Source organism: Enterococcus silesiacus, from assembly GCF_001886225.1.
Lineage (GTDB): Bacteria > Bacillota > Bacilli > Lactobacillales > Enterococcaceae > Enterococcus_L > Enterococcus_L silesiacus.
The window spans coordinates 1-57,671 of sequence record NZ_JXLC01000015.1; the positions used below are offsets into that span (position 1 = coordinate 1).

Below are 57,671 nucleotides of genomic sequence, written 5' to 3' on the forward strand. Positions count from 1 at the left end.
TTTACCAACATTAGTTGACAAAGAGCCCTTTTTTGTTGTACACATATAAAAATGAACTTGTAAGTAAAGAATAGTAATGCAAAAGCGTCTATAACACTTTGTGAAGCTTAGCAAATCATGTTATCTACTTCTAATTGAAACATAACTCTTTAATTATCCCCCTTAACATGGACTCCTAACCCAGTTAAGGATATTTTACTTATACAAACTACAAACGCTACAAAAGAATGGGATATGCCTCCCGCAAATGGATATAACTGGATAGTTTAAACTATATAATGGCATATCTGTATAACACAGAATCAATCACACTTTCTAATCGCTTCTAAAAACCACCGTCTAAATTGTTTTTCATCAATATCCACACAAACACGACAGTTTATCTCTTTTCCCAGATATCCATCTAAATCGAATAATGTCGCTCCAGCCGTCAACAACCCTTGAGTTTCAACTGTAACATAAGACTCTCGCACTTCAAACATTTCAGGATCTAGCAGATAGGCGATCGCACAACCATCATACATCTTCAATCCAGTATCTAAACTACCACCGCGATATGCGCTAAACAAGTGATCGATCATGTCACCCGTTTTATTCATCTTTTGGAGCGTTGCCCGCTCTTCAGGTAAGACCAAGGCTTTTTCTCCTACATCTAATCCGACGACCGTTAAAGGCATCTTACTTTCAAAAACGATTTTGGCCGCTTCCGGATCAGCTGCGATGTTAAACTCTGACAATACACCATAATTTCCTCTGGCTAACGAGCCACCCATAATGATCAGTTCTTCGACTCTTTCCACACATTCCGGATACATTCTAAGCAAAAGAGCGATATTAGTTAATGGTCCGATCCCAACGATCGTAGTCTTTTCTTTTGACTCCATCAGTACTTTATACATCTCAATTACTGCATGGTTTTTTGTTAATAATTCATACTTGGATTCTGGAAATTCATAACCATCCATGCCTGTGCTTCCATGAATGTCGCTAGCATTGATCGCTTCACGCAACAATGGTCGATCTGAACCGATCGCCACAGGAACCTCTTTATCCCAAAAAGCCAGCAACTTAAGGAGGTTTTTTGTTACTTTATCCACACTAACATTCCCCGCAACTGTCGTAAAAAGTTTGATATCCAACCGTTCATCAAACAATGCTGCAGCGATGGCAATTGCATCATCGATCCCTGGATCTGTATCAATGATGACTTTTCTTGATTTTTTCACTTTCTTTTTTCCTTCCTTTAGGCTTGATCCGTGTAACATAGTCGTTCTCCCATGCTGATTACACTTCGCTAAAGCCACTCCTTTTTTTATATAAAAAAGCGGAAAACAGAAAAAGTAACTGCTCTCCCGCCTTCTTCTATTTTTAATAATCTAATTGTTTTAAATGTAATAGAAATGACTCTGACGTCAAACGCTGAATCTTATATAAACGTTCAATTTGCTTGTGGATTTTTTTATCTGCTTTACTTGCTGGATCAAAAAGTTCCATCAACTTGCCGAATCCGTATTCTACCAAAATACCTACGCCGCCGCTACCAACCGTGAATCCCATCATTTCTGTGTCATTTAATTGGCCCTTTTTGATTTCTGCGATAAGTTGACTGAAATCGCCTTCAACGATAATCTCATCTGTTTTTTTATCTAAGGCTGCTGCTAGTTCTGCCTTAGTTTGTACAGTTACCTGCTCCATAACCATCCCAAAAACCTCCTTTGTCTCTTTTTAATTATTATACGCTATTCCTATATTTTTACTAGAGGTACTTAAGACGTATACGAAAAGGATGCGAAGAACCCATTTTCTGGTCGCTTCCCATCCTTTTATTTCTATGATTCGATCATTACTTCTTCAACCAAAGAAACTACTTTTCCCTTGCCGCGTTCAACCAACAAAGCAAGCTGGATAAAAGCAAATAAGACATTACTTTGTTTTGAATAAGCAAAATATCTAGCTTCCCAATTTGTTACATAAGGCTCTTTCTCTTTTCTTGCATCTTTGAATCTATAGACCTGATCCCCATATTTATAAAAAATATTGATTAGACGTTCATTTAAAAACGAATACTTTGTTTCCCCTACATTTGACAATGGCGCTGTGCCTAAATCAACCGAATGATAGCCTTGTTTTTGGTAGGCCACAATAAAATGAGTCAACAAAAAATCAGTCATATGCTGTGGTGCTGCCTCACTATAGCGTAGTAAGTCATACGACATTTCACGATTTTGAACGATTGGCTTAGCGGTAATAAAACCAATCACTTCATGACGTTCATTCCGCACAATACCGATATCGCTTAATTCAAGATACTCTTTATCAAAATGACCACCCACAAAATTCCGTTCTCGTTGCGTTCCTAACCATTCTTCAGATACACGAGCCAACTCCTGAAACAGCTCATCTGAAACTGGTTCATGATACAACGTAAAGCGATAGCCAGAATTAGTCAAATGCTGCAATTCCATACTATTGGTTGAGAGAGAGACATGGGCTTTATCGATCGTAGAAAAATCAACGATTCCTTCTTCTCCAACCTTCATAAAATCGAATCCTAAATCATGCAGAACCATCGTATACTTTTCGCTGATTCGATAAAACGCGGCTTGATAGCCTAGTAAATCGGCTGCATCCATAAATGCCAGTGTGCCTTGCGTCCATTTTTCTTGATTTCCAATCGGATCAGCTAAAATAAAGCATTTGTTTCCTTTGATTTGGTAGGCGAATAAGACCTCATCTTTTCCATTTTCCTGATAGTAATAATACGTATAATTTTTCAAATAGAGTAAATGACTACCTGACGTTCCCCCATATCGATCGATCAAGGCCGTTAAACGTTCTTCCTGATACGCTTCACCTAAACGTTTTGAAGTATCTGCTAGGTATTGATACAGTGTGATCAAGCCGATCATCGAAATCCCTAAGCCAATCAAGCCAGAAAACCAGACATCATCTGATGGAAATAGTAAAAACATATGAGGAAGCGGTCCTGTTTTGTCAGGATGAGAGCTATAATACCCTGCAACCGCATAAATAATAAACAAGAAACTAAACAAAACACCATCGACTGCCAGCGCACCCCACGAGTAAACAAATTTTTCCCGGTAAAACTCTTTTCTCGCCAAAAATACCGCTGAAAGAATCACCAGATAAACTAAAATCAATTGCCATGAAGCCGTTCTAGAAATGGTATTAACGATTCCAAAAATCAATAGACTAATCGTTGGCCAGTAAGCTTTGCGGACTTTCATCGAAATCCCTCTCGCCAGACCCAATAACAAAAAGCCAATCAACATATTAAATGTTTGATCTAAAAAATCAAAAGAGAATGGCAATAAAAACTTGAACAAGCGGCTAACATTCGATAAGTTTGTAATCGTCGACAGCAAAACCATCATGATTCCAGCAAAATAAAGTGCTGCAACTAAAATAAAATGAGCAGCTTTTTGCGAAAAAATTCGGGGTAAATTATCCAAAAAACGATTGATTTTAATACCTGTTTGATGAATAAATAAGATAATTCCAGTAATAAACGGTAAAACATAATAAAATAATCGATAATAAATCAGCCAAACAACTGCTGTCGATTGCCCCACTCCTAATTGTGCCAAGCCTAAAATCATCAACACATCAAACGTTCCCATACCACCTGGCACCATTGTCAGCATACCGATCAATGTCGCAATCACAAACATTGGATAAACAGAAACCAAGGAGACATCAACAGACATCAATGCACCCACACTTAAAAAGGCGAGCATAGCACCTAACCACTGCCCCAGTGATGCCCCGAACAAAAGAAAAATACCTTTCGGGAAAAAATCTTTGAACAGAGTATATTTTTTAATTTGAGTAAATAACAACAAGGCTGGCGCAATCAAACTGCCTGCCAATAGCCAGACCCAATATTCTCTAAATAAACTATCTGGACGAATAAAAAAAACATCGATGAACGCAATAAATGCTAAAATAGATAAACCCGAAATCATAAATAGAGCAACTTTAGAAACTGTTGCAACCACTTTTTTACGCGGCGCGTCCTTGCCATAAAAATTAGCCCGCAATGTTGCGCCGACCACACCGCCAAAGCCTGCCAGATTGTTGATCGTATTTGTGACCCAAGCGGAAACAAACCACTCCCAGCGATTCATTCTCGGCTTCCCTTGCTCTTCTAATACTTTTACCACTACTAAATCATATAATAACATCGGTAAAACGCCGATCAAGCCGACCAGAATCATTCCGATGATCCGAAAGCGATTTTGTTGTCCCATCGTGTGAAAGACATCCTGCCAAGTCATTCCCTGCACAATATGCGTCACTTGATTCGCGACAAAGATCAAAACAGAACCCAGAAAGATCAATTTCAATAACAAGCTATGTGCTTTCATCCAATGGAGTAGTTGGTTTATTTTATTTTTCATTTGTTCACCACCTTCTTTGACCACTTCTAAAAAATCACTTACATCTATTTTCTTTTATATGTTAGCTTATAACTGATTATTTTTCCACTATTGATTTTTTCTTATTCTTGTAAAATCGTCATCGTCTCCTTGAAATAGATCGATCCATTCATCTTCTACTATCGACTTGTTTTTTTTGGGGCGTTACATAGTTACACATCGTTGTGTATCAGCGGATTGTGACAGATCTACACTTTCTTTTCACCATTATGTATATTATCATTTTCAATATAAATCACGAAAGGATGATCACTATGAAAATCGGTCAACGTCTAAAAGAAGCCCGAACCGCTAATCACTATTCCCAGCAGGAGGTTTCTGAAATACTCCATGTTTCACGTTCAACTATTTCCAGTTGGGAGATCGGCAGAACCTATCCTTCAATTGAATTGTTAGTTGAGTTAAGTAAATTATACGATTTATCTCTCGACCAACTATTAAAAGAAGACGAAGAAATCATCAAGGAATTTAAAAAAGACCAACAATATAAAAAGTGGGTCGTTATTCTTGGCATTGTTATCATAATTCTCTTATTAGTCCTTTTAATAAGCAGCTTTAACGTTTCTGAAAAAGCGATCGCATCAAGCCATTTACTAATTACTTTGACACAGGAGGGTGCTTTTGAATAAACAAAAACTACTATTTATTCTATATCTAGTTATTTATGTGACTGTTTTTCTTTTTAAGATCCCGACTTTATTAATAGAAAAGATCACTTTAACAAATTTAAGTATAGCAGTATATGTACTTCTCTTCATTATCGGTATTACCCTGTATCATACGACTCTTAGAAAGAATTTAAGCTGGATCGTTCATAACAAACTCAAATCATTGCTCATTTTAGTTCTTGGCTACATAGGAGATAATCTATCCCTCATACCAGCTTTTTTCTTAATTAATTACCTTGGTATTACCGAGACACTTCAGAATGATTCAGACATTATGATCGTTAGCCAATTACTTTCACCAATAACAATTATTGTCGTCTTAGGCATAATCGGACCGATCGTAGAAGAACTATTTTATCGGCAAATGCTGATCTCCAGTTTATCTACATATGTTCCTTCCTGGTTTGCCATCCTTATTTCCAGCTTTCTCTTCGCTTGCTTACACATGGATGCTCGCACGCTTAATGAAGGGCTACTCGTAATACCTTACTTTTTTTCAGGGATTATTTTGGGTATTCTTTACAAAAAAACAGATAATATACTTTTTCCAATCATTCTGCACGTATTTGTCAATGTTACAGGGCTCATCCCGTTATTGATGACTTAGACGACTGTTGATAAAAAACCTGAGTAATAAATCCAGCAGACTTTGGATTATTACTCAGGTTCTTCTTTGCTACTAACTTTTTTAGTGATTCTTATTCTTATACTCGCTTCCAATTTTGTCAGCCACAATAATTGCCGCTTTAACTTGGTCTACTGTAATTGGAAATGGCATTGAATGAATGGATTCTTCTGGAATACATGATTTTTCAGCTACTTCTGTTAGCTCAGCATCTGAAATTTCTTTCACCCCTAAATCAGCTAAACAAACGGGTAAACCGATTGATAAAGCAAAATCCAATACTTCATATAACTCAGCTTTTGGCGCATTTTCTAAAACTAGCTGACAAATCGTACTGAATGCTACTTTTTCGCCATGTGTTGCGCCATGAGCATCATGTAAAACGGTCAACCCATCATGGATTGCATGAATTGCAGCGAGTCCTGCACTCTCAAACCCTAAGCCGGAAAGTAAGATGTTTGCTTCAATGATATTTTCAAGAGCTGGTGTTACTACGTTATTATCCGAAGCTTCTTTGGCTTTTAGACCATCTTCTAAAATTGTTTCATAGCATAATTTAGCTAATGCCAACGCTGTATTCGTTCCTTTAGCTGGCGGACAGACACCTTCACGGGCGCCGCAAGGCAAACCAGCATTAACGTTAGAATAAGAATTATGCGTAGCTCTTGCTTCAAAATAAGTAGATAAGGCATCTCCCATACCAGATACTAAGAAACGTGTTGGCGCATTTGCGATAACAACTGTATCGATCAAAACAACACTTGGACTTTGAACGAAGTATGCATAATCATCAAACTGACCATCTTCTGTATAAAGAACTGCCGAATGACTTGTCGGTGCGTCTGTTGCAACAATGGTTGGTACGATAATCAAGTTATGACCTTCAGCCACACATTTTGCCGTATCGATCGCTTTGCCGCCTCCCAGACCGATCACGCAATCACAATCATTTTCTTTAGCCACTTTTTGTAGCCGAGCCACTTCTACACGGGATGCTTCTCCGTGGAAATTACTTTCAACAAAGGAAATATCAAATTTTTCAGCCGTTTTATCTAGTTTCTCTTTTACTCGGTTCACATCATCTTTATGGGCGATTAACAAGGCTTTTTTACCAAAAGTCGTAACAAAATAACCTAAATTTAGTAATTCATCTTCCCCTTGAACATATTTCGTTGGACTAATAAATGCTTTTCTCATGTTTGGAAACTCCTATTCTCATCTTTATTTTATTTTTAAAGGGGCTAATTGCTCCTTTATGGTTTCGATCGGTGTATCTACTTGCAACAAGGCCGCTGCCGTATAAGCGCTTTCTACTAAGGCTGTATCAAACAGTAACACTTCTTTTTCTGTCATATCAATGGCCATTTCTAAATTCATTTTAGCGCTGCCTAAATCATAAAAAGCGAGCAATGTTTGCGCAGAATTCTTTTCAAACGCATCCATGATTTTTTCAAATGATGTCCCCACAGCTCCTTGGTCTAAGCCAGCTGCAACAGTTATCGGTACATCTTTTGCCACTTCTTTGATCAAGCGGTCCACACCTTCACCGATTTCTTTCACATGAGAGACGATCACTACACCATTACTCATCGAACACACCTGCTTCCATTAAAGATTGAAAGAAATACATGCTGGACATTGCCCCAGGGTCGATATGACCAATAGAACGCTCACCAACATAAGACGCTCGTCCTTTTGTCGCAGCAATATCTTTTGTCGCTTCTACCGCTGCTTTCAACGTTGCTTCTGTTAACGTATCACTCTTAATTGCGTCTATTGCCGGCGCCCATTCATCCAGCATGGTTTTTTCACCTGGTTTGCTGTTTCCACGTTTTTCAATTCCTGCTAATCCTGCTTCTAAAATAGGTAGTGCCTCAGCAGTTGTTGCCGATGCTTTGGCCATTTCCATCATCGCTGTTCCATATAACGGACCAGAAGCACCACCGACTTTACTGATCAAAGCCATTGCGGTCACTTTGAAAATATCTTGTATTGTTTCCGTCTCTTTACTTCCTAGACTCTCACTCACCGCTTCCATCCCACGAGCCATATTATTCCCATGATCTCCATCCCCGATTGGTGTATCCAATTCACTTAAATAGTCTTTATTTTGATCGATTTTTTCTTTGAATAATTGTAGTGTTTTCTTTAGATTATCTACAGTAAACATTTAAATTCCTCCTAATTTAAAAGTGTAGTGGGCTCGTTTAGCTCTGACAGAAAAATAAATTGTGGACTCTTTAGGTCACAGGCAGATCCTACCTTTTTTCTGAGAGACTAGTACGTGTAGCTAACGTTAATTCATTATGTGGCATTTTTACCAAGCCACCGTATCCACCTCTTCATTCAAGGCCTGTACCCAATCATCTTCCACTTTCAGCAATGTCATAGAAAGCCCTGCCATTTCTAAAGAAGTCATATAATTGCCGACTTTTGAAAAGGAGATTTCTACACCTTCTGCATCCAATAATTTCATTGCATCATCATAAAAAATATATTGTTCCATCAATGGTGTGCCGCCTAATCCGTTGATCAAAATAGCAAATTTATCACCTTTACCCCATTGGAATGCCACTTTTAGTTTTGAAACTAATTCTTCAGCCATTTCCTTAGACGTTTTGATTTTTTCTCGTTTGTAACCAGGCTCTCCATGGATACCAACACCAAATTCAATTTCATCATCCTTTAAAACAAATCCAGGTTTGCCGACTTCTGGAACCGTTGCACCTGTTAAAGCCACACCGATTGTTTTCAAATTCTTAACAACCTTTTCACCTAAGGCAACTAATTCATCCACTGATGCTCCATTACGTGCTGCTGCTCCTAGAATTTTGTGGACGAAAACCGTGCCAGCCACACCACGTTTACCTTGCGTATACGTACTGTCTTCCACAGCAATATCATCATCCACAACAACTGTGCCGACTTTGATCTCTTCCATCTCTGCTAAATCTTTCGCCATATCAAAATTCATGATATCTCCAGAATAGTTTTTCACGACCATGACAACGCCTTGTCCTTGGTCAACAGCTTTGATTCCTTCAAAAATTTGGTCAGGCGTAGGTGATGTGAATACTTGTCCGCAAACGGCAGCCTGTAGCATCCCTGATCCAATAAATCCGGCATGGGCTGGTTCATGGCCGCTACCGCCGCCGCTGATCAAAGCTACCTGTTTATTGATTTCTTTTTGTTTTAAAACAAAGGTTTCTGGGACTTGTTGCACTTTTTCCTGATGGGCACGAACAAATCCTTGCACCATTTCTGGAACTACATTTTGTGCTTGATTGATGATTTTTTTCATACTATTCCCTCCTATTTTATCTTTGTTTGATGAGCGTGTTCATTTAGTTTTCATCTTTCTATTTTCACATTCGATCGTCCCTATTTTTCTGTCGGAGTTGGACGAGCTCATTGTGCTTTTATTTTATCTAGCTCCATGAGCTAACTCTTCGGAAAAAAGATAAAATCCGATTGTGGCAAAGAGTGCCACCCTCATATTTCCCTATTTTTCTGTCAGAGTTGGACGAGCTCATTGTGCTTTTATTTATTGTATACGTTTACAATACTCGCTTATAAAAAAAGTTGCAACGGACAAACAACAAAATGTGTCCGCTTTCATTTCATTCTTTATTCAAACTATAGTTTTCACTGGACAGACAGCGTATAATAGAAACAGATATTATCGAAAAGGGGCAGAGGCTCAATGAAACAATTGATCAATTCCAGTGGACACATGCGCCAGCAGTTACTAGCTGGACTGACTTATACATATAACGACAGACTTGATTGGCAAGTAGGTACTGGGATCGTCACTAAAAAAAAGATTGCTGAAAATAAAGTTGTCCTGATTAGTGGGGGCGGTTGTGGCCACGAACCGGCTCATGTCGGGTATATCGGGGAAAATATGCTGGATTGTGCAGTGATGGGCGCTATTTTTGAACCACCTGCCGCAAGCGAAATTCTTCAAGCTATCGAGAAAACATATAATGGTCAAGGAACGTTATTGATCATCAAAAATTTTGAAAAGGATTTGGCGAGTTTTTTAGAAGCCGAGCACTTGGCGAAAGCAAAGGGATTATTCGTCTCTCATGTGATCGTAGATGATGATTGTTCTATTGAAAGCGGCACCTTTGAAAAGAGACGACGAGGAGTTGCCGGAACGGTTTTTGTCCATAAAATTCTTGGAGCTGCAGCCGCGCAAGGGCATTCTTTAAATGAGCTGCATACATTAGGTGAACAGCTCATTCCTCGGATTAAGACATTAGGGGTTGCATTTTCTCCCGCTTCGCCGATTGGTATCATCCCTCAACAATATCAACTTGCAGAAGATGAAATGTACTTCGGAATCGGTATCCACGGAGAACCTGGCTACCGCATTGAAACGATGCGGTCCTCAGAACGCATCGCAATCGAGCTAGTCAATAAGCTCAAGCAACAATATGAAAAAGCAGACCTGACCCAAGCTGCCATCTTAATAAACGGCTTAGGCAGTACGCCATTACTTGAACTAGGAATTTTTATGAACGATGTACAACAATTACTAGATATAGAAGATATCAATGTGGTCTATAAACGAATGGGAAATTTTTTAACAGCTTACAATACAAACGGACTTTCTTTAACCTTATTAACAATCAAAGAAGAAAAATGGCTAACCTATCTAAATACACCGACAGACGCCTTTGGCTGGAAATAAGAAAAGCGAAATGAACCGTTTAGCCCTTGAGCAAATTAGGAACTGCTAGTAAAGATGCTCTTAATCTTTACTAGCAGTTATCTATTTGACGACAGGGCTGGTTCATGTAGCTAGAGCATAGAAAAGCGCAATGAAGCTGTTTAGCCCTTGAGCAAATAACGAACTAAGCAAAAATAATGAGTAGCAGTGTCATTTCATCCACACTCTGCTACTCATTATTTTTCCTCAAAGCCTATTAGAAACGCAAATTTCATTTGTTCAGAAAATCGGTGAGCATCAACCTTACATCCTTCAATGATCCATTTAGTTGTTAGAGAGACAAACGCATTTGCGTAAAATTCCTCTAAAAACAAACGATCTGATTTTTTCATCTCACCCGATGACTGATCCTTGATCACAAGAACTTGGCTGATCAACACTTCAAGATGCTGTGTATAATACTCTTGAAACGAATTTTGTCCCTCAAAAAGCAAGATCTTTCGATAAAACAACTGATTCTCCTCAAAATAGACAAACAAATTTTCTACGATGACCTGCCAACCTTCATAAGCCAGATTGTCTTCAATTTTTTCAATCGCCTCTTGTTGAAAAATCCAATCCGCCAATTCATATTTATCCTGAAAATAATCATAAAATGTTTGACGCCGCATATTGCTTTCCTGCATGATTTTTGCGATCGTCACTTTTTCAAAACCACTATCTGAAACAAGTTTTTTGAATACCTTCGCAATTTTCTTTTTTGTGATCAATGATCCTGTCATTTGTCTGCACCTTTAATTTCTTTAGTCCTTTTATTGTACCAGTAAATGAACATTTAGAAAATCAATGATTCTGCGAGCGAACAAAAATAAGCTAAAACAGACAATCAACTCACCCGATTTTAGCTTATTTGTATAGTTTACGCTAGTGATTCTTACTAATTTTGGCGTGCCAAGTACGTTTCTAGATAGTCACTTAATAGTTTATAGCCTTCCATTTTTTGTTCCACTTCTTTTGGACAATAAATCCATTTACCCATGACTTTTCGTTTCTTGGATAATATACTGATCTCTTCTAAAAAATCACTCAAATCGTTGATTAATTGCTGCGTACTTAATTCGTTGCCTAACAAGATATCTTTCTTTTCCCGCTCATAAACAGAGGCCCATAAATACGGTAAGACTTCGATTTTACGAATATTAGCATAAAAGTCAGCTTTAGGTAGCATTCCTTTATGTCCTAGCCCTCGTCCTTGTTGGAAAAATGAATGGATATCCCATTCTAATTTTTTCAAACGGCGCAAAGATGGTCCCTGCGGATCTAAGGCGTTATTATTATTATTATCGTATCCTTCCTCTAATGACCAGGAACTCCTTGTTTCTGCTGTTTGCGGATGTTTTTCTGAGACACGATCAAGCATTTCTTCGATTGCTAATGTCACTGTAGGTCTTTCTTCTGTTGCCTCTATGACAGGTCTCATTGGTCTATTAGCTTGTAAAAAAGTCTCTTTCGACGGGAAACTTCTAGTTGCTTGTGCAACTGGCTGTTGTGACACTGCAGGCCTTGTCGGCGGCGCTGGTGGTCCCATTATCGTATTATTGAAACTTGTCTCAGGAGTTTGCTGAACCGTTGTAGCGGTTGTTTTTTTCGCTACAGCAGCAGCTTGTGTCGTTTGACGCATCTTTTGTTCTAGCTCGGCTATTTTTTGATGTGCTTTGATTAATTGAACATCTACTTTACCAACAGTTTGTGTTAGTTTTTTTATTTCAGTCGCATTAGATTTTAATTGCTCCTGATCTTTTTGGTGTTGCTCAGTCAATTTCTTTGCTGAATCACTTTTAGTCAGTTTAGCTGTAGGTACTTTTTTCTTTTCATTTTTAACAATGGTCAATTCTGCTTCAACCGTTTGTAATTTCCTTGTCAGTAGATCAATCTCTTTGTTCAACTTAAGTGTTTCCGACGCTGTCTCTTGTAATTGACCGTGGTCTTTTTCTATCCTTGCTATTGCTGCTGAATCTGGTTTTACCTTTGAAACAGTTGATTCGACAGTACTCAATTTATCATTGATCTGCTGCATCTGACGTGCGATCGTTGTGACTTCATCACTGGTCGATGTTAATTTATCTGCTATTCTATTTTGTTCATCCGCTGCTTTTCTCGCTGTAGAGAAGTTAAGCGATGGTCTTTTTTCTTGTTTATTTTTTTCAATTGTTTTATTCAAGTCTGCCACTTGTTGATCAGAACGATTCATTCTTTGTACTAGCAAATCGATCCTTTTTAATGTTTCGTCTAGACGATTCTCTATCGTTGGACCCGCTTTTTCGTCCGGACCAAAAACAATTTTAAATTTTGGCGGTGTTTTAGGTTTTGGTATCTTGGCTAATTTTTCGTCTACAGCTAGTTTAAATGTGGAAAATTCTTCCGCCAATTGTGCTATCTTTTCATTGACTGCTTTTAATTGTTTAGCATTTTCAAATTCTAATGCCTCTTTTGCAGCTACTTTACTTTGTACTACTTTAACAACAGGCGGTGTCCTTTTGTCCTTAACAGTTTGGACTTCTTTATAAATGTCATTCAGATTTTCGCTAAATTGATTCATCATCTCTGTCAAAAGTAAGACTTCACTATTCGTTTCCTGTAAGCCTTTAACCATTTCAATTGGTAGATCTTCAGAGAAACTTGAGAGATGCTCTAATGGTAGTTCAGGAACTTCTAAACTGCTGATCCAAGTACGTAGATCACTTATTTGCAACTTACTGAGTGGATGTGCTAATGCTAGCAGTAGTGTGACATACACAGCTTTTTGTGTCACACGCACATAAAGATTTTTTGCGACACAATCCTCAAATTCATGATTAAATTGCTCTGGAAGATCAGCTAACAATCCTTCGAATTGTTCTGGTTGCTCATAATCTGTCGTTAATTCAAATTTTCTTAATAGATAAACAGAATATTGACTCAATACATCATCCGAATAGAGCTCTTCTCCTAACCGACTTGCTTCGATTTCTTTTCTTAAAAAAACTTTTTTATTCCCTGCAGTATTTTTCGTAAGATTCAACTTTTCCATATGTACTAACGGCCCCTTTTTTACTTGTACCTTACCTTTTTTATTTAGAAACACTCTTGTTATAATTAAAGAGGCTGGCGTTAACGTTTCACTTTGAAAATCAAGACCACCGACTTTTCGCAAAAGCCGATCAGATTGAATGGGTCCGTTTATTATCGAAGTAACTTCCGCAACACCGAGTGATTTAGATTTAGGCCGCAACAAGCATATGCTCCACTTATGTGCCAATCCCCTCTACATCTTTTTTATAGTTCTATGTTTATTACGTTCTTTTTTAAACAATCATTTTTAATTTTACCTTATAAACGATAATAGTTTTTTCAAAAAATGTAGCAATACAGGAAATATTTGAGAAAAATAATAAAAACCGGAATAAAACTACATAAATAGTTTTACCCCAGTTTCTCTCATTCAATGATACCTTCACTCTTTGTATCGCTTTTCAATTCGTCGATCAGGAATGATCCACATAACCAAAATACCAATATTTACAATTAATACAAAATAAGGATGAATCAGCCAGCCTAAACCTATACCTAAAATATTTAAAAATATCGTGAGATAAGATTTATTATACCGCTGAAATAATTCACCTAATGTAGAATCACTGCCATTTACCCGAATTAATTCTCGAGTCAGTACTAAATAGGAAATATTTGCTAACAGTGCCATCACACCATAAGTCAGCTGTGGTACTAGGCTATCAATAAAATCGCCTACCCATGCAGTTGCGAAAGGAACCAGCGTCAAGGTGAAAATAAAAAAATTATTCGCCCACAGCACACGTCCATCAATTTTTTGAACTAATTGAAACATATGATGATGATTATTCCAATAAATTGCTAGCATCACAAAACTAACGATATAAATAAATAGTTTCCGTTCAACACCAGCTAGACCAGCTAAAGTATCTGTTGTTGGTTGATGCAACTCTAAGACTAAGATAGTCATCACGATTGCAATAACCGCATCTGTAAAAGCTTCGACTCTTGATTTTGACATGTTTCTCATCTCCTCTTTTTTTATTTTACGTCCTTTTTAGGCAAATGCAATAAAAAAGACCCGCCTTAAGGTGGACAGAAAATCAGCCTAAAGGTGGATTCTTTGACTAAAGATTCTTGCTATACTTTATTCATAGACAACAAGACAAAAAATGGAGGTTTTCATAATGAGACAACGATCAATGGTAATGAATATATTAATGGTAATCGGGTTATTTTTCGTAGGAAGTATTATTTTAAGTATTGTACTCGGACTTTTAGGTGGTCTGTTATGGTTTGCAATTAAAATCATGATCCCAGTCGCTATCGCTGTTTGGTTAGTACGTATGATTTCTGGATCATCAAATAATCGTCGTAGATATTACTAAGCTTAGTAGCTAGTTAAGCATATAGTGCTTCTTATATAAATAAAAACCTACAACAATCAGAGGAATTTTCTGATTTTTGTAGGTTTTGCTTGTTGAGATCAGAGAAACAATACCTAAGAACAACGAAACCCGTTGCTACCTTTACTTTGGGCTTTGTTATTATTAATTACAATCAATGGGTGGTTTACATAGAAATTTTAACTGACTACTCTTAGTGTACTTGTATTATTTACTGATATCTCCGCGGAAAGCTTGCTCAAGGTTATCAAAATAATTGATTGAACCTTTTGTTTGGATTTCCCATTTGTCTTCCTTTTTCTTCATTGTTAACTTAAATCCATCACCATAATTGTCAATGCTTACAGGTTTTGTATTTTTGAAGATCTCAGGTAACTTGTCTAGTTCTGCTTTTTGAGCAGCTTTACTTCTCTCATCATACTCTTGATCTCTGTGGGCTTCGTAATATTCTTTATTAGCAGCTTCCATGTCATCTTTCATTTCTTTAAATGACAAGCCTTCTGTATTGATCGTTACTTCCGCTACATCAGGGAAATAAGAAGCAATTTGATAATCAACTGTTGCTACTTTCGCATTGTCTTCTCTAAATACTTTTGCAAGTGCTAATCCTTCTTCATCCGTCACTTTATAATCATAGAATTTTTTCTTGATTGCTTTATTGAAGTTTTCATCAAAATTTTTGACTGCTTCATCACGATCATTCGCAACAAGTTTATTGTAGTCTTTGTTTTCAGTAGCTAAAAAAACTTCATCAATGAAGGCTGTTGCTACCTTGGTTGCATCTTCACTATGATCTTTATAATCAGATGCATCGACATCAAGAATAATCGGCTTCGGCTCTTTTTCTACTTCATAAATTCTAGGCTCAAAATGTACTTTGTATTTTGCCTTTTTTTCTACAGGAAATACGATATAACCCGTTTTGCTTTTCTTAGCAGAAATCTTCTCATACGCAAGTAATGGTGTTTTACTATCATCTAGATAAAGACTTAATGCTTCAATTTTACTGTCGTCCTCATCATAAAGCATGATATCTGTAGCACTCATATCTAAACTTTTATCTGTGACATTTTTGATCGTTACTTTTAATGCAAGAAAGCCTTCCCCATCTTCGGCTTCCTCATCTTTTGGTAGCACATATTCTCCTTCATCAATTGAAAGAGCAGCAATTGCAGATTTTGATGCTTTTGTTTCTGTTTTACCATCGTCTCCACTTTTTTTAGACGATCCTGTTCCTCCGCATGCTGCTAATGAAATAATCGCAACCGCTGATAAAAAGACTAATCCTAACTTCTTCATTCTATTCTCCTTCTAACATTTATTGAACACCCTTTTTATTTTACTATAGTCAGGAACGGACTTTATCTCAATCTTCTTATAGTTATTCTAATTTTTTGAGAATTTAAACTGTTTTTTTCAAATATAGTCATTATTTCGTATACATTTTGTCCCGATACAGCAACAATTGCTGTTCTTTGATTTTTTCAATAGCACTAACAGCATAATCGATCCCCATATGATACTCTTTGTGCACTTGTTTGGAAACAGTTAAAAGGTTGGCTTCATGATCACTTCCGCCTTCTGAGACAAAAATTAAATGATGGATCTCTACTTGATGATCACTTGCTGGAATTCTGACACCGAAACGATTGGTAAGTGCTAAATCAGCTCCTGTTACTCTACAATAAAATTGATCCCGACTAGCTATTCTGTATGGTAACGTGGAGATTCCTCGTTTGAAAAATGTTGCTTTTCCATAATTACGACTGCATCGATCCGAACAAAAGGATGTTCGTCTCCCCTCAAGCTTTTGATTACACCACTTACAGAGTTGTTTATCTTCCCTAAAATCGATTGTTTCAAAACCGAGTTCTTCTCCAAACGCTTTTTCATATTCATAAAGGCTTAACCAACGTCTCGTATATGTTTCAGTTTTTTCCTGTAAACGTAACTGGCTTCCTTTTGCCTTATAAATATATTTGTCAGGAATCAATTCAACAGTCTGCTGGATTTCTTTTTTTCTTGCTTTGGAAAAGGCTGAAACATCATTTTGAGGCAACACACCGATGCCAAATTGCCCAATCGTTTTGCATTTAAAACAAATATAAAATTGGGCCTGATCAGAAGTTTCATCTGAAAAAAGCAACTCTACTTTTCTTGAGCATTTAGGGCAATAGGCTTTTGGTAGTTTAAAGCGATGATAATCCATAATCTCATTCCTTCATATTTTTTTCTATTATAACTTATTTTATTGATAAAATTGCTAAAACCAAAAAAGCGAGGCTGGGATCAGAAGAAAACACTTCTGGCCTATCCTCACTTCCGCTTACTTCTATAAAATCTTTAACCTAATTGATCTGTTTTTTTAACGATTTTTTTAATTTCGTGAATTGCCTTCTTTTGTTCTAAATAGCTTTTCACTTTATTTTCGTCGCTATCGATTTTGCCTAATGTATTATCTAGTTTATCGATTTCAGCATTGATTTGATACACTAATGAATCTTGATCATTGATCCAGTTTTCAGCATTTTCGACTGCTTTATCATGCGCTTTTTGTTCTTCTTTTTCGATCTTATTTTCTTTGCGGATAATTGATTTTACTTCGTGCAACGCTTTTTCCTGTTCATAAAAATGTTTGATTTTGCTATCAGTGTCTTCCATTTTTCCAAGAGTCACGTCTAGCTTATCCATTTCTTTACCGATTTTTTCTACTAATTTTACTTCTTTTTCTGCATAATTTGCCATTACTTGTTCCTCCTTGTCTTATCTAAATGCGTAAACGATATGCGTGATACCAAAAAGCATAAAATAAAATCCAACTAGAAAACTTAATGTTAGCGCGGAAGATAAAGGGTTCATCAATAACATAATCCCTAAAATGATTCCCAAAATATCCACGACTAATGTAAACCAGAAGTAGCCCATACTAACTGATTTCGCCAAATCTAAAGCGAATAATCCAAAAACAGAGTCTAAGATAAACCAAATCGCAAATATAAAGGGTAACGCTGCAACCCCGATGTTTAAGTTAAATAGGAAATATACCCCGATTATAATATCGATTACACCTAAAATAATTGGCGCATAAGCTTTATAGCCTGTTAATTCCTTCATTCTGTTACGAACAAAAATTTCAAAAATCCCTTTAAGAATCGCAAAAATAGCAAACACCATCACAATTGCGATCAAGTTTCCAGCTGGATCTTGAAATGACAATAACGCCGTTAAAACAAATAGAATTCCCAGAATCAAAGATCCCCAGTCTATACCTTTTTTACTTGTTTCATTCATACTATCCCACTTCTTCCTGAGTTATTTTACTCTATAATTTTATGGTACTCCTAAAAATTGGTATAGTCAAAATAAACGACTCTAAAAATAACAAATAATTTTCTTATTACAAAAATTTTAACGCATTATTCATTATATATATAATTTACTTAAGAAGTTAAATATGAAAAAATCGATTGTATTTCTTTTCATGAACAGCAGCCTTACATTCCACTGTTTAGAGTAAGAAATCAATCGATAATATCTCTCTAATTCATTTTATTTGTACCTTTTTCAATAACTTCTAAACCCCAGTCCTTAATGATCATCAGGGCTGGTAATAATTTTAAACCATCTTCTGTCAATGAATACTCAACATGAGGTGGTATATCCGAATACTGAACTCGTTTAAGTAAATTGTATTCTTCTAATTCTCTTAGGGAGCGCGTCAACATAATATTCGTAATGCCAGTCATCTGTCTTTTTAATTCATTATACCGGACAGGCCCCGTTGCCAATTTCCAAATAATTGGAATACGCCATTTACCTCCAATTATTTTCAAAGCCGCGGTTACAGGACACGGATCAACATATCTTACAGGATATTCTTCCATTTAAATCCTCCAGCTTTCTAAGGCACAAAAAAGTGCGTACTTGTTCATTTGTTCTTTTAAAATTATACTCATTTTAGCACACAGTGCCGATAATAAATATAGGGGGAATGTAAAATGAATAATAAATTAATTAACAAGGTTAATGCTACAAATGCGAGAAACTTTGTCTACAATACCGCTTGTTTAAGTGCAACAGCAGGAAATGATTACATGGAAGTTTATCAACAATTAATAAGTTTTGCAGAAGAAACTGCTAAAGAAGAAGGAAGTGTCGAATTTTTCTTCGTACCAAGTAACCCCGATAAAGGTGAGTTTATGCTTTGGGAAGTTTGGAATAACCAAGCAGCTTTAGATACCCATATGACTATGGAATACACAAAAGATATTTTAGGGAAAAATATTATTACACTTAAGTGGAATGACTTAGTAACAACGTTCTAACCTAAGTTGTCCTGCTAAATTAAACTATCCTTATACCAAAAGACCGCTATGTTGCTTTACAACATAGCGGTCTTTTGGTATATTGTAATACAAGATACTTAATTAAAAGGAGGGACCTGTTTGGATGCTACTCAAATGTTAAAAGGAGTATTAGAAGGGTGTATCTTAAAAATCATTCAAAAAAAGACCGTTTATGGCTACGAAATGATTACCTTGTTATCAGAATATGGGTTGAATATGGTCAGCGAGGGTAGCATTTACCCCATTCTACTCAAACTCCAGAAGCAACAATTGATCACTGGTGAAATGCGTCCTTCTTCTGCAGGTCCGAAACGAAAATACTACTCGTTGACCCCAACAGGCAAAGCCTATTTACAACAATTTGAAAAGCAATGGTCCGTGATCGCTACGGGCGTTAATAATATTATGAAAAAGGAAAATGAGGGCTGAAAATGAACATAAAAGATCTGATCAAACAAAATAACGAATTACGAAAACAGCTTAATCCAGAAAATAAAAAATACTATGAGGAAATACTTGTTTATATTCGTGTAAATATGAATAAAGATGAGCAGAAAACGGAAGAAATTCTCTTAGAAATCTTGCAGGATATTTTAGATGCACAAAAAAATAGTACTTCGGCACAAGCATTTTTCGGGAAAAATCCGAAAGAAATCAGCGATAATATTTTAGCAGAATTACCGAATGATTCTGAGAAATATTGGAGTAAATTTTTATTTGTCTTTTTCTTGATTCTTCTACAATATAATCTATTCGATTTACTCCTACAGCCAGTCGTTTCCATAAATTGGTTCAATACAGTACTACCTGTGATTCTGTTAGTCGTAACTGCAATATTAGGGCTTACTTCGATTAAATACTCAGCCTTTGCAAGTGACAAGAAAAAAAGTTATTTTTTCGCTTTTCTCGCTCTCTTCTTATGGATGGCAAGTATTTTAACCCCTATTATCGATAAGAAGATGAATGGTATTGTCGGCTATATATTGTTCTCTCATCAAGCATTTGCAGCCATCTTGTTTATTCTTTCCATTTGCTTATTGATCGTGCAATTCCGCTTCAAAATGAATAATGCTACAGGTATCTATATCACAACCTTTTTCGCAGTATTAGAAGGTACTATTTTGCTTGGGATAGTCAATCCTGTATTTGTCTCAACTGGCTTACAAATTATTCTTTGGCTAGTTATTGTTCTTGTCAGTATCCTTGGTGTTTTAAGAGACAACCAAAAATTTAGAAAAAACTAGGATAAATAAAAAGGAAACTTACTTAATAAAAGTAGGCTTCCTTTTTTACTTACCCTTTTTTCTTACCGATCGATCGAAACGCTCGTTTGATTACATCAAAAAATCCTAACGACTGCACCATATGATCTGGTGCTACATACTCCTGCATTTCTCTAAGCACTTTTTTTGGTTGCTTAGAAGAGAAAGTAAACGTTCCGTTTTTCTTTGTCTGGATGGCATAGCGCGGAATCCATTTGCCTTTAAACATGACCGATGCGATCACATAATCAACTTCTTCCCACGGAATTTGAACAAATTTTCGGCTATCACGAGAATTGTAAAATTCAAAACCTTTGTCGCCGATCATAATTTTTCCATAATCCGTAAGTCCCGTAAAAGCGGTGGCATCCGTTATGAAATCTACTTGTGTATTCAGTGATTGAACCATTTTATCTGCTCCATTTCTTTCATGATTTCTATTCTTTATTATATGTGTTTTTAACAAATTAAGCTATGTAAATGAAACTTGGGACAAAACCAAACGGCTTTATCCCAAGCACTAAATGAATAACCTTTACTTATTGTAGCTTATAACAAGCCAATATAGTGTCCAGCTACACCGACTACGAATAAACCAAGAATGATGATGATTGGAGAAACTTTTTTCTTCAATAACCACATACAAAAGAATGTAAGTAATAATGCTGCTAAACCAGGAATCAATTGATCTAAGTTATCTTGAAGTGTCGTAACTTTGTCAGCTGAAAGTGCTAGACCTTGATTAACTTGTTCGAAGGCACTCTTGATGCCTTCTCCGCCAGCAGGAAGTTTATCCCACTCGATGTAAGCACCTTTGTCTAGTTTAACTGTAGAAACGATTGGCAGGAATTTAATCGATACCCATCGCTGTACTAAGGCTGCCAGAACGAACATTCCGAGAATCGATGCACCTTTTGTTACATCTTGTAACAAGCCGCCTGAAAGGTCTTCTGTGATTTTAGAACCAGCTTTATAGCCAAATTCTTGTGTATACCACATAAAAGCCCAACGAATCAAGTTCCATGCAACGAAGAAAATAATTGGACCTAAGATGCTTCCACCCATTGCAAGTGAAGCACCTAAAGCACCTAACATCGGACGAACAGTAAACCAGAATACTGGATCACCTACACCAGCCAAAGGTCCCATCATCCCAACTTTAACCCCTTGAATCGCTACATCATCAACAGGTGCGCCATTGGCACGTTCTTCTTCAAGTGCTAATGTTACACCAAGAATTGGTGAAGCAATGTATGGATGTGTATTGAAGAACTCTAAGTGACGTTTTAACGCCGCTGAACGATCTTCTTTTGTTTTATATAATTTTTTGATCGCTGGGATCATTGAAAATGCCCAACCGCCATTTTGCATACGTTCATAGTTCCAAGAACCTTGAATAAAGGTAGAGCGCCATGCAACGGCTAAACGATCTTTTTTAGTTAATTCAATTTTTTCTGCCATTTCTCTTCTCCTCCTCTTGTTTTAATAGTCGTTTAAGATATCGCCGAGTGGATCGCCAGTATTGCTTCCGCCTCCGCCATTTGAAGAACCGCCCATTTTAGATAGGTTTAAGTAGATCAAGGCTAAAGCAACTCCTAAAGCTCCCAATGCGATCAATGTTAATTGAGAAATCGCAGCTACTACAAAACCGATAACAAAGAATGGCCATACTTCTTTGGTTGCCATCATGTTGATTACTAGAGCGTAACCTACGGCAACCACCATTCCACCACCGATAGCCATACCCTCAGTTAACCATGCCGGCATTGACTCCAATGCACCTTGTACAGATTCTGCTGGAATGAATAAAAGTGCAGCTGCTGGGATTGCAATACGAACACCTTGCATACATACTGCTAAAATATGCAATGCTTCGATTTTTCTGATATCTCCTTTTTCTGCAGCTGAATCCATCATGTGAACGATCGGTACGGCTAATGTACGAACGATCATCGTTAAGAAAAGACCTGCTACTGCTAGAGGAACAGCAATTGCGATTGATGAAGATACTGCATCTTTGATAGAAATACTTTGTGCGCCTAGTGCTTTAACTAAAATAATTGCTGATGCTACCGATGCTAGTGCTGCATCTGGTGCTACGGCTGCTCCAATATTTGCCCATCCAAGTGCGATCATTTGTAATGTACCGCCCAAAATGATTCCTGCTTCCAAGTGACCAGTAACTAATCCGATCAACGTACATGCCACTAGTGGTTGATGAAATTGAAATTCATCTAGAATCCCTTCCATACCAGCTAGAAAGGCAATAAAGATTACTAGAATAATTGATATAATAGACATGATAAGCCTCCTATTTTCATTTAAATTTTTTGATTATTTTGATTAAGCTTGTGCCAACTCATGTTTTGCTTTTTTAAGGATTTCATCCATGTTGGCGCTAGAATCATTTGGCACTTTACGAACGTCAAATTTAACCCCTAAATTTTCTAACTTCTCAAAAGCTTCAACATCTTCTGGTCCCATTGATAAAACTTTACTTACTACCACTTTACCAACTGAATGAGCCATGGAACCAACGTTTACTTCTTTGATATCTACGCCAGCTTCGACTACTTTTACCACATCTTCTGGGTTTTCAAATAGCAATAAAGCTTTTGTATTACCGAAACGTGGGTCTTTGGAAATCTCAATCATTTTACTGATTGGGATAACGTTGGCTTTCACTCCTGGAGGAGCGGCTTGTTCGATCAATTTTTTACGAAGATCATCCTTAGAAACCGCATCTGACACAACGATAATTCGATTTGGTAAAACCGATTTGGTCCAGGCAGTCGCTACTTGACCATGTAATAAACGAGAATCAACACGTGCTAAAACGAACTTGATTTTGCCGTCACCGACAACTGTTCCTTCTGGTAATGCCCCTTTTGGTTGAGCATCTTCTACAACAGCTTTTGGTGCTTCTGCAGGTTCTAGTTCTTCTGGTTTGATTCTTACGCCTTCTTTCGCTGTTTCAAGAATGTGCGTTGCGATTTCTTGCGCTGAATTCATTGAGAAACGAGATGCGTATGCTTCGATCAACATTGGTAAGTTCAATCCGCTAACGATCGCCCATTTGTCTTTATGTTCTTCAAATAGACTGTTCGCTTGGTTAAACGGTGTTCCTCCCCATAGATCGACTAAGAATAATACTTCGTCTTCTTCGTCAAACGTTGCGATTGCTGCTTTCAATTTTGCTTTTAAATCGTCTGGGCCTTCGCTAGGCATCAATACAACTGCTTGTACTTTTTCCTGTTCACCAAAAATCATGGAACCGGATTGTAAAATGCCTTGAGCGAATTCCCCATGGCTAGCAATAATAATTCCTACCATAATTTGATACCTCCTATATTTTTTTCAAACTACTTATCACTAAATCACCAACAGATGAAAACACTGCCTAGAAAATATAAAAAAGAAAAAATGCATTACTCAGTGTGTTTTCAATTACTTCTTATGATCTGTCAGATGATTTTTGATGACTACCAATTACTCAACGATCACTCCATGCATTGACTTTGATCGATCGGACCACTCCTTCCAATTCTATGCATACGATACGACAATTAACATTAAGTCGGTCCATCACACCATTTATATAGAAGCTGAAAAAGAATCACACTAACTGTTCTTTTTTCAGCAATTCCATCAAATCTACTTTGTTGTCTGCGACCACTTTTCGAATCTCCAACGTAATACCATGATCATACAAGTACTTGAATGCTGCGATATCCGCTTTGTTAACCGCAACAGCATTTGTGATCATCCGCTTGCCGCTAGTAAAACTCATCCCGCCTATATTGACAGAATTAAATACTACATTACCTTCTATCACACGTTTTACGTCTTCTGGATTTGTGAACAACAACATTACTTTTAAGCTGTCAAAACGTTCGTCTGAAAAAATATCAATCATCTTCTCAACCGTAATGACATTGACTTTTACACCCGGTGGCGCTGCTTGTACAAGCAGTGCTTTTCTTAGTGTATCGTGTGCAACTGCATCACTAATGACTAAGATTCGGTTTACATTGGTGCTTTTGGTCCAGACAGTCGCAACTTGTCCATGGATCAAACGATCATCGATTCGCACTAAACGAATATCCATCATGTGCATGGTTCTCCTTTTTCAGGATGTTTAAATCTGCAAATTCTTAATTCATTATTAATAAAATACTATGCCCAGCCATTTATTGCCAAAATAACGACCAGCAAGATCAGCCAAATCATTACAATGGATTGGTTGAACAATAGACAGATTTCATCCACTGACTTATTTAAAGCAATTTCCGTGCCAAAATTAGTGTATTGTCAAAATAAAGGAAAAACTAAGGTTTTTTTTAAGAAAATACACAAAGAAGATACACTAAAATAGTGTATCTTCTTTGTGTGTCGCTTCTAGTGTATCTTCTGTATTTTGCATTTGATTCAACTGAGTGTTTTTGATCAGCTGAATAATATAATAGACTTCCTCCATTGGTATCTCTATTTTGATTAGTTGTTTTAGATAAGCTGCTGCGCTCGTTACGACCTCAAAACTAGGATCGGTTGGAATCTGACTTAGTTCTTCTTCTGTTAGCGTCAATGTATCATGCTGTAGTATTCTTTCCAACATACCTGCTAAATGCATGACTAAATTAATATAAAAAGAATAATCTAATCGCAGATCGAACTTAGTTCTGATAATGTCTGCAAATTCCCATAGAGGATCGATCACTTTTTTGGGGTTGATGAAGGTAAAGCTTTCTTCCATATAATCAATACAGATTTTTTTAGCCGTTGGTTCATCCATTTCTTCTGTTTCTACATAGATGTCGCTGTCCATCAATAACTGATTGATCACAGACTCAGCTTCACCTGAGAAAAAGGTTTCCATCGGAATAAACGGTGCGGCAATTTTAGGATTGGTAATACCCGTTGTAGCAATGACACGATACTCTTCTTGAATCGCAACAAGTTGTTCTTTCATATCGATAATAGACAACGGTAATACTTCTAGTTCTAAGCCTAATTGCGGTGGAACAGCTGCTTCGATCATTTCTTTCATTCGTTTGGCTGTCCCTTCACCAGAAGCACAGATTGCGATGATCACTCGTTTTTTCCAAGTTTCCAAAGGATCGATTTCTCTTTCTTGATGGATTTCAGCATACCCTTGAAAGTTTTTAAGTGAATCATACAATGTGTCCAACTGCGTATCAATCAAGGTCGTTTTTCTGGCTGTTTCTAAAACAATTGGTGTTGTTACCATATCGACCGTTCGAACTTCGATTCCTGTTTGCCGTGTGATTTCATCTGAAAAAGTAGCTAAAGAACCCATATCCACTAAAAGAATTACTCCACTGTCTTCATTGACTTCTTTGACTACATTGACGATTTGACGTAGCGCTTCTTTCGGCTGCATTTCTAGCGGCATATCGACCGCTCTTAGATTATCAACATTCAACAATTGAGAGACCACTTGAACCATACTTGTAGCTGTACTTTTTCCGTGAGCAGCAACTACGATTCCGATCCGTCCTGCATCTTTATTTTCCCTTAGTGAAATCAGTAGAACTGCTAGGTAATAGGTTTCAAATTCAGGGATCTTCATTTGATAATTGATTTCGATAATTCGTTTGATTTCTTGTGCTGTCTCAAATTCTATTGGATAATCCAGCACCATATTTTTAATATTTTCATTTAATTGATGCTGACGTTCTTCGCCATTTTGGATTCGTTTTAAAAACGAACTGATGTGTAAACTCATAGCGTAAATAAAATTTGATTGAAAATTATAGTTTAGTTTTTGTTTGGCAAAATTATAGATTTCTTTTGTGACGTCGATGATACGTTGATCGACGATTTCTGCTAACTTATTTTCAGTATCAAAGGTAAAACCATGGTCTTTATAGAACGATTTTAAATGAACATTGATATCGGTTGTAATAAAATTATTGATCACTTCTTGTTCTAAACCATCTGCCTTTAACAAAGCCGCTTTATCGCCAATAATTTCATATAAATTATAGGGCAATTCATAAGAATCTGACTGGATCGTTACTAAAGGTTCATTAGGTGCAACAATCATTTGCGGTTCCAAATATTTTGATAGTTCGGCTAGTGTCTCTCGATTACTTGCCAGTTGCATCATGCCTTCTTTGATACTATCTGTCAATTCATCGATCGTAATCGCCAGTTCATCTTGGTCTATATGATTTAAAAAACCTCTAGCAGTCACTAACTGAACATTTGATTTCAGCTGACCAACATTTCCATAAGAAACACTGCCAATCAAAGCCTTGACTACATCTTCAGACAAGGAGATTTTTCGTTGGATTCGTGAAGCTTCCATTGAAATCATGACCCTAAGCAAATCGATTTTCTCTTTGGCTGGACGATCAATAAAATTCGGCAGCTGAATAATGATTGGAATTCTACGTACAAACGTATTCAATAAAGACGACGTTGGATTTTCGGTTGTAGCACAAATGATCCGCACATCTGCTCGGCGATTTTTAACCGTTTCGCCTAATCTTGAATAGGTGCCATGATCCATGAAATAAAAGACCATTTCTTGCCCTTCTGGCGGTAAGCGATGCACTTCGTCAAGAAACAAAATACTCCCGTCTGCTTCATGGATGATCCCATCTTTAGCTTTTGTCGCCCCTGTAAAAGCACCTTCAGCATAACCAAAGAGATGTGACATCAACAACTCCGGATTGTGAGCATAATCCGCACAATTAAAGACAACGAGTTTTTTATCTGAGTCGATCACATGATTTAATAAGGCAAATTGAAACATTGCATGAGCAAAGTACGTTTTCCCAGATCCGGTTGGTCCCGTGATTAAACAATTCAATCCTTTTGGCGGATAGAGAATTGCAGCTTTGGCTTGTTCAACAGGTGTTCTCATACTCCCGGTAGAACCAATCATTCCCTTAAAAATATCTTCTCCAGCAAACTTTTTTGTTGGTTTATGTAACTGCTCCGAGCTAGCTGTTTGACTGTTTACTAAACTATGTTCACGATAGCTCATAACGGGTTTAGACAAAGGCTGATATTTAAAAATCGCTTTATCAACATATTTGACTGGACGTCTGTCTGTTTTCTCTAATAAACCTTCTCGAACAAGTTGATTCAAGTCTTTACTGGCATTGGTTCTTTGGATATCTAATGCTCCTGAAACATCCCCTGTTGTCACTCCACCACCTAGAGAAACTTCGCTAGTCGTTAAATGTTCAGTCTGTTCTTTTACATAAAGATAAATTCGTTCGATACGTTTCATTATGACTCCTCCTTTCAATTTAAAAGCTAAACGAGCTTATGAAGCTAGATTGCAATAAACGATACACTATTTTCATGTGTATCATACAGTGTATCGTTTTAAAAGTACATTAATTAACCTTTTATTAGAATGTTTCACATGGAACAAGTTTATCGATACCATAAAGTTTGGTTGTTTCCACGAAAGTTAGTTACATACGAATATTTTTGATTTACTAACTTCAAAAAAAGAAATAATAGTTGTGTTTATCTAAAATGATGAAAGCGCTTGATTTATTATTTTTTAAATAGTAACATATATATTGTATTATATATCATATATCAAACAAAAGGAGGTTTTTGTTGTATGCCGTCGAGTTAAATATTCGATGAGGATCATAAACAGTTTTAGGTACTAACTTTAGTTAATATTTATGGATTTAAAAATGAGAAAACAGGAGGTTCATTATGGAATTATTAAGCGCTAGTTTTTACGAAGGATTATTATTTAAAATCCTTACTATTAGTCAGGTCTTTTGGGGAAATCTAATTAAAAAATTAGATAAAAATTCAAATAGTTCGCAAGATCAATATAATGCAGGTATTTGGATTGTAGTTATTGTTGGTGTTGTGATTATTGCAGCATTTATGGCTGCATGTGCAGTATTCAAAATGAAGTTTACAGGTGAGTTTTCATTTATAGGTTTTGCATTTAAAATTAAATGTGGATAAATAGCAAAGTACATTTTTATTTAAGCATGCTTGTTTCTATAACACAGAGACAGTAAGAAGGACACGAAAAAAGTGAATTTTTGTGTAATATCAACTTATTGTATCTATTATGCTTACAACAATTTTACTTTATTCTGAAGGTTCAATTTTCGAGACCATCTAAACGATACATCATTTCTAGTTAATCACGCCGTTTAATCAAATTTCAAGTGACTGGGGCTAGGTCATAATTCCTCGATTTATATCTCAGCTCAGTAAAATCCAAATAGACAGTGGTAAAAAAGCAGACTATGCTCCTCCAGTTCGATCTCATCAAACTCTAAGTGTCAAAGACACTTAGAGTTGAAGGACTTGTTTCTCGGAGCTAAATGCTTTTGTCCCAACCTCAGTCACATCTTATACTTAAGGGGTACAAAAAATGATTACATTCTACTTAGAAAATAAAAAATATCAAAATAATTTTGAAATTAAAAATATATCATTAGAGATTCATCAAGGAAAATGCACTGCATTAATTGGACACAATGGTTCTGGCAAAACAACTATCCTAAACAGCTTATTAGGGCACTTGCAGTATAAAGGGGTTTTAGAGGTAGATGACAGGATCCTACATATTCAAGAGAAAAATTCTGATTTTGATTGCTTAAAATCTAAAATAGCATATATATCTGATGAAGCTTTGTTATTTGATTTTTTGACTATTGATGAATACTTCAACTTAATACAAAAAAATTCATTTAACAAAATTGATATCCAATATATCGAGCTTCTAATTGATATTTTCAAAATTCAAAAATACCGAAACACATTAATTGAAGATTTATCTTTCGGGACCAAGAAAAAAGTTCAAATTATTGCTCAACTGGCGAAGAAAACAAACTATATAGTTTTTGATGAACCTACAAATGGACTAGATCCAGACATGATTATCATCTTAAAAAAACTGATCCATAAGCTGCTAGCAGAAAATATTGGGGTGCTAATTTCTACTCATCAATTAAAATTTTGTGAAGATTTGTCTGATGAAATTGTGATTATCCAAAATGGAGAGTGTATTTTAAATGATACAACATCTTCTATATACGAGATGTATGATACACATGATTTAGAAGAAATATATACCTCATTAAACTCAGATTTATATGAAAAAGTGGGTGAATACATTGAAACTATTCAATACTAATTCATTAGAAAATTTACATATCATTGAATTTAAACTAAATCTAAAAAAGATTATTAAATACAATTTCAATAAATTCATTTTAGGTATTCTTCTTTTTAGCTTAATTTATTGTGCTTATTCTATAATTACAGTTAGTAGTTTATATAATATGAAAGATAATTTTAATTCCACTAATTCTTTGCAGCTATTAAAGAATATATCCTATGCTTACTTTGGTATCTCAAATATTCTGGTTTTTTTTATTACTCTATTAAATAGAAAAAATCTTAAAAATCGTTCTCTTACTCAGTTTTATTGGACCTCAAATGTTGATAGCTTTACTATCTTAAAATATGCGGAACAGCCCCAGCTTAGGATGTTTCTTTCTTTAATGTTACTCTTTATTTTGCCTAATGTTTTCGCAGTTTACCTAATTGGAATACCTCTCCTTGAAACTGTTCTCTTTCTACTCACTTCTATCTTTATCAGTTTTACCTGTTACAAGCTCTGGCTAGCCTTGAGAATGATTGGATATACCATTTTAAAGTCTGAACTATGGACTTTCTCGTTTAACCTCATTCTTTTAATTGGCTTCTTTTTAATTATAAACAAACTATTTAATATGCAACTTTTTTTTATCTTTTTTACTTTTATCGCTTTATTTTTGATTGCTTCTTACACCACCAAAAAATTTTCTTATAGATATGTAATGCTTAATGCTACTACTTTTCCAATTAAAAATAGAAAAAATAAAAGCATTCAGTTCTCAACTAACCAAATTAGTCGTTATATCCAATTTGAATACTGTCGGTTACTACGAAATGGAGTATTATTGGACTATTTAATCGTATTACTTATTTTGTTAATAAGTTTGGTTTGCATTCATCTTTTTGTACAAAATGATTTGAAATTTCTTGTGGAAAATTTACTAGTTTCATTTGGATTATTAGACATTTGTATTTTATTCCCTATTTCCTATGCTTTGTTTTTCAAGAAAAACAAATTTATTCTAGGAGATTCTTATTTTATTTTCTCACTATCAACCACAATTAATTTAGTTGTCTATTCGATAATTGGGCTTATCAGTTTGGGAATTCTACAGCTACCTAATATAATATTTACTTCGACCATACTTACAAAAGACTTTCATATACTATTCAAAATCATCTTCTATATATTATCTGCTCTGTTATTTTCCTTATTTATATCTGATGTACTCACAAAAGAAACCTCTCTTTTTCTGTTGTCTACTTTCATTATCTTTTTTGTTGAATTAATTCTGAGCCAAATTGCCCTGAAATTCATGCTAAATTTGAGCATAGTCTACATTGTATCAAGTAGCTTATTTTTTATTTTTATTTCAAAAACAAAACTATTTACTCATCGGTCACATTATGATTAATCTAATATTAGCAATGTTGACAACCTTATTTCTACATGAACTAGGACATATTCTATTGGTTATTTATTGTAACGTTCGATCTAACAGGCACTTACTAAATTTTAAAATTCATTTTTCTTTAAAAGAGATTGTAATCGTTCACAAGCAATACCAGAAAAGTCTATATAATTTATTGGTAGCACTAGCTGGTTTATTTTGCCCGCTTCTCTTTTCTCTTATTTTGTATTTTCTATATAAAAAAAATGACTTTGTTGATTTGCTTTGTATATGCTCTTTTTTTAACTTAGTAAATTTATCTCCTGCCTTTCCCGATGGTAAAAATATACTACATATAATTGGAGGAATTAAATCTTGAAAACTATTGTACGACTTATTACAAATATTCTTATTTTTAATCTAATCTATATTTTAGCTGCTTTTATTACACCACTGATTTTAATGCTTTTAGGACAAAAAAACTTTAATTTCACTCCACAGCTTTTTGGTCAAGCTCTTGTAAAAATTATGATTCAAAAGAATAATTTTTCATCTGAAGCAACATTAATGGGTATTGTTTGTACTAGTATTTTTGCCTCTTTCATTTTTTGCATTTCTTTATTGTTAACTAATCATACTACTAAAGAGAAACTTATATGAATCGCAGAAAGTATTTTCTCATACTGCTGGTCATCATTTTGATCATAATAGGTTGTAAAAGTGAGCGATCTCAGAACATTACAAAAGAACAAAGCACTGCCTACGAACATGCAATAGCAACATTCAGAAAAATCAAACCGACTGAAGCCAATGATTTACTAAAAAAAAATTCCACGGCTTATCTGTATTTTGGCAGAGCTACTTGTCCTGAGTGCCGAACCTTTGCTCCAAAACTAAGGAAAATTTCCGAAAAAAAACAACAAGTAATCTATTATATTGATACTGAGAAAACAGAAGAAAATAGTTCTATCAAAAAACTAAGAGATGAGCTCAATATAGAATTTGTTCCAACGCTTATTTCCTTAAAACACTCTACAAATAACTACTTTTTATATGACGATAAAAAAATGAGCTTAACAGAATTTTTTGAAAAAAAGTGAGTTGCTTTATCATAATTTAGTTAACTTGACTTTATTCAGCTCAATTTTATTCGCTTCATTAGAACTTGTTTTCTGAAAAAGTCTGAAATTCCTTGAAAAATATGGGTTTCCTCGCTATAATGCAGAGAGGTTTAACTATTATTATATATGAAGTGAGGAAAACTATTGATTACTGTAAATGATGTAAGTTTGCTATTTTCAGACCGCAAACTTTTTGATGATGTAAATATTAAATTCACGCCTGGTAACTGTTACGGTTTGATTGGTGCTAATGGCGCTGGTAAATCAACATTCTTAAAGATCTTATCTGGAGATATCCAACCGACGACTGGAAATATCGCATTAGGCCCAGATGAGCGTTTGGCGATTTTAAAGCAAAATCATTTTGACTTTGAAGATAATACGGTTTTAGAAACGGTGATCATGGGTCACAAACGTTTGTACGAAGTAATGAAGGAAAAAGATGCTGTCTACATGAAAGAAGATTTTACTGATGAAGATGGGATCAAAGCGGCTGAACTTGAAGGAGAATTTGCAGAGTTAGATGGTTGGGAAGCTGAGCCAGAAGCAGCTGTTTTGCTACAAGGGTTGAACATCCCTGAAAGTTTACATGACCAAAAAATGAGTGAACTAACTGCTGGCCAAAAAGTCAAAGTATTACTTGCTCAATCTCTATTTGGTAAGCCTGATGTTTTACTACTAGATGAGCCGACCAATGGTTTAGACACTCGTTCGATCAATTGGTTAGAAGAATTCTTGATCAACTTTGAAAACACTGTTATCGTCGTTTCCCATGACCGTCACTTTTTAAACAAAGTCTGTACACACATGGCCGATCTAGATTTTGGTAAAATCAAATTATATGTCGGTAACTATGACTTCTGGTTAGAATCAAGTCAATTAGCATCAAGATTACAATCAAATGCCAATGCGAAAAAAGAAGAACAAATCAAAGAATTACAAGACTTTATTGCTCGTTTCAGTGCCAATGCATCGAAATCAAAACAAGCGACTTCTCGTAAAAAAATGTTGGATAAAATTACTTTAGATGATATTCAACCATCATCACGCCGTTATCCATTCGTTGGCTTTACACCTGAAAGAGAAATTGGAAATGATTTACTCCACGTAGAAAATGTTTCTGTAACGATCGATGGTAAGAAGATTTTGGACAATATTTCATTCTCTTTAAATAATGTTGATAAAGTAGCTTTCATTGCAGATAATGATATCGTTACAACAACGTTATTCAAAGTTATCATGGGTGAAATCACGCCTGATACAGGTAGCGTGCGTTGGGGTGTTACGACCACTCAAGCCTACTTACCAAAAGATAACAGCAAGGACTTTGATACTGATTTAACGATTTTAGATTGGTTACGTCAATTTGCAAGTAAAGAAGAAGATGATAATACGTTCTTACGTGGCTTCTTAGGCAGAATGTTATTCTCTGGTGAAGACGTACTGAAATCAGTAAACGTGCTTTCTGGAGGCGAAAAAGTTCGTGTAATGCTTTCTAAATTGATGCTTTCTAAATCAAACGTGCTTGTGTTAGATGATCCTACAAATCACTTAGATTTAGAATCGATCACTGCTTTGAATGATGGCTTGATGGCCTTCACTGGTGCCATTTTATTTGCATCACATGACCACCAATTTATTCAAACATTAGCGAACCGCATTATTGCTGTATCTGATAAAGGTGTAGTTGACCGTGCGGATACAACGTATGATGAATTCTTGGAAAATAAAGATGTTCAAAAACAATTGGATGAATTGTTTTCTGGTGAATATTAATAAATCATTTTATCTATAATTAAATAAGGTGCGACTAAAGGAAAAAAGTCCTTTGGTCACACCTTATTTTTATAAATTCTTCTCATACCCATATAGCTTTAGTTTCCCTGAAAGATACTCACCTAAATAAATTTCGTTGATTCCTTTATACGCTTCACTTTGGACTTGTTCAGATAACCAATCAATATCCTTATCGATCAATTCCAACACGTCATAATTAGCTTGCCCATCTACAATGATCGGATATCTAATATTTTCATCACCGAATTCTATGATCGTTAATTGGCCATTTTGTTCTAAAACAGCTCTTTTTACATTTTCAACTTCATAAATAGCATTTGCTCTTAGTTTAAACATTAATTCATTGGCTGAAATGCCGCATCTTAAACACTCACCCACATCAACTTTTCCATCTTTGATCAACGTAACCGGTTTACCATCCACAATATACTTCACATATCGATTATGCTCTTTAGCAAACTTGACAGTCAATACCAGCAAAGTCCAAATGATCAAAACTAAAATAAACTGTAAAACACTGATCGAATCATTATAGATGACGCCTCCGATAATACCACCAAGTACATAGTTTTGAACTTGATCCATCGCCGAGGAAGGCGCTAGATTACCTTTTCCCATTAGATTAATTTGAATGATTAAGCAAATAATTCCCAAGCCAAGTTTGATGATAATTGGACTGTACAGTTGCATGGTACCTTCCTTTCTATTCTCATTTATTTTGTAATGGTAATTTCAGGATTCATCAGATGTGCTTCTTCTAAAACATAAGACGTTTGATCCCCGCTTAAAGTCGTTTTATAATAACTATCTTCGATTTTTACAAGTGTGCCATCAACTAATTGCGTTGAATTTACAAGAATCTCCTCCTGATCCACACCCTTTTCTTTCGCTATTTGCTTCACAAAATTTACCATTTGAGAAGATTGCGAATTTTTATTTTGGTTTTGTGTGTAATCAGAATACTGAACGCCAAGTAAAAATAGTAGCAGCAAAAAAGTAATAATACTTAAATCACGATACTTTGTTTGAATCCGGTGGCGCATATACAGACTGAACGCAACAATCAATACGATCAATGCACTAAAAATAAAAAAATATTTGATATAATCATTTAAATTTGACTGTGATTCCAAGTAGTCTATACCATAAAAATTCAATAGAAACTCCTCCATATACCATTAGTCTTTCGGATAAATAGTATTATATCACGTTCAATAAATTCAAAGTATTGTAATACTTACTTAGACAATAAATCATCCACCGTGAAAACCTAACGAAAAAATGTGATTGAGATATGACTCTTTCAGTCACATCCCAATCACATGTAATCCGTATAAACTATAAACTTTATTGAGCTGTAGAATAACTAGTATTTATATTTTATCGCTTTTTCCCTCTCGAAAATACCGCAATACAGCCATTCCCCGTGTGACTAGTGATCGTTGGTCCTAATGGATGTAAGCGAATCTCTTTGACTTGAATTTTTTCTTCAATCAACGCTTTGACTTTCTCCGCACTTTCTAAATCACCAGCATACGCAATAAATATCGTTTGTTTTAATGGTTCAACCATGCCTTGAACCGTTTCATCTGACAGCTTTTTCAATGCTTTGCCGCGACCACGAACTTTTCCGATATTTTTTAGTTTTCCCTGTTCGTCTACTATAATAATTGGTTTAACATTCATTAAGCCGCCAATTGCAGCGGCTGTCTTGGAAATTCGACCGCCACGTTCTAAATGCTTTAAATCGTCAACCGTAACCCAAGATTGCACAGTCATTTTATTTTCGGATAACCATAATAAGATCTCGTCTAAGGAATGGCCTGCTTCTTTTAACTGAATCACTTCACTAACTAGTAAACCTTCTCCTAAGCTAGCAGCTTTTGTATCAATCACATAAATTTCTGCATCGCCATATTCTTCCTTCAGTATTTCAACAGCTTGTATTGCGCTTTGATAAGAGCCACTTAAACCAGAAGAAAAAGCTAAATACAATATCGGCGTTTTAGTTTCTACCCATGGTCTGAAAAATTCAATATAACTCCCAACATTTACCTGTGAAGTCGTTGGCATACCACCTGTTTTTATTTCATGTAAAAACCAATCATAGTCAAAGGTTTTTCCCAAATCATCAATCAGTTCTTTGCCATTTAATTGAATCGTCATACTAATAAAATCAACATCGTTTGCTTCTAAATATGTATATGGTAAATCACAGCATGAATCTGTCATTAATTTAAATGTCATTTTTAAATCCTCCCTAGCTGTTTTCTATTTTAACACACAATTGATGGATACTCATGCTTTATTAAAGGCATAAATAATCAAAAAAAGCTATTATTTGGAGAAAAATGAAAAAAAAGCGAGAGACACTTTTTACGTTGTCTCTCACCTACTTTAAGATTTAAATTTGTGCCCAAACGCTTTCTAATACATTTGTTTGGTTACGGTCTGGACCTACTGAGAATGTTGAAATACGTACGCCAACTAATTCAGAAATACGGTGGACATAGTTTCGTGCATTTGCTGGTAGATCAGCTAATGTTTTGCATCCTGTAATGTCTTCTGACCAGCCTGGTAACTCTTCATAGACTGGTTTACAGCGGCTCAACTCTTTCAAGCTAGCTGGATAATGATAAATCAATTCACCATCTAATTCATAGGCAGTACAGATTTTCACTGTGTCTAAACCACTTAAAACATCGATAGAATTCAATGATAGGTTCGTAATTCCTGACACACGTTTAGAATGACGCATCACAACAGTATCAAACCAACCCACACGGCGTGGACGGCCTGTTGTTGTACCATATTCTTTCCCAACTCTGCGAATTGTTTCTCCTGTTTCGTCAAACAATTCTGTAGGGAATGGGCCATCGCCAACACGTGATGTATAGGCTTTACAAACACCCACGACCTTATTGATCTTAGAAGGACCAACACCGCTTCCGATCGTAACGCCTCCAGCAACTGGATTTGATGATGTTACAAATGGATACGTTCCTTGATCGATATCTAGCATAACGCCTTGGGCGCCTTCAAATAATACACGTTTGCCAGCGTCTAATGCGTCATTTAAAATAACAGAAGTGTCTGTTACGTATTGTTTGATTTGTTGACCATATTCATAATATTCTTCAAAAATATCTTCAAATGCAATTGGTTCGCTGTCAAACATTTTGACAAATTGACGATTCTTTTCTTCTAAATTGATTTTTAAACGTTCTTCAAAGATTTCTTTATCTAATAAATCTGCCACACGAATCCCTACACGAGCAGCTTTATCCATGTATGCAGGACCGATCCCTTTGATCGTTGTCCCAATTTTGTTCTCACCTTTAGCATCTTCTTGTAATTGATCCAATTGGATATGGTAAGGTAAAATCACGTGAGCACGGTCAGAAATACGTAAGTTATCTGTTGTGACATTGTTATCTTTTAAATATGCTAGTTCTTTTACTAATGATTTCGGATTGACTACAACGCCATTTCCGATCACACTGATTTTGTCTTTGTAAAAGATACCTGAAGGAATCAAGTGTAGTTTATAAGTAACACCATCAAATTTAATGGTATGACCTGCATTATCTCCGCCTTGATAACGTGCGATGACCTCAGCATTCTCACTTAAAAAATCTGTGATCTTTCCTTTTCCTTCATCGCCCCACTGCGTTCCGACTACTACAACTGATGACATTCGAACACCTCGTTCTAAATTATTTTGTCCTGATTCATTGTACCAAGAAAGCAGAACGCTTTCAAGGAAAAATCGAATATTGTTATTTTGAAGATAAGAAAAAGGAGCAAAACACGAACTTTATTTTAAAAATCATTTTACAACAGATAAAAAAACGAAAATTTATTCATTCTCTTGTAAAGAGATTTCATTTTGTTATAATCATAAACAATATATTATAAACTTACTAGGAGGTACATTCGGGATATGAAACATTCTTTTTGTTTAGCGATTGACGAATCTTTATCTTTAGTCCAGCCAACACTTGAGATGGCACAGGAACTTTTTGAAGTTGTTGACTCAGATCGGGATCACTTAAGGAGATTCCTTGATTTTGTGGATTCTTCAACCTCTTTTGAACCGCAAGAGCAATATATCAAGATGAAATTAGAAGGCTATATCAAAGGGACAGATCGCTTATTTATCATTGCTTTTGATCAGAAAATAATCGGCTGTATTGATTTACATTTTATTGATACCACTAATAAAAAAGCTGAGATCGGTTATTGGCTTCATTCGTCCCAAACCAATAAAGGTTTTATGACGAAAGTTGTTAACAAAGTTTGCGCGATTGCTTTTGAAGACATGGGCTTAAATAAATTAAGTATTCGAGCAGATGCTGAAAATAACCCTAGCAATGCAGTTGCGATCAAAAATGGCTTCTCTTTTGTTGGAACGGATAAATCAGAGTTTCTTATGTATGGTGAATTTAGAGACCTAAATAAATATTCTCTGCTAAAAGCAGATTTTAACTAAAAAGATAGCCCAAGTAAGTTTTCAGTAGTCACTTACTTGGGCTATCTTTTTACAATTAGAACTCTTCTCTTGGCGATAGTGAAGCGAATTTATTAAACTCTTTAATAAACAACAGTTCCACAGTTCCACGAGCACCACTACGGTTTTTCTCGATGATAACTTCAATCACGTTGTCAATCTCAGGTTCTTCACGAGCGCCATCTTCACCTTCCTCACCACGATCATAGTAATCATCACGATAAAGAAAAGCTACGATATCCGCATCTTGCTCGATTGATCCAGACTCACGGATATCACTCAAAACAGGACGTTTATCCTGACGTTGTTCTACTCCACGAGATAACTGAGACAAGGCGATAACAGGAACTTTTAGTTCTTTTGCTAGTTTCTTCAATTGACGGGAAATTTCAGATACTTCCTGTTGACGACTTTCGCGACCGGTTCCTTCAATCAATTGTAGGTAATCGATCAAAATCAAGCCTAGATTGCCACGTTCTTGCGCTAGTTTACGACATTTTGCTCGGATTTCTGTAATTTTAATACCAGGCGTATCATCAATATAAATTTGCGCTCTGGATAAGCTACCCATCGCAATAATAAGATTTTGCCATTCCTCTTCTGATAACTGACCTGTCCGTAAATGCCCCGCCTCAATCGAACCTTCCGCGCAAAGCATCCGGTTTACAAGCGATTCAGCTCCCATTTCCAAACTAAAAATCGCGACCGAACGATCTGTCTTAGTTCCGATATTTTGGGCAATATTTAAAGCGAAGGCTGTTTTACCTACGGCAGGACGAGCTGCTAGAATAATTAGTTCCTCTGCCTGAAGTCCAGCTGTCATTTTATCTAATGCTGGGTACCCAGTGGGTAACCCTGTGATTTCTTCGTCGTTTTGATAAAGCTGATCAATATTAGCGATCGAAGTATTCAATACATCGGCGATCGATAAAAAGCCGCTGCGATTTCTTTTTTCTGAAACTTCTAATATACTACGCTCTGCGTCATCTAAAATTGTTTCAACATCTTCACCTTGTTCAAATCCTTTAGTAACAATTTCTGTCGCGGTTTGAATCAAGTTGCGAAGCAATGATTTTTGTTCGACGATTTTCGCATAATAAACAATATTAGCCGCTGTTGGTACAGCTAAAGCTAAATCTGATAGATAGCTTAAGCCACCCACGTCTTCTAATAAATTTTCCTGCTCCAATCGATCTTTGATCGTGATTACATCAATCGCTTCATTTCGATCATTCAAGGTAAGCATAGTCTGAAAAATCAATTGATGATTACGGCGATAAAAATCTTTTGGTTCTATGTATTCTAAAGCATCGATAATAACCTCAGCATCTAAAAAAACCGACCCTAAAACGGCCTGTTCTGCTTCCATACTTTGGGGCGGTACTCGATCTTGCCATACTTCATTCATTTTTTTCTCTCCTATAGCTCAAATTACGCTTTTCAGTCTTTCTATTTTAACAAGAAACAAGCGAAATGTACAATGACATATCGTATCATTTCTGCTTAGTGATAAGCAAAAGTGGCTAGGACATAACTCTGCGAGTCACATCCTAGCCACATAAAATCCGGATAAACGGCGGAAGCAGGAGCAACTCTTTCGGAAATAAGTTGAAATTCACAAAAATTTGAAGAACAATTTTCGTGAATTTCCTCTTATTTCTCAGAGTTAAACACTCCTATCCCAACCTCTTTTACCAATTATTCTTCTACTACGTGAACTTTAATCGTTGCTGTTACTTCATGATGCAATTTCACCGGAACTTTTGTAAAACCTAAAGCACGAATCGGTTGCGATAATTCTAATTTACGTTTATCTAATTTGACCTTATACTGCTTGTTTAAGGCCTCCGCGATTTGTTTCGAAGGAATGGATCCAAAGAGACGTCCATCCTCACCAGCCTTCGCTTTAAGCTCTACAACTGTTTCTTCTTTTTCCAAGAACTCCTGCATTTTTTTAGCTTCTGCGAGAATTTCAGCTTCATGCTTATCTTGCGCTTTCTTTTGACCAGCAAGAGCACTGATACTACCTTTATTGGCTTCTTTAGCGTAGCCGTTTTTGATTAGGAAATTTTGTGCATAACCTGCAGGTACTTCTTTAATTTCCCCTTTTTTTCCTTTACCTTTGACATCTTGTAAAAAAATGACTTTCATACGATTATTCCTCCTCATACTAATTAATGATCCATCGCTTTTTTGAAACACTCGTACTTTTAAGCAACAACACAGAAATGTGTCGTATTTATTGACGTGCTTCAAAGTAAAACATGATAAGCCTAATAGCTCCGAATGAAAATAAGAAACAACAGATGTAGTATTTTTTTCTATTTTCATTGAAAGCGAAACTATGGAATTTGATCATACATTACATCTATATTTTGCTGGATCACTTTCAGCAGCTGCTCTTTTACCTCAGCTACCGTTACATTAGCTAATTGTACCGCAGCATTGGTAAAATGACCACCTCCGCCCAAATTTTCCATAATTAGTTGGACATTTATCGACCCGTTACTACGCGCACTGATACCAATTTGCTTATCTGTGCGTTTTGTTATTACAAAAGCTGCATTGATTCCTACCATTGATAATAGTGTGTCCGCTGTTTTAGCTGCTGTTACACTGTCGTATTCCTTTTCTTCGCTACCAGTAACAATGACCGTATCTGGTGTGACGTACTCGCTTTTGGCAATCAAACTGTTCATTTCCAAATAACTGGTTAAATCAGAGCTTAATAAATATTGTACTAAAGATGCATCGGCACCACAAGTTCTTAAATAACTCGCCACATCAAATGTTCGAGCCGTTGTGCGCACACTGAAACTTTTCGTATCCACGACGATCCCAGCTAAAAGTAAGGTTGCTTCAAGCTTGTCCAACTGTTTTTGTGTATTACTTTGATATTCGATCAATTCTGTCACTAACTCTGATGCTGATGACGCTGATGATTCAATATAAGCAAGCAACGGTTTAGCTGGAAATTCATCGCCTCGGCGATGATGGTCAATGATCACGACTTTATCAAATTGCTCATATAGCTCTTGCGAAATTGAAAGTGACGGTTTATGGTAATCAACCATGATCAATAAACTACTGTCAGTTTTTCTTTTCATTGCTTCCTTTGGTGTGATGATCTGTTTTGCCAGTTCAGGATAATTCTCTAATTCAGCCATTACTCGTTCAACATCAGGAATACTTTCATTCCTATCTAAAACGACCCAAGCTTCTTTTCCATGAAATTTAGCTAAACGTGCCATACCAAATGCCGAACCAATTGCATCCATATCAGGGAAACGATGCCCCATGATATACACATCCGAAGACTCAGATAATATCCCTTGGATTGCCGTACTCATTGCACGAGACCGAACGCGTGTTCTTTTCGCAACAGAAGCTGTTCTACCACCATAGAAAACCGGTTTAGCATTATCTTTAGCTTCTTTAACAACGACTTGGTCACCACCCCTTACTAATGCTGTATCCAAATTGGTTTGAGCCGTGTTACCTGTCTGACTTAATGTTTCCCCGCCGTAAGAAATTCCCATACTTAATGTAATCGCTATCTCTCTGTTACTGGATTCTTTTCTAATTTTATCCAAGATTTGAAATTTTGAATCCATCATCTTTTTTACATCTTCCAACTGAGCAATGAAAAAGTAACGTTCTGCATTTAGCCTTTTATAAAAAACGTGATATTCATCCATCCAATCGGAAACCATTGTGGTAATAAAACTATTCAAGTAAGAAATTTCTTTCTCATCCATATTATCTGTAATATCATCATAATTATCGACTGAAACAATTCCAATGGCTGTTTGCATATCTAATTTTTCATGATATAAGTTACTTTCTTCTGTGATATCTTTAAAAGTGATTGTATGCTGATTTGTGTCAACATTAAAACGGAAAACATGATCGCCGACTTTAAAAAAATCTTTGCCTTTTTCAGCAAGTGTTACATAGTTATTTATTAGTTCTGGGCTAATAAGTGATTGCCCATCTTTACAAAAAATTGCTTCTGCAAAGGGATTTAACCACTTAGCTTCTTTTGTACCAGAATCATAGTTTATGATTCCAACAGACACTTCATTGAAAGCATAGTCCAATGATTTTTCAGCAATAGTGCTTGCTTCTCTAATTTTTTCTGCATTCGATATCTCAATTTTTTTAATTAAATCAAAGATTCGATTAATCAAGATAAGATTAAGTATTAGTAATCCAGCAATATATATATATTGATTGGATATAAAGAAAAATAGTATTACTTCTAATAAAAAGAGAACGAATACAGAATCCAAAATCCGTTTCATTCTAATCTTTTTCATTATTAAGGCTCCTCCATTATTCTACAGATAAGTTTATTTTATCATAAAAAAGCTATTTCTGCGAACAGCAAAATGTTTCACGTGAAACATTTGAATATGTAAATTGAACGATTAGCTCTACTAGAGTATAATACCAGCTATTGATTTGGTCTTACCCTCATCATTCCTCATCTTGCTTAAAATTCATTAACTTATCCTCTATATAATTACTCATAACAAGAAACAAAAAAGAGATCAAAGAACTAATCCTTTGATCTCTAAGTAAATGCTATATTATTGCTCTTCACCAACAAATGGTAATAAGCCCATGATACGTGCACGTTTGATTGCAATTGTTAATTTGCGTTGATTCTTAGCGCCAGTACCTGTTACACGACGTGGCAAAATTTTCCCACGTTCAGAAATGAATTTTTTTAGTAATTCGATATCTTTATAGTCAATATATTCAATATGGTTAGCAGCGATATAATCGACTTTACGACGTTTACGTCCGCCTCTTCTTTGTTGTGCCATTCTTATTCCCTCCTATCAAATTCGTTTAGAATGGTAAATCATCATCTGAAATGTCAATAGTCGAACCTGAACCACTAAATGGATCAGAATCTCTATCGAAATCAGGCATACCGTTATTGCTAGACTGAGAGGATGATTGATTAAAATTGTTTTGTCCTGAAAAATTATTATTCTGTGGTTGTTGGAAACTTCCGCCACCAGCATTATAAGTTGGTGTTGAATCTGATCCATCTGTTGTCTGTCTTTGTTCTGATGCAGAACGAGACTCTAACAACTGGAAATTCTCACAGACAACTTCAGTCACGTATACACGTTGACCTTGTTGATTCTCGTAATTTCTAGTTTGAATACGACCAGTTACGCCTAATAAGGTACCTTTACGCGCATAGTTTGCCATTGTTTCAGCAGGTTTACGCCAAATCACACAGTTAATAAAATCTGCTTCACGATTTCCATTTGCATTCGTAAAGTTACGGTTTACCGCTAAGGTAAAGGTCGCAACCGCTGAACCACTAGATGTATATCGTAAATCGGGATCTTTTGTTAGTCTTCCAACTAATACAACGTTGTTAATCATTTAAACATCTCCTTTCGTCAATCCAAATGTTTCACGTGAAACATTTGGTTATGCTTCTTCCTTGATAATCATGTGACGGATAATATCGTCATTGATTTTAGCAAGACGATCAAATTCATTGATTGCTCCTGCAGTTGATGGAGAAGATACTTTAACGATATGATAGATGCCTTCACGGAATCCGTTCATTTCATATGCTAAGCGGCGTTTTTCCCAATCTTTTGATTCGATAACTTCTGCTCCGTTATCTTTTAAGATTGTGTCGAAACGTTCTACTAAAGCAGTTTTTGCTTCTTCATCAATGTTCGGACGAATAATATACATAACTTCATAATTCGTAACTTGACTCATTGATTTTCACCTCCCTATGGACTTTAGGCTCTTAGATTGCTAAGAGCAAGGAGAGTTATCTAAAATATATAGACTACTCACAATGTTTCATTATACAGCTAAAAGCTGATAAAATCAAGTGTTCTTAGCAATTTTTGATCATTTTTTTTAGCAATCATTTTTCCTCTCAGGTCTTACTTTAAATATACGTATAAATCAGCTAGTTTCATTTTTTTACTTATAATTCAGGTTATTTATTTTTCATGGTATACTTACCCTTGTTCGAAATTACACAAATAACTTAAAGTAGTTTGAAAGGATGCTGTCACATTGAATCAATTGTTAGAATACCAACCACTTAACTTGTACACGAACTATCTTGAGGCTGCAAGTAATACTCCAGAAACTGCCATTATCCATGATGAACCTTTACCTGCTTTTCCTGAACTTGGAACTAGTTACACATATCAATTAAGTCATGAGGCGATTTTAAATCGTGCTTATCAACTAGCTAGCTTGGGTGTTAAGGCTGAAGATAAAATCATTATATTCAAAAGCTCAAAATTCGATACTTATTTGTTGGCGGTTGCTGCTTCTTATTTGGGTGCTGTTCCGGCGATGATTTCTTATCATTTTCCGGCTGAAACGATTGAGGTTTTTGTTGATCGATTAGAAGATCCGTTTATTCTTTTTGATGATGAAACGGCAGAAAAAATAACTAACGTAACAAATAGTTCACCAGAAAAGCAAATTTCAGTGACCAGACTTTTACAAGCACCTGCTAATGAGGTACCTCAGGTGGAATTACCTAAAGATATGATTGCTTATATGACACACACCTCTGGAACAACTGGGATTCCTAAACTAATTTGTCACTCTGCCAATTCTATGGGTTGGCGTACAAAGTGGCAAAAAACGATTTTCACAAAAATTGCTGAGAAAAAACTGGTTGGATTTCATATTTCACCAGTTCACTCTCGCTTTAATATTGGAATCTCTTCTTTAATGGCAATGGGTTTCCCAATGATGCCATTATCGATATCAAATAGTGACTCTGTAGCTGGAATGCTCTTAAAGCATGAGCCGATTGCTCTTGAAACTCACCCAAACAATTTTGTTCAGTGGACCTCTTTGGCTAAAAGGTTGCCAGCAGCTTTTGCAAGTGTTCGTTATTACCATTCTACTTTTGATGCTATCAACAATGCTACAATGGCGAGCTTCTTAAACGCTTCAGAAAAAAATGAGCCCATTTTCCTTCAAGTTTATGGACAAAGTGAATGTGGTCCGATGATCTTAAAAGCTCATACTTTAGAATCGCTTAAAACTTCGGATGCACGTGATATGGGGGTTGGTTTAGAAGGCTTAACTGAAGCACGAATCGCAGATAAAGAAGGGAATGTGCTACCTGCTATGACGGATGGACACATCCAATTTTTATCTAAAGGACGCGCGTTAACCTACTATAAAGAAGATGATCGCTTCCAAGCAACTGTTTTTGGCCCTTGGTGGGATAGCGGTGATTATGGCTTTATGGATGAAAACGGGCATTTATTCCTTAAGGATCGTCAAGTAGATTTGATTGATAAAATTGATAGTAATTTAGCCATCGAGGATCATTTATTGGATGCTCTTGATTTTCTTCAAGAAGTAATCATCGTTAGAGCAAAAGACAATTCTCCTCAACCGATCTTAGCAGTTGATCCAAAACAAGGGATGGATTGGGATGCTTGGTGGGAACAAGTGACTGACTTGCCTCATTTAAATAAACCAATCATTATGGATTGGGACGAGATTCCTCGTACAGCTACGATGAAGGTACAACGACTACAGATTGAAAAATCGTTGAAAGAAGACTAAACAGCTAAAATAAAACAGCACCACAGACTAACATGAAAATTAGTTTGTGATGCTGTTTATTTTATGAATAAAGTATCGTAAATGCCATATTTCACTAACTTTTCTTGCGATAAAGAAACACCAATTCCCAAACCATCAGGCACAATGAGTTCGCCATTTTGAATTTCAAAAGGATCTGTAATGATGTCCTCATGATAATAACGGTCAGAAGCTGAAATATCTCCTGGAAAAGTGAAAATCTTTTGAGAGGCAAATTGTAAGTTTAAAGCTCTTCCCACGCCAGATTCAAACATTCCACCCAACCAGACCATTAATCCCTTTTCTTCACAAAAATCAACGATCTTCATTGCTTCTGTAATGCCACCTACTCTAGGAATTTTCAAATTAATACTCCGACAACTGCCCAAATAAAAGGCTAGCTCACAATCTTTAACTGTCCGGATATTTTCATCCAGACAAATATCTGTTTTCAATTCTTTTTGTAATTGTGCGTGATCAAGGAAATCATTCGCTGCAAAGGGTTGCTCAATCATAGCTAAATTATACGCATCTAATTGGATCAAATGAGGAATATCCGCAATGGTATAAGCCGAGTTAGCATCCACCATCAGAGGTATATCAGGAAATTTATTTCGGATAGCGTCGATTGGCTTTAGATCATACCCTGGACGAATTTTTAATTTAATGCGCTGATATTCTAACGTTACATACTCTGTAATTTGATCCAATAGCTTGGCTAAATCAGTCTGTATACCAACGCTAACGCCAACAGGAATTTGTGCTCTCGTGTTATTAAAGTAAGCTTTTAAGCTTTTACCATTACGTTTAGCATATAAGTCCCAAATCGCTGTTTCAAGGCTTGATTTAGCCATCTGATTCCCTTTTACTTCATCAAAGAGAAGCGATACTTCTTTAGGATGTTGAATATCTGCATTTTTCAATAAAGGCAGCAAATGTTTTTCAATAATGACTCGAGCTGTCTCAATGGTCTCTTCTATATAATCTGGCTGTTCAAAAGGAACCAACTCTCCCATACCTTGATTCCCCAGTTCATCGGTCACTAATAAAATGTCAAAGGCTTTCTCTGTCAAACGCCCATAACTAGTTTCAAATGGAATCCTTAGAGGCAGTCGAACACGATAGCGGTCAATACGGTTAATTTTCAACGCCATTTCCTCCTTAAGGTTTTATCTTTTTGCCAACTAACTACACACAAATGACACAACGATTGTCTCAAACACCTGTGGTTTTTCTAAATGGATACAATGACCTGTATCGTTAACAATTTCAATAGAAAAATCAGGCTGCATTTCTTGCATTTTTTTGGCAATTTGTTGAAATTTAACATCTAATTCTCCAACGATCAATAGCGTGGTGGCTTTTACCTTAGCTAATTCTTGCCAGAAATCTGGTTGAACACCTGTCCCCATAAACCACAAACTACACGCCAAACCAAAGCCTCGTTGTGAGAGCCGTTCTTTTCGAAGTGTCTGCTGAACCTTATGAGACACTCTTTTTTGGCTCTCGAAAAGCGGGAGGTTTTCCCATTTTTCAACAAAGGTTTCAATGGGATGACTCATAATAAAACCAGCTAATTGTTCATCAGAACGTTTACGCATCATTCGCTCTGTCTGTCCCTTTAAGCCAGGAGAACCGCTTTCTAAGATCAAGTGTCGAACCTTTTGAGGAAATAGACACGCAAACCCTAAAGCTGCTCTAGCGCCCATTGAATAGCCTAATAAAGAAAACTCAAAAATGCCCAATCGTTCAGTCAACAATGCAACATCTTGGCATAGACACTCCATCTGATAACGGTACGGATGGACATAGCAATCAGTTCTTCCATGACCGATCAGATCAATCGCTAAAATATTGAGCTCTCTTTCCTTTTGAAAAACAGGTGAAAATGTCTGACTAGTGCCTGTAAATCCATGAAAGCAAACCAATGTTGGCCGGTTTGGTTCATAGGCTGAAAGCCACTCATAATAATAATTTACGCCATTTATTGTCGTATTCATTTATTTTTCTCGAACTTTTTTTTTAATCCTGCAATTACTTTTTCGTACAGTTTGACATTGTCCTGACGGTCGCCGACAACTTCGATTATTTGGAATTTAGGTTGTTTCTGGGTTGCTTCCAGCAATAACCCTAACTGTTCTAAACTCTCGGCTTTTACATATGTTGCATTGTATAACTGAGCAACTAAAGAAAAGTCTAAATCGATCGGCGTTCCGAAAATTGGTTCAAAATCATCGGCTGCTAACTGACGTTGTGACAGAAAAGAGAAAATACCGCCACCATTATTATTTAGTAAAACAATTGTTAATGGTAAATTGTAACGTTTAGCCAATAATAAGCCATTCATATCATGATACAGCGCTAAATCACCGACTAACAAGACATTCTGACGATTCGGATTGGTCGCACACATCCCTAAAGCCGTTGAAACAATACCATCAATGCCGTTGATTCCACGATTACCAAATAGCTGATAGTAAGTCGTTTCAGCTGTTGAAAAGCGGTCTAAAAAGCGAATCGCATTACTATTTGAAACAAACAACTGACCGTTTTCCGCCATTTTTTTATGGACAAGAACACTTGCTGAGGTTTCATTTAATATCTTCATTTCACTCAGTTCATTTAATAGTTGTTCAGTTGTTACCTGCCAGTGGATCCACTGACCGCACCACGTATCTAACGTTTTCACTTTAACCTTGTCTATGATTGCTTGAGCAAAAGTTTGTTCTTCTACTTGAATGGCAACTTGCGTTTGTTTTAACTGATCTTGCCATTGACCTGTTTCATCAACGAAGTAGATTGTTGTTGGATCATTAAGTGATTGCAACCAGAACATCGTATTTTTAGAAATAGGTAGCATGCCAAAGCGAACTATAACTTCTGGGTGTTGGATCATGTCAACTTCTTGGATAAACAGGTCAGCATAACTCATGATCAAGGGACTATCTTTGCCGCATGATGTGATGTTTGCCAGTGGATCACTAATGATCGGCCAATTTAAGGTTTCTGCTAACTTGATAAATACTTCTGCTTCTGCTGGCGTGTGACTTCCACCTACAACTAAAACACCTTTTTTTCCTTGCCAGTCCCAAACACATTTAATCAGTTGTTCTTCTGATAATTGCTTTTTACCTACCAAAATTTCAGTTGTTTTTTCAGCGGTCAAGGTTCGATCTAAATTTGGTAGTAACGGTTCTCGCAGTGGAAAATTCAAATGAATAGGACCTTTAGGTGTTTGACACGCAGTATCTGCAGCACGCATTCCTTGCCAGTAAGCATAGTCCAACATCGTCTTCGTACCTTCTGGAATTGCCATCTCGATAAATTCTTTTACATGCCCTTGAAATAAGTGAAATTGGTCCATTGCTTGTGGCGCACCGACTTGCCGTAATTCATGTGGCCGATCAGTCGTCAAAACGATTAACGGAATATGACTAGCATACGCTTCACAAATTGCTGGGTAGTAATTCGCCGCGGCGGTTCCTGATGTACACAATAAAGCAACCGGCTTACTGCTAGCTTTGCTTAGTCCTAAAGCAAAGAAAGCTGCTGAACGTTCATCAACTTCAATAAATGTCTCAATTTTCTCTTGTCGATGTAATAATAACGCGAGTGGTGTGGAGCGAGAACCTGGACTTATCACAGCCTGCTCTACTCCACTGCTGATCATTCCTTCAACAAAGGTTTGTAAATAGTTTGTCATATCACTTTGATTTGTCATGATCTTCCCCACCTATTCCTCTTAACATCGGTTGAAATTTGATTTTTGTCTCGATTCTTTCTTGTTCTGCTTGAGAATCTTTAACGATCCCGCAGCCCGCATATAAGTAGCCCACATTTCCAGAAAATACTGCTGAACGAATCCCTACTGCAAACTCTCCAACATCTTCTTTAATAGCGATCCAGCCAATTGGAGCGCCGTATAGTCCTCGGTCTAACTGCTCATGTTCTTTGAGCCAAGTCAAAGCCAACTCTTTTGGTTCTCCACCTAATGCTGGTGTCGGGTGTAACTGCTGGATTCCGTTCAAGAAACGATACTCTTTTTGACGTTGTCCTTCAATCGGTAGATAAAGATGCTGAATATCGCGATTTTTTAATAATTTCGGTGTTCGAGCTTGAATCGTCGTTCCTGTCATCTGTTCTAATTCCTTAATGATTCTATCCACAACGATTTTGTGCTCTTGCTTATTTTTCATATCATTCAATAAATAATTACCAAGCTCATCGTCTTCAATCTCCGTTGTTCCACGTGAAACAGAACCAGCAATACTAGCCGTTGAAAACGTCTCTTTGGAGGCTTTTAATAAGCGTTCTGGCGTAGCGCCGATAAAGAGTTGTTCCTTCGCTTCTAAAACAAAAAAATAAGTATTTGTTTGCTGTTGTTGCAAGTTTTGTAAGATGACCTCTGCTTGGAAGGGCTGATCGCTCTTAACTTCCATCCGTCTAGCTAAAACAACTTTTTCTAGCGGTCCTACTTCTCGTAATTTCGCTACAGTGTCATCCACGACTGCCATCCACTCTGACACTGCGATTTCTTTCGCGGTTATTTGCGCGATATCATTTTTATTTATTAGCTCAGCATTCGTTAATTCTGCGAACTCTTCTGTAAGTTTTAACCATTTTTGCTGTAATATTTCTTTATTTGCAGCACTGAAATTTATCGAAAGGTATTGTTTTCCTTCGGTTTCTGTAAGTAGAAAGGTCGGCAAATAAAACAGCCCTTGTTCCATGCAACCCCAATCGTTTTGCCCAGTGTGTTTGCTATCAAAGGCAAATCCACCAACCAACATAGCCCCTGTACCTGTAATAGAACTATTTTGATAGATTTTCTCTTTTTCTTCTAAAATAAAAGCATCAACTTGTTCAAAGGATGCTTGATCATATGTTAATTCTTGCTCTTTGCCAAACCCAACTAGCGTAAAATTTTTCTCAGGTGTCTGCCAATAAAAACGCTCGCCTTTGAATTTTTTTTGCCCCTTCTCAAAAGAAGTACGCAAAAAATCAGGCTCTTCATTTATTTCTTTGACCCAGCTAAATTGACGGTACCCTTGTTCATAAGCTTGATCTAACTCTTTAGGAATGCTCATTTGCTTAAAAAAGCCTCCCTTTCTATTGTTGTTAAGCGGTGTTTCGCTAATTTTCCACTTGCTGTTTTGGGTAGCGAGTGACACAAATAAATTCGTTTAGGCAGTTTATATTTTGCTAAATAAGTTTTCGCAAAAGTATTTATTTTTTCCACTGTGATCAGCGGATCTCCAACGATATAAGCGACCGGAACAGCTCCCCATTTCTCGTCTGTTTCACCAACTACCGCTACTTCTTTTACACCAGGAAACTCTTGTAATACGTGTTCGATTTCTGTAGGATAAATATTTTCGCCGCCTGAAATGATCAATTCACTTAAGCGACTGACTAAATAAAGATATCTCTCTTCATCCAAATAACCCATATCTCCTGTTTTAAACCAGCCATCTATTGTCCATTTCACTTTTTGCCACTTCTCGCCATTTAAATACTGTGAAACAACATTTTTTCCTTTTAATAGGATTTCCCCGACTTCATTTTCTTGCAACTGTTTTTGATCAGCATCAACGATTTTGACATGCATGCCTAACAAAGGTTTACCAGCAGAGCCGATCTTTAGCGCAGCATCTTCAAAGCTCAACGCAACGACTTGGGAGCAAGTTTCAGTCATTCCGTATGATTGGATAACAGGAATTCCATAATGCTCACATTGTTCTAATGCTTTTGGTGAGATCGGGCCACCACCAAGCAACATTGCTTTGAAACTTGAACTATAGCCTTTCTTTGGATATTTTTCCAGTAATTCCTGCAACATAATTGCGACAACAGAAATCACGGTTCCACGTCCTTCAGCTAAATCTTCTGTTACTATCGTTGCATCAAATTTACTATATAAACGCAAGCTACATCCTAAGACTAGCTGCCGAACTACAATGGATAGACCACTAATATGAAATAGTGGAACTGGACAAAGCCAGCAGTCACTAGGTAAAATATTCATATTTTCTTGCGTTGCCAGAGCACTGGCAAGATGGTTGCTAAAACATTGCATCACACCTTTAGGTTTACCTGTTGTGCCTGATGTATACATGATTGAAGCTGTTGCTTCCCCTTGATAAAGCGAATGCGGTTCAATTAGCGATTCTTCTACACCATTTGATTTTGACATTTCAATACTCGTGATTTGAGTCAATTCTGACAGAAAAGGTACACTTTCAGTAGAAACCACTACCAGATTCACCTCAGCATCGGTCAATTGGTAGTGGAGTTCTTGTAAACTTAAATGTGTATTTAGCATAACTAGTTCTTTACCTAACTCCCACAAAGCTAAAATCGAAAAATACATTTCTTTTGAATTTCGGCTAAATAGAGCCACTCGTTTTTCCTCGTATGGAATCTTTGAAGAAAATGTTGCTGCCCAATGTTTAACTTCTCGTCCAACGTCAGCAAATGACCATGCTTCATCCTGCCAGTAAAAAGCAGGATGATTCGGTCTTTCATTTACTTGTTTTTGCAGCCAACTACTCATATTTGTCACCCTTTATGGAAATTTAGGAAATTGATCGAAATCAGGATCACGTTTTTCTTTGAATGAATCGCGTCCTTCTTTGGCTTCATCCATTGTGTAATAAAGCAGTGTTGCGTCTCCCGCTAACTGCTGAATTCCAGCTAATCCGTCTGTATCGGCATTTAAAGAAGCTTTGATCATACGTAATGCAAGCGGACTTTTCTTCAACATTTCTTCTGCCCATTCCATCGTTACATCTTCAACTTCAGTTAAAGGTACAACCGTATTGATCCAGCCCATATCCAATGCTTCTTCTGCTGAATACTGTTTACATAGGAACCACACTTCTTTAGCTTTTTTATGACCAACCACACGAGCTAAATAACCAGAACCATACCCACCATCAAAACTTCCCACATTCGGTCCTGTTTGACCGAATTTTGCATTGTCTGCTGCAATCGTCAAATCACAAACAAGCTGAAGAACATTTCCGCCACCAATCGAATAGCCTTTGACCATTGCAATAACTGGTTTTGGGATCACACGAATCAAGCGTTGTAAATCTAATACATTCAAACGAGGAACACTATCCTCACCTACATAACCACCATGTCCGCGAACCTTCTGATCTCCACCAGAACAAAATGCTTTATCGCCTGCACCAGTTAAAATAATCACACCGACATCTTGCTTATCACGGCTAATGTTAAATGCATCGATCATTTCCATAACAGTTTTCGGTGTAAAAGCATTATGCACTTGAGGTCGATTAATCGTGATTTTCGCCACTTTACCTTCTTGTTCAAATAAAATTTCTTCATACTCTTTGATCGTTGTCCAGTTTCTCATGAGGAAACCTCCTTATAATTTTAAAAGCTGAGCAGGCTCATTCAGCCTCGACAGGAAAATAGGAAATTATGACTGAGGTGTTTTTTGCCTCATTCATAATTTATCTTTTTCCCGAGAGGTTAGCCTGCGAAGCTAGATAGCATAAAAGCGGAACAAGCCGTTTAGCTCTGACAGAAAAATAGGAAAATATAACTAAGGTGTTTTTTGCCTTATTTATATTTTATCTTTTTTCCGAAGAGCTGGCTTGTGCAGCTAGATAGCATAAAAGCGGAACAAATCGGTTAATCCTGTAGAAAATTAGGAAATTATAACTAAGGTGTTTTTCTTTATCTTCTTCCCAGAAACTAGTCCGCAAAACTAATTTAGTTTTCAATGCTTCTATTATACACAAATATAGAAAATTTAAAATGGTAGGCGGTTTAGAGAGCGGTGAAAGATTGTCTGAAGTAGGATCAGAAGTAATTACAATTTTTTTAAATTGAACATAAAAAATCAATTATTTGCAGTATTTTATCATGTCGCCTTTTCTTACAGTTTGGTGACTGGAAGGATGTGTTTTAATGATCGACATGTTATTTGCTCCCCTTGTTGTTGCTATAATTGCTGGTGTTGTTGTTGTTTTATTTGAACATTGGCTAAAAATCAAAACAATAAGTAGCTGTTCCAACGACATTTAGCCCAAAAGAACACCTCACGGCTCCAATTCGTGGGGTGTTTGTGTTTTAATAACCGATACGTCTGATTACATTATTATAAAAACATAATTCAGACCAAATGCAAATTGTATAAGTATTAACTTTTTTAATTCTGTTGTATCCATTGATCCATTGTTGTACACATTTCTTCTAGAAATTGCTGATCCTTTTGAATTCTACCAATTAAATGCATCATCTTTTTTCGTGCAAACATTTCATCATGAAAGTATCTATGATTTTCTACTGTAGAATTGCTAAATTGAGTTTCTAAACTTTCAAGTAACGCTTCAACAAAAAATAAACTACTGATTTCTTCGTCTATAGTCAGTGTTAAATGTTCGATTTTTTCCACTAACTTTTCAAATTTTTGTTCATAATGATCTACCAATAAATACTCATTCCAAGTAATTTCTTCAACATTGCCATCACAAGGGAACTGAAATCCTTTGATTGTTTTTACGATACTTTCTGCTCTTGCCCAACTTTCTTGCTCTGATAACTTTTGGTTTTTCATTTTTAACATTTTATTCTCCTCTTTTCTCTTGATTGTTGATTTTCATCTTCTTTAGTGAGATAATGAGGATACAATGCCTCGTATCGGTAGATTTCAGGCTAGTCTTTGCTTAGGTCGTCAAACTGAAGCAAAGACTTTTTTTGTATCCAAACATCAAACGTCCATAAAAATGAACAAAAAAAACATTATTTGTTCACTAAAATCATTTTATCATATTTTTATATATTGAACAACTTTTTTTATTGATGTTCATTAAAAAGAACATTATACTTAATTTGGAGGTGCTATATGAAAAATAAACTCTATACTTTATTAAAAGAAAAAAATGTTAGTATTAGTGAGCTTAGTAATAAAACAGGACTATCACGTACCACACTTACTGCATTAACCAAAGATGATATTTTATTAAGCAAAACAAAAGTTGGAACTTTAGAAACTATCGCTAAAGCTCTTAATACATTTGTTTGTGATATTACTAATGAGAATTTTCAAGTTAAGATAGAACATCTATTAAGAGTAAGTCAAGATGACTTTCTAAAATTTTTTTCTAAAGAACCTAATTTCAAACATGTAGATGATTTAGCTTTTATCTATGTCGTAAAATTAGCCGTTTACACAGAAAGTGCAAAAAAAATTCTATATTTATCACTAAGTACTTACTATTTGCGTTTTTCTGAAATAGCAGAAATTTGGGATAGTTTAGATAATAATTATAGAAAATCAGATTGTCCTCAAACATTCTCCGTTAATATTATGGATGATATTGACTTTTTACTTTTGAAAAAACAACATTCCAATTTTATTAAAGATTTAAATATCAATCCCTCTCAAGATTTAATTACAGAATATGATTTAATAAAATATAATCTTTTTCCTGTTATATTTGAATCGTTAGGAGAACGATTAAAAAAAGAATTCCTTTCTTTAAATAAAGAAATCTTAAATTACTATAAAAACGATGAAATTTGGATGCCAGATCTTGTCATTTTTAACTTGGAAACAATAGTAAATGGATGTGACATTGAAATTAATCTCTTACCTAACTATGAAATAGAGGTCCCTTTCATTTATGGATATTCTTTCTCTTCAAAGAAAGTTATCCAACCAAAGATTTTAAAAAATACGATCTTGACTGGATATGATGGTTGGAAACATAGACGGTAAAAAAATTCCTTGATACAAGTAAAAAACTTAACTTGTATCAAGGAATTTTTATCAATTAAAATACAGAAATTAAGCGATAAATCATACAAACAACACGGAATTCGGACATAAAAGGTATGAATAACTTATCCAATATTAAGTCTTAGCTATTTATTCATAACTTTTCATGATCTTCTCGTGTTGCTTATAGGCTTTTAGTATCTCTAGCTTTAGCGACTCATCTGAACCATAATCACCATTAAGCATACTAACTATTATCTTTTTACACAAATCTACTGACATAGCATTCGAAGCCACTAACACAACAAATCGCTCCATTTCTATTACAAATTCTGCTACAATTCCACTATAACCATTAAAAATTAAAAATGCTGTTGATAAAGCAATAGCACTCCTCTTATTTCCATCTTGAAAACAATGAAATTTGGCTATACTTAGAAATAAGTGAGTTAATTTGTCTTCAAATTCTGGATAATATAAATCATTTTGTATATGCTCTAATACACTTTGGAGCGATCCTGGATTTATAACCCCATTGTATGTATTATCACTGATTTTCATTGTATTATTATATATTTCATGAACTGCCTTCTCATCTAAATACCACAAACAATCTTTCATATCATCTATCCTTCAAGCGCTTGAAGACATCCTGCATTTTGTCTAGTCTTTCATTTAGTTCCATACTTTTTTCTCCAATAAACCGTTCATATTCTCCCTCATCAATCGGAACAATATAATCTTCAAGAGACTCATGCATTGCATTTCTAAAAACAAAATCCCTACTAGCCATCTTCATTCTTGCCTTTGCAATTAGAGGTTTCCATAAAGGCATACTACTAAATTCTTTTATAATTTCATTCAATTCTTGCGGTGTAATTTTTTGATTTCCTTTTTCTAAATATTTCCTTTTCATACAATCTGCTAAGCCACTTTCATATGATGAGACTAAATCAATTATCTCCGAGTACATTGTCTCTCTTACCCTATCATTATTACTAAGTTTTAATATCTTCTTGTATTCTTTTGCACGCTCTTTAAATATCGATTGATATATTTTATCTGTGTACACAGCATATTTTACTGGCCCCATTTCCAAATAATTATTTAATGCATCTGTATATTGTTTACGATAATTTTCGTTAATAAAAGCGGATTTAATATAATCTTCATCTCGTTGATTGATATATTTTGTATTCCCACCAACTTGTTTATTCATCACGTCAATCACGATATCTAATATTGTATTTCTTACAGCTTTAGCTTGATCACTATTTTGAAGTAGCATTGCATAGTTGAGCAACGTTCGAAAGCTTGACACGCTTAGGTTCACCACTTTGTGACCGACATCAATGTCGGTCACTTCAGCAGCGTTCTTCTTAAACTCTTGTAGTTTTTTCCCAGATAACATTTTTAGGTCATTACCTTCTAGCTCTTGCCTATTATCTTCTGTAACTCTTTCAATAGTTCTTATATCAACATCAAAAAAAGACGATACCTGTTGTCTTGTATAATAAATGATACCGTCCATTTCAATGCCAGATAAATTGAACTGCTTTTCTGCTTCTTTCATCGCTAATCTATTGTTTAAAATATTTTGTCTTTCTAATTTAGAATCTGATAATTCAGCCATAAGTATACCTCCTCGTAATGTATTATAACGAAACTACTTGAATTTTTTAATTTCAATTACTTGCAATTTTATTTAGATGGTAATTATCTTAATTCTAACACAGCAAAGCTCAACTACAACATTCCACTTGTTATGACATATTATCTTCAATATGTTAACAAGATAAAATCAACTAACTTCTTTAAAGTCTTTCCGCCATAGAAGATAATGGCATAACCTCTAATCTCAACTGACT

The 57,671-nt window shown here is 35.9% G+C and carries 56 protein-coding genes (1 of these 56 running past the window's edge); 15 read left to right on the top strand and 41 right to left on the bottom strand.

Annotated features, from left to right (window positions below):
- Positions 1-302: 302 nt before the first annotated feature.
- From rihC to mprF, 3 genes are all read right to left on the bottom strand, one after another.
- Positions 303-1,265 carry a ribonucleoside hydrolase RihC gene (gene rihC / locus RV15_RS10850; protein WP_071878071.1) on the bottom strand — a complete coding sequence of 321 codons (963 nt, stop codon included), beginning with the start codon at positions 1,263-1,265 and terminating at the stop codon, positions 303-305.
- Positions 1,266-1,368: 103 nt separating this feature from the next.
- Entirely contained in the window at positions 1,369-1,701 is a 333-nt protein-coding gene (locus RV15_RS10855; protein WP_071878072.1) for a hypothetical protein, read from the bottom strand.
- 128 nt (positions 1,702-1,829) lie between these two features.
- Complete coding sequence (mprF, locus tag RV15_RS10860) at positions 1,830-4,421, bottom strand: bifunctional lysylphosphatidylglycerol flippase/synthetase MprF (protein ID WP_071878073.1); 2,592 nt, start codon at positions 4,419-4,421, stop codon at positions 1,830-1,832.
- A 293-nt stretch (positions 4,422-4,714) separates the two neighbouring features.
- Between mprF and RV15_RS10865 the strand changes: the two genes are divergently transcribed.
- Together RV15_RS10865 and RV15_RS10870 are read left to right on the top strand one after the other, a co-directional pair.
- Entirely contained in the window at positions 4,715-5,089 is a 375-nt protein-coding gene (locus tag RV15_RS10865) for a helix-turn-helix domain-containing protein (RefSeq protein ID WP_071878074.1), read from the top strand.
- The gene (locus tag RV15_RS10870) at positions 5,082-5,735 is read left to right on the top strand and encodes a CPBP family intramembrane glutamic endopeptidase (RefSeq protein ID WP_071878075.1); all 654 of its coding nucleotides are present in this window, start codon (positions 5,082-5,084) and stop codon (positions 5,733-5,735) included. The genes RV15_RS10865 and RV15_RS10870 overlap by 8 nt, the downstream gene beginning before the upstream one ends.
- An 81-nt stretch (positions 5,736-5,816) precedes the next feature.
- Here the strand turns inward: RV15_RS10870 and RV15_RS10875 are convergent, their stop codons facing one another.
- The 4 genes from RV15_RS10875 to dhaK all read right to left on the bottom strand — a co-directional run bounded on the left by RV15_RS10875 (position 5,817) and on the right by dhaK (position 9,054).
- A complete protein-coding gene (locus RV15_RS10875; protein WP_071878076.1) occupies positions 5,817-6,950 on the bottom strand; it encodes a glycerol dehydrogenase in 1,134 nt (377 codons plus the stop codon).
- A gap of 24 nt (positions 6,951-6,974) precedes the next feature.
- On the bottom strand, positions 6,975-7,343 hold the full coding sequence (gene dhaM / locus RV15_RS10880) for a dihydroxyacetone kinase phosphoryl donor subunit DhaM (RefSeq protein ID WP_071878077.1): 369 nt from the start codon (positions 7,341-7,343) through the stop codon (positions 6,975-6,977).
- Positions 7,336-7,923: a dihydroxyacetone kinase subunit DhaL gene (gene dhaL / locus RV15_RS10885; RefSeq protein WP_071878078.1), complete on the bottom strand. Its 588-nt coding sequence runs from the start codon at positions 7,921-7,923 to the stop codon at positions 7,336-7,338. The genes dhaM and dhaL overlap by 8 nt, the downstream gene beginning before the upstream one ends.
- 147 nt (positions 7,924-8,070) lie before the next feature.
- Positions 8,071-9,054 (bottom strand): dihydroxyacetone kinase subunit DhaK, encoded by a 984-nt coding sequence (gene dhaK, locus RV15_RS10890; RefSeq protein WP_071878079.1) that lies wholly within the window; start codon positions 9,052-9,054, stop codon positions 8,071-8,073.
- A 402-nt stretch (positions 9,055-9,456) separates the two neighbouring features.
- Between dhaK and RV15_RS10895 the strand changes: the two genes are divergently transcribed.
- Complete coding sequence (locus tag RV15_RS10895; RefSeq protein ID WP_071878080.1) at positions 9,457-10,449, top strand: dihydroxyacetone kinase subunit DhaK; 993 nt, start codon at positions 9,457-9,459, stop codon at positions 10,447-10,449.
- A gap of 215 nt (positions 10,450-10,664) precedes the next feature.
- Here the strand turns inward: RV15_RS10895 and dhaS are convergent, their stop codons facing one another.
- From dhaS to RV15_RS10910, 3 genes are all read right to left on the bottom strand, one after another.
- Entirely contained in the window at positions 10,665-11,210 is a 546-nt protein-coding gene (gene dhaS / locus RV15_RS10900; RefSeq protein WP_071878081.1) for a dihydroxyacetone kinase transcriptional activator DhaS, read from the bottom strand.
- Between the two features lie 155 nt (positions 11,211-11,365).
- Complete coding sequence (locus RV15_RS10905; protein ID WP_245791341.1) at positions 11,366-13,702, bottom strand: hypothetical protein; 2,337 nt, start codon at positions 13,700-13,702, stop codon at positions 11,366-11,368.
- 219 nt (positions 13,703-13,921) lie between these two features.
- The gene (locus tag RV15_RS10910) at positions 13,922-14,500 is read right to left on the bottom strand and encodes a TMEM175 family protein (protein ID WP_071878082.1); all 579 of its coding nucleotides are present in this window, start codon (positions 14,498-14,500) and stop codon (positions 13,922-13,924) included.
- Between the two features lie 166 nt (positions 14,501-14,666).
- Here RV15_RS10910 and RV15_RS10915 point away from each other — a divergent pair, with 166 nt between their 5' ends.
- Positions 14,667-14,867, top strand: a complete 201-nt coding sequence (locus tag RV15_RS10915; RefSeq protein WP_083429165.1) for a hypothetical protein — start codon at positions 14,667-14,669, stop codon at positions 14,865-14,867.
- 225 nt (positions 14,868-15,092) lie between these two features.
- Here RV15_RS10915 and RV15_RS10920 read toward each other — a convergent pair whose 3' ends face one another.
- The 5 genes from RV15_RS10920 to RV15_RS10940 all read right to left on the bottom strand — a co-directional run bounded on the left by RV15_RS10920 (position 15,093) and on the right by RV15_RS10940 (position 18,769).
- Entirely contained in the window at positions 15,093-16,184 is a 1,092-nt protein-coding gene (locus tag RV15_RS10920; RefSeq protein WP_071878084.1) for a DUF5105 domain-containing protein, read from the bottom strand.
- A 130-nt stretch (positions 16,185-16,314) separates the two neighbouring features.
- The gene (locus RV15_RS10925) at positions 16,315-17,094 is read right to left on the bottom strand and encodes an HNH endonuclease (protein ID WP_071878085.1); all 780 of its coding nucleotides are present in this window, start codon (positions 17,092-17,094) and stop codon (positions 16,315-16,317) included.
- Between the two features lie 134 nt (positions 17,095-17,228).
- Positions 17,229-17,630 carry a hypothetical protein gene (locus RV15_RS10930; protein ID WP_071878086.1) on the bottom strand — a complete coding sequence of 134 codons (402 nt, stop codon included), beginning with the start codon at positions 17,628-17,630 and terminating at the stop codon, positions 17,229-17,231.
- A gap of 18 nt (positions 17,631-17,648) precedes the next feature.
- Complete coding sequence (locus tag RV15_RS10935; protein ID WP_071878087.1) at positions 17,649-18,176, bottom strand: HdeD family acid-resistance protein; 528 nt, start codon at positions 18,174-18,176, stop codon at positions 17,649-17,651.
- Between the two features lie 248 nt (positions 18,177-18,424).
- Positions 18,425-18,769 carry a winged helix-turn-helix transcriptional regulator gene (locus tag RV15_RS10940; protein ID WP_071878088.1) on the bottom strand — a complete coding sequence of 115 codons (345 nt, stop codon included), beginning with the start codon at positions 18,767-18,769 and terminating at the stop codon, positions 18,425-18,427.
- Positions 18,770-18,883: 114 nt separating this feature from the next.
- Here RV15_RS10940 and RV15_RS10945 point away from each other — a divergent pair, with 114 nt between their 5' ends.
- From RV15_RS10945 to RV15_RS10955, 3 genes are all read left to right on the top strand, one after another.
- The gene (locus RV15_RS10945; protein WP_071878089.1) at positions 18,884-19,210 is read left to right on the top strand and encodes a putative quinol monooxygenase; all 327 of its coding nucleotides are present in this window, start codon (positions 18,884-18,886) and stop codon (positions 19,208-19,210) included.
- Positions 19,211-19,330: 120 nt separating this feature from the next.
- Positions 19,331-19,660: a PadR family transcriptional regulator gene (locus RV15_RS10950; RefSeq protein WP_083429166.1), complete on the top strand. Its 330-nt coding sequence runs from the start codon at positions 19,331-19,333 to the stop codon at positions 19,658-19,660.
- A gap of 2 nt (positions 19,661-19,662) precedes the next feature.
- Complete coding sequence (locus RV15_RS10955) at positions 19,663-20,475, top strand: DUF1129 domain-containing protein (RefSeq protein WP_071878090.1); 813 nt, start codon at positions 19,663-19,665, stop codon at positions 20,473-20,475.
- A 49-nt stretch (positions 20,476-20,524) separates the two neighbouring features.
- On the opposite strand, the gene RV15_RS10960 is transcribed toward RV15_RS10955, so the two are convergent.
- The 6 genes from RV15_RS10960 to RV15_RS10990 form a co-directional block, all read right to left on the bottom strand.
- Positions 20,525-20,902 carry a DUF956 family protein gene (locus RV15_RS10960; RefSeq protein WP_071878091.1) on the bottom strand — a complete coding sequence of 126 codons (378 nt, stop codon included), beginning with the start codon at positions 20,900-20,902 and terminating at the stop codon, positions 20,525-20,527.
- Between the two features lie 140 nt (positions 20,903-21,042).
- Positions 21,043-21,954: a PTS system mannose/fructose/sorbose family transporter subunit IID gene (locus tag RV15_RS10965; RefSeq protein WP_071878092.1), complete on the bottom strand. Its 912-nt coding sequence runs from the start codon at positions 21,952-21,954 to the stop codon at positions 21,043-21,045.
- A 21-nt stretch (positions 21,955-21,975) separates the two neighbouring features.
- Positions 21,976-22,794 (bottom strand): PTS mannose/fructose/sorbose transporter subunit IIC, encoded by an 819-nt coding sequence (locus tag RV15_RS10970; protein WP_071878093.1) that lies wholly within the window; start codon positions 22,792-22,794, stop codon positions 21,976-21,978.
- Positions 22,795-22,836: 42 nt separating this feature from the next.
- Complete coding sequence (locus tag RV15_RS10975) at positions 22,837-23,826, bottom strand: mannose/fructose/sorbose PTS transporter subunit IIA (RefSeq protein ID WP_071878094.1); 990 nt, start codon at positions 23,824-23,826, stop codon at positions 22,837-22,839.
- 283 nt (positions 23,827-24,109) lie between these two features.
- A complete protein-coding gene (locus tag RV15_RS10980) occupies positions 24,110-24,604 on the bottom strand; it encodes a mannose/fructose/sorbose PTS transporter subunit IIB (RefSeq protein WP_071878095.1) in 495 nt (164 codons plus the stop codon).
- Positions 24,605-24,859: 255 nt separating this feature from the next.
- Positions 24,860-27,757, bottom strand: coding sequence for a sigma-54-dependent transcriptional regulator (locus RV15_RS10990; protein ID WP_071878097.1), 2,898 nt, complete (start codon positions 27,755-27,757; stop codon positions 24,860-24,862).
- Between the two features lie 446 nt (positions 27,758-28,203).
- On the opposite strand from RV15_RS10990, the gene RV15_RS10995 reads away from it, so the two are divergent.
- The 5 genes from RV15_RS10995 (at position 28,204) to RV15_RS11025 (ending at position 33,904) form a co-directional block, all read left to right on the top strand.
- Positions 28,204-28,467 (top strand): hypothetical protein, encoded by a 264-nt coding sequence (locus tag RV15_RS10995; RefSeq protein ID WP_071878098.1) that lies wholly within the window; start codon positions 28,204-28,206, stop codon positions 28,465-28,467.
- A 418-nt stretch (positions 28,468-28,885) separates the two neighbouring features.
- Positions 28,886-29,650, top strand: a complete 765-nt coding sequence (locus tag RV15_RS11000; RefSeq protein WP_071878099.1) for an ATP-binding cassette domain-containing protein — start codon at positions 28,886-28,888, stop codon at positions 29,648-29,650.
- Positions 29,651-31,382: 1,732 nt separating this feature from the next.
- On the top strand, positions 31,383-31,667 hold the full coding sequence (locus RV15_RS11015) for a hypothetical protein (RefSeq protein WP_071878101.1): 285 nt from the start codon (positions 31,383-31,385) through the stop codon (positions 31,665-31,667).
- The gene (locus RV15_RS11020) at positions 31,664-32,107 is read left to right on the top strand and encodes a thioredoxin family protein (RefSeq protein WP_071878102.1); all 444 of its coding nucleotides are present in this window, start codon (positions 31,664-31,666) and stop codon (positions 32,105-32,107) included. Before RV15_RS11015 ends, RV15_RS11020 begins: the two co-directional genes overlap by 4 nt.
- A 165-nt stretch (positions 32,108-32,272) precedes the next feature.
- Complete coding sequence (locus RV15_RS11025) at positions 32,273-33,904, top strand: ABC-F family ATP-binding cassette domain-containing protein (protein WP_071878103.1); 1,632 nt, start codon at positions 32,273-32,275, stop codon at positions 33,902-33,904.
- Positions 33,905-33,973: 69 nt separating this feature from the next.
- Here the strand turns inward: RV15_RS11025 and RV15_RS11030 are convergent, their stop codons facing one another.
- The 4 genes from RV15_RS11030 to RV15_RS11045 form a co-directional block, all read right to left on the bottom strand.
- The gene (locus RV15_RS11030; RefSeq protein ID WP_071878104.1) at positions 33,974-34,615 is read right to left on the bottom strand and encodes a DUF421 domain-containing protein; all 642 of its coding nucleotides are present in this window, start codon (positions 34,613-34,615) and stop codon (positions 33,974-33,976) included.
- A gap of 23 nt (positions 34,616-34,638) precedes the next feature.
- Entirely contained in the window at positions 34,639-35,082 is a 444-nt protein-coding gene (locus RV15_RS11035; RefSeq protein ID WP_071878105.1) for a DUF3290 domain-containing protein, read from the bottom strand.
- A gap of 223 nt (positions 35,083-35,305) precedes the next feature.
- Entirely contained in the window at positions 35,306-36,172 is an 867-nt protein-coding gene (locus tag RV15_RS11040) for a DegV family protein (RefSeq protein ID WP_071878106.1), read from the bottom strand.
- Between the two features lie 157 nt (positions 36,173-36,329).
- The gene (locus RV15_RS11045) at positions 36,330-37,622 is read right to left on the bottom strand and encodes an adenylosuccinate synthase (protein WP_010762112.1); all 1,293 of its coding nucleotides are present in this window, start codon (positions 37,620-37,622) and stop codon (positions 36,330-36,332) included.
- Between the two features lie 246 nt (positions 37,623-37,868).
- Between RV15_RS11045 and RV15_RS11050 the strand changes: the two genes are divergently transcribed.
- A complete protein-coding gene (locus RV15_RS11050) occupies positions 37,869-38,417 on the top strand; it encodes a GNAT family N-acetyltransferase (protein ID WP_071878107.1) in 549 nt (182 codons plus the stop codon).
- Positions 38,418-38,472: 55 nt separating this feature from the next.
- On the opposite strand, the gene dnaB is transcribed toward RV15_RS11050, so the two are convergent.
- The 6 genes from dnaB to rpsF form a co-directional block, all read right to left on the bottom strand.
- The gene (gene dnaB / locus RV15_RS11055) at positions 38,473-39,843 is read right to left on the bottom strand and encodes a replicative DNA helicase (protein ID WP_010766608.1); all 1,371 of its coding nucleotides are present in this window, start codon (positions 39,841-39,843) and stop codon (positions 38,473-38,475) included.
- A 290-nt stretch (positions 39,844-40,133) separates the two neighbouring features.
- A complete protein-coding gene (rplI, locus tag RV15_RS11060; RefSeq protein WP_071878108.1) occupies positions 40,134-40,586 on the bottom strand; it encodes a 50S ribosomal protein L9 in 453 nt (150 codons plus the stop codon).
- A 191-nt stretch (positions 40,587-40,777) separates the two neighbouring features.
- The gene (locus RV15_RS11065; protein WP_071878109.1) at positions 40,778-42,754 is read right to left on the bottom strand and encodes a DHH family phosphoesterase; all 1,977 of its coding nucleotides are present in this window, start codon (positions 42,752-42,754) and stop codon (positions 40,778-40,780) included.
- Between the two features lie 273 nt (positions 42,755-43,027).
- Entirely contained in the window at positions 43,028-43,267 is a 240-nt protein-coding gene (gene rpsR / locus RV15_RS11070; protein WP_010762117.1) for a 30S ribosomal protein S18, read from the bottom strand.
- Positions 43,268-43,292: 25 nt separating this feature from the next.
- On the bottom strand, positions 43,293-43,844 hold the full coding sequence (gene ssb, locus RV15_RS11075) for a single-stranded DNA-binding protein (RefSeq protein ID WP_025870561.1): 552 nt from the start codon (positions 43,842-43,844) through the stop codon (positions 43,293-43,295).
- A gap of 48 nt (positions 43,845-43,892) precedes the next feature.
- Positions 43,893-44,195, bottom strand: a complete 303-nt coding sequence (gene rpsF, locus RV15_RS11080) for a 30S ribosomal protein S6 (RefSeq protein WP_010762119.1) — start codon at positions 44,193-44,195, stop codon at positions 43,893-43,895.
- A gap of 309 nt (positions 44,196-44,504) precedes the next feature.
- Here rpsF and RV15_RS11085 point away from each other — a divergent pair, with 309 nt between their 5' ends.
- Entirely contained in the window at positions 44,505-46,031 is a 1,527-nt protein-coding gene (locus RV15_RS11085; protein ID WP_071878110.1) for an AMP-binding protein, read from the top strand.
- Between the two features lie 56 nt (positions 46,032-46,087).
- Here RV15_RS11085 and menC read toward each other — a convergent pair whose 3' ends face one another.
- The 7 genes from menC to RV15_RS11120 all read right to left on the bottom strand — a co-directional run bounded on the left by menC (position 46,088) and on the right by RV15_RS11120 (position 54,639).
- Complete coding sequence (menC, locus tag RV15_RS11090; protein ID WP_071878148.1) at positions 46,088-47,197, bottom strand: o-succinylbenzoate synthase; 1,110 nt, start codon at positions 47,195-47,197, stop codon at positions 46,088-46,090.
- Between the two features lie 36 nt (positions 47,198-47,233).
- Positions 47,234-48,049 (bottom strand): 2-succinyl-6-hydroxy-2,4-cyclohexadiene-1-carboxylate synthase, encoded by an 816-nt coding sequence (gene menH, locus RV15_RS11095; protein WP_071878111.1) that lies wholly within the window; start codon positions 48,047-48,049, stop codon positions 47,234-47,236.
- Positions 48,046-49,770 (bottom strand): 2-succinyl-5-enolpyruvyl-6-hydroxy-3-cyclohexene-1-carboxylic-acid synthase, encoded by a 1,725-nt coding sequence (gene menD, locus RV15_RS11100; RefSeq protein WP_071878112.1) that lies wholly within the window; start codon positions 49,768-49,770, stop codon positions 48,046-48,048. The genes menH and menD overlap by 4 nt, the downstream gene beginning before the upstream one ends.
- Positions 49,754-51,136, bottom strand: a complete 1,383-nt coding sequence (locus RV15_RS11105) for an isochorismate synthase (protein ID WP_071878113.1) — start codon at positions 51,134-51,136, stop codon at positions 49,754-49,756. Before RV15_RS11105 ends, menD begins: the two co-directional genes overlap by 17 nt.
- Complete coding sequence (locus RV15_RS11110) at positions 51,133-52,602, bottom strand: o-succinylbenzoate--CoA ligase (RefSeq protein WP_071878114.1); 1,470 nt, start codon at positions 52,600-52,602, stop codon at positions 51,133-51,135. The genes RV15_RS11105 and RV15_RS11110 overlap by 4 nt, the downstream gene beginning before the upstream one ends.
- Before the next feature lie 12 nt (positions 52,603-52,614).
- Positions 52,615-53,430 (bottom strand): 1,4-dihydroxy-2-naphthoyl-CoA synthase, encoded by an 816-nt coding sequence (menB, locus tag RV15_RS11115; RefSeq protein WP_071878115.1) that lies wholly within the window; start codon positions 53,428-53,430, stop codon positions 52,615-52,617.
- 801 nt (positions 53,431-54,231) lie between these two features.
- Positions 54,232-54,639: a hypothetical protein gene (locus RV15_RS11120; RefSeq protein ID WP_217265819.1), complete on the bottom strand. Its 408-nt coding sequence runs from the start codon at positions 54,637-54,639 to the stop codon at positions 54,232-54,234.
- A 288-nt stretch (positions 54,640-54,927) separates the two neighbouring features.
- Here RV15_RS11120 and RV15_RS11125 point away from each other — a divergent pair, with 288 nt between their 5' ends.
- Positions 54,928-55,803, top strand: coding sequence for a helix-turn-helix domain-containing protein (locus tag RV15_RS11125; RefSeq protein WP_071878117.1), 876 nt, complete (start codon positions 54,928-54,930; stop codon positions 55,801-55,803).
- 150 nt (positions 55,804-55,953) lie between these two features.
- Here the strand turns inward: RV15_RS11125 and RV15_RS11130 are convergent, their stop codons facing one another.
- The 3 genes from RV15_RS11130 to RV15_RS11140 form a co-directional block, all read right to left on the bottom strand.
- Positions 55,954-56,424, bottom strand: coding sequence for a type II toxin-antitoxin system death-on-curing family toxin (locus RV15_RS11130; protein WP_071878118.1), 471 nt, complete (start codon positions 56,422-56,424; stop codon positions 55,954-55,956).
- Position 56,425: 1 nt separating this feature from the next.
- Entirely contained in the window at positions 56,426-57,436 is a 1,011-nt protein-coding gene (locus tag RV15_RS11135) for a DNA-binding protein (protein WP_071878119.1), read from the bottom strand.
- Positions 57,437-57,617: 181 nt separating this feature from the next.
- Positions 57,618-57,671, bottom strand: the 3' end of a protein-coding gene (locus RV15_RS11140) for a hypothetical protein (protein WP_071878120.1). 348 nt of this gene lie beyond the right edge of the window; the window shows 54 of its 402 coding nt (coding positions 349-402); its start codon lies off the right edge, out of view; the stop codon is at positions 57,618-57,620.

Bases quoted from the DNA above. Each gene is read 5' to 3' on its own strand.
- rihC (WP_071878071.1), bottom strand. From the start codon at position 1,265: ATGTTACACGGATCAAGCCTAAAGGAAGGAAAAAAGAAAGTGAAAAAA.
- RV15_RS10855 (WP_071878072.1), bottom strand. From the start codon at position 1,701: ATGGTTATGGAGCAGGTAACTGTACAAACTAAGGCAGAACTAGCAGCA.
- mprF (WP_071878073.1), bottom strand. From the start codon at position 4,421: ATGAAAAATAAAATAAACCAACTACTCCATTGGATGAAAGCACATAGC.
- RV15_RS10865 (WP_071878074.1), top strand. From the start codon at position 4,715: ATGAAAATCGGTCAACGTCTAAAAGAAGCCCGAACCGCTAATCACTAT.
- RV15_RS10875 (WP_071878076.1), bottom strand. From the start codon at position 6,950: ATGAGAAAAGCATTTATTAGTCCAACGAAATATGTTCAAGGGGAAGAT.
- dhaM (WP_071878077.1), bottom strand. From the start codon at position 7,343: ATGAGTAATGGTGTAGTGATCGTCTCTCATGTGAAAGAAATCGGTGAA.
- dhaL (WP_071878078.1), bottom strand. From the start codon at position 7,923: ATGTTTACTGTAGATAATCTAAAGAAAACACTACAATTATTCAAAGAA.
- dhaK (WP_071878079.1), bottom strand. From the start codon at position 9,054: ATGAAAAAAATCATCAATCAAGCACAAAATGTAGTTCCAGAAATGGTG.
- RV15_RS10895 (WP_071878080.1), top strand. From the start codon at position 9,457: ATGAAACAATTGATCAATTCCAGTGGACACATGCGCCAGCAGTTACTA.
- dhaS (WP_071878081.1), bottom strand. From the start codon at position 11,210: ATGACAGGATCATTGATCACAAAAAAGAAAATTGCGAAGGTATTCAAA.
- RV15_RS10910 (WP_071878082.1), bottom strand. From the start codon at position 14,500: ATGTCAAAATCAAGAGTCGAAGCTTTTACAGATGCGGTTATTGCAATC.
- RV15_RS10915 (WP_083429165.1), top strand. From the start codon at position 14,667: ATGAGACAACGATCAATGGTAATGAATATATTAATGGTAATCGGGTTA.
- RV15_RS10920 (WP_071878084.1), bottom strand. From the start codon at position 16,184: ATGAAGAAGTTAGGATTAGTCTTTTTATCAGCGGTTGCGATTATTTCA.
- RV15_RS10925 (WP_071878085.1), bottom strand. From the start codon at position 17,094: ATGGATTATCATCGCTTTAAACTACCAAAAGCCTATTGCCCTAAATGC.
- RV15_RS10930 (WP_071878086.1), bottom strand. From the start codon at position 17,630: ATGGCAAATTATGCAGAAAAAGAAGTAAAATTAGTAGAAAAAATCGGT.
- RV15_RS10935 (WP_071878087.1), bottom strand. From the start codon at position 18,176: ATGAATGAAACAAGTAAAAAAGGTATAGACTGGGGATCTTTGATTCTG.
- RV15_RS10940 (WP_071878088.1), bottom strand. From the start codon at position 18,769: ATGGAAGAATATCCTGTAAGATATGTTGATCCGTGTCCTGTAACCGCG.
- RV15_RS10945 (WP_071878089.1), top strand. From the start codon at position 18,884: ATGAATAATAAATTAATTAACAAGGTTAATGCTACAAATGCGAGAAAC.
- RV15_RS10955 (WP_071878090.1), top strand. From the start codon at position 19,663: ATGAACATAAAAGATCTGATCAAACAAAATAACGAATTACGAAAACAG.
- RV15_RS10960 (WP_071878091.1), bottom strand. From the start codon at position 20,902: ATGGTTCAATCACTGAATACACAAGTAGATTTCATAACGGATGCCACC.
- RV15_RS10965 (WP_071878092.1), bottom strand. From the start codon at position 21,954: ATGGCAGAAAAAATTGAATTAACTAAAAAAGATCGTTTAGCCGTTGCA.
- RV15_RS10970 (WP_071878093.1), bottom strand. From the start codon at position 22,794: ATGTCTATTATATCAATTATTCTAGTAATCTTTATTGCCTTTCTAGCT.
- RV15_RS10975 (WP_071878094.1), bottom strand. From the start codon at position 23,826: ATGGTAGGAATTATTATTGCTAGCCATGGGGAATTCGCTCAAGGCATT.
- RV15_RS10980 (WP_071878095.1), bottom strand. From the start codon at position 24,604: ATGATGGATATTCGTTTAGTGCGAATCGATGATCGTTTGATCCATGGA.
- RV15_RS10990 (WP_071878097.1), bottom strand. From the start codon at position 27,757: ATGAAACGTATCGAACGAATTTATCTTTATGTAAAAGAACAGACTGAA.
- RV15_RS10995 (WP_071878098.1), top strand. From the start codon at position 28,204: ATGGAATTATTAAGCGCTAGTTTTTACGAAGGATTATTATTTAAAATC.
- RV15_RS11000 (WP_071878099.1), top strand. From the start codon at position 28,886: ATGATTACATTCTACTTAGAAAATAAAAAATATCAAAATAATTTTGAA.
- RV15_RS11020 (WP_071878102.1), top strand. From the start codon at position 31,664: ATGAATCGCAGAAAGTATTTTCTCATACTGCTGGTCATCATTTTGATC.
- RV15_RS11030 (WP_071878104.1), bottom strand. From the start codon at position 34,615: ATGCAACTGTACAGTCCAATTATCATCAAACTTGGCTTGGGAATTATT.
- RV15_RS11040 (WP_071878106.1), bottom strand. From the start codon at position 36,172: ATGACATTTAAATTAATGACAGATTCATGCTGTGATTTACCATATACA.
- RV15_RS11045 (WP_010762112.1), bottom strand. From the start codon at position 37,622: ATGTCATCAGTTGTAGTAGTCGGAACGCAGTGGGGCGATGAAGGAAAA.
- RV15_RS11050 (WP_071878107.1), top strand. From the start codon at position 37,869: ATGAAACATTCTTTTTGTTTAGCGATTGACGAATCTTTATCTTTAGTC.
- dnaB (WP_010766608.1), bottom strand. From the start codon at position 39,843: ATGAATGAAGTATGGCAAGATCGAGTACCGCCCCAAAGTATGGAAGCA.
- rplI (WP_071878108.1), bottom strand. From the start codon at position 40,586: ATGAAAGTCATTTTTTTACAAGATGTCAAAGGTAAAGGAAAAAAAGGG.
- RV15_RS11065 (WP_071878109.1), bottom strand. From the start codon at position 42,754: ATGAAAAAGATTAGAATGAAACGGATTTTGGATTCTGTATTCGTTCTC.
- rpsR (WP_010762117.1), bottom strand. From the start codon at position 43,267: ATGGCACAACAAAGAAGAGGCGGACGTAAACGTCGTAAAGTCGATTAT.
- ssb (WP_025870561.1), bottom strand. From the start codon at position 43,844: ATGATTAACAACGTTGTATTAGTTGGAAGACTAACAAAAGATCCCGAT.
- rpsF (WP_010762119.1), bottom strand. From the start codon at position 44,195: ATGAGTCAAGTTACGAATTATGAAGTTATGTATATTATTCGTCCGAAC.
- menH (WP_071878111.1), bottom strand. From the start codon at position 48,049: ATGAATACGACAATAAATGGCGTAAATTATTATTATGAGTGGCTTTCA.
- menD (WP_071878112.1), bottom strand. From the start codon at position 49,770: ATGACAAATCAAAGTGATATGACAAACTATTTACAAACCTTTGTTGAA.
- RV15_RS11105 (WP_071878113.1), bottom strand. From the start codon at position 51,136: ATGAGCATTCCTAAAGAGTTAGATCAAGCTTATGAACAAGGGTACCGT.
- RV15_RS11110 (WP_071878114.1), bottom strand. From the start codon at position 52,602: ATGAGTAGTTGGCTGCAAAAACAAGTAAATGAAAGACCGAATCATCCT.
- menB (WP_071878115.1), bottom strand. From the start codon at position 53,430: ATGAGAAACTGGACAACGATCAAAGAGTATGAAGAAATTTTATTTGAA.
- RV15_RS11120 (WP_217265819.1), bottom strand. From the start codon at position 54,639: ATGAAAAACCAAAAGTTATCAGAGCAAGAAAGTTGGGCAAGAGCAGAA.
- RV15_RS11125 (WP_071878117.1), top strand. From the start codon at position 54,928: ATGAAAAATAAACTCTATACTTTATTAAAAGAAAAAAATGTTAGTATT.
- RV15_RS11130 (WP_071878118.1), bottom strand. From the start codon at position 56,424: ATGAAAGATTGTTTGTGGTATTTAGATGAGAAGGCAGTTCATGAAATA.
- RV15_RS11135 (WP_071878119.1), bottom strand. From the start codon at position 57,436: ATGGCTGAATTATCAGATTCTAAATTAGAAAGACAAAATATTTTAAAC.